This window comes from Bacteroides muris (ex Afrizal et al. 2022) (assembly GCF_004793475.1).
GTDB classification, from domain to species: domain Bacteria; phylum Bacteroidota; class Bacteroidia; order Bacteroidales; family Bacteroidaceae; genus Bacteroides; species Bacteroides muris.
This window is the reverse complement of the sequence record NZ_SRYZ01000033.1, coordinates 1-41,375: the sequence shown is the minus strand read 5'-3', so window position 1 is coordinate 41,375 and position 41,375 is coordinate 1. Positions and strand designations below refer to the sequence as shown.

Sequence of the window (41,375 nt, the reverse complement as noted above, 5' to 3'; positions counted from 1 at the left end):
TCGCCGTTTTAGAGGAAGCCCCCGAGTCAGAAATGACGAGGGGGCTTTTGCTTTTGGCAATCTCATAAACTTTTGCTATATTTGCGTCGAACTAATTTTATATCAACGTTTAAAGCAAATTGAAAGTATGAAGATTAAAGTTTTATTATTGGCTGCCGTTGCGGTAGCGTTTTCTTTCGTGGTGACATCTTGTGGTAATAAGAAGGCAGCAGATTCTAATGCAACTGAGGTAGATTCTTGCTGTGCAGCAAAAACAGAACAAGTATGTGACTCTGCAAAAAAGGCATGTTGCCAGGGAGCTGATTCAGCAGTATGTCCTAAGACTGCATGTGATGGTGCCAAGTGTGACAAACCTTGTGAGAAGAAGTAATTCAGAACTTGTATTGAACTGATGAATAAGTAAAAGGTGTACCTTGAGGTACGCCTTTTTTGTAATATATTTCAGTGATAAATGAATATAAGCTTATAAAATGATATTTTTTATCGAAAATAAGTAATGAATTTGTTTGTATAGTACGAAATAATACCTACCTTTGCAACGTTAAAACAAAAAAGAAGATGATTCAGAACTTTACATATATTCTACTGTGTGGTATTATTATTCTACTGGCGAAGTTTAGTGGAAGTGAGTGCTGTGCGTGAATATATATGTAAGATGCAATGACATATGAAGCCTTTCTCACTTCCAAGTGCGAAAGGCTTTTTTTATGGGACATAAATTAAATACAATAAAGCAATGAGTGACAAATTATTTATTTTTGACACAACGCTCCGCGATGGCGAGCAGGTTCCGGGATGCCAATTGAATACAGTGGAAAAGATTCAGGTAGCCAGACAACTGGAAGCTTTGGGGGTAGATGTGATTGAAGCCGGATTTCCTATTTCAAGTCCGGGAGATTTCAATTCGGTCATTGAGATATCAAAAGCTGTGACATGGCCCACTATCTGCGCCTTGACACGTGCCGTACAGAAAGATATTGATGTAGCGGCAGAGGCTTTGCAGTTTGCCAAGCGTAAACGTATCCATACTGGGATTGGTACATCTGACCCGCACATTAAATATAAATTCAATTCCAATCGTGAAGAAATTATAGAGCGTGCAGTGGCTGCCGTAAAGTATGCACGTAAATATGTGGATGATGTGGAGTTCTATGCAGAAGATGCAGGCCGGACGGACAATGAATATCTGGCCCGTGTGGTAGAAGCTGTTATCAAGGCGGGTGCCACTGTGGTAAATATTCCCGATACAACGGGATATTGCCTGCCTGGTGAGTATGGCGCGAAAATAAAATATCTGATGGAACATGTCAACGGTATTCATAATGCCATTATTTCTACTCATTGCCACAATGACTTGGGCATGGCTACTGCCAATACAATGGCTGGTGTGCTGAATGGTGCCCGCCAGGTGGAGGTGACTATCAACGGTATTGGTGAACGTGCCGGGAATACTTCTCTTGAGGAAGTGGCGATGATTATCAAATGCCACAAGGACATAGAAATCGAGACCAACATTAATACACAGAAGATTTATCCAACCAGCCGTATGGTGTCCAGCTTGATGAACATGCCGGTACAGCCCAACAAAGCTATTGTAGGTCGTAATGCTTTTGCCCATTCGTCGGGCATCCACCAGGATGGTGTGTTGAAGAATGTACAGACTTACGAAATCATTGATCCGCACGATGTGGGTATTGATGATAATTCCATCGTATTGACAGCCCGTAGCGGACGCGCAGCCTTAAAGAACCGTTTGTCGGTATTGGGAGTACAGCTGGATCAGGAAAAGTTGGATAAAGTATATGAAGAGTTCTTGAAACTTGCCGATAAGAAAAAAGATATCAATGATGACGATATTCTGGTATTGGCAGGGGCAAATCGTACGCAGAACCACCGTATCAAACTGGAATATCTTCAGGTGACCAGTGGCGTAGGGGTTCGTTCGGTTGCCAGTCTGGGATTGAACATCTCCGGTGAGAAGTTTGAAGCCGCCGCCAGTGGAAACGGTCCGGTAGATGCCGCTATCAAGGCTTTGAAGAGGATTATCGACCGCCATATGACCTTGAAGGAATTCACCATCCAGGCTATCAGCAAGGGTAGCGACGATATGGGTAAGGTACACATGCAGGTGGAATACGATAACCATATTTATTATGGGTTTGGTGCCAATACCGATATTATCGCGGCATCGGTGGAAGCTTACATCGACTGTATCAATAAGTTTAAGGAGTGACGGGTTACGAGCTGCAAATAGCGAGTAATGAAGTTTAAGAAGTAAAATTAATGGTTTACAAGTTGCGTATGTAAGATGCCGGGAAGGTTCTTGTAGCTTGTGACTAACAACTAAAGAATATGAATACATTATTTGATAAAATCTGGGATGCCCATGTGGTACAGAAAGTGGAAGACGGTCCCACACAGCTTTATATTGACCGGCTTTATTGTCATGAAGTAACCAGTCCGCAAGCCTTTTCGGGATTGCGCGAACGTGGAATCAAGTGTTTCCGTCCGGAAAAGATTCTCTGCATGCCCGACCATAACACGCCGACGCATGACCAAGACAAGCCGATTGAAGACCCGGTTTCAAAGACTCAGGTAGATACACTGGCCAAGAATGCGGAAGAGTTTGGATTGGCACATTTCGGCATGATGGACAAGAAGAACGGAATTATCCATGTAGTAGGTCCGGAACGCGGTCTGACCCTACCCGGCATGACCATTGTTTGCGGTGACTCGCACACCTCAACCCACGGTGCGATGGGAGCGGTGGCTTTCGGTATCGGTACGAGTGAGGTGGAAATGGTAATGGCCTCGCAATGTATTCTTCAGACCCGTCCTAAGACGATGCGTATCACTGTTGACGGTAAGCTGGGCAAAGGAGTGACGGCAAAAGATGTGGCATTGTACATGATGTCGAAGATGACGACCAGCGGTGCTACGGGATATTTCGTGGAATATGCCGGAGAAGCTGTGCGCAGTCTGACTATGGAAGGCCGCCTGACCTTATGCAATCTGAGTATAGAAATGGGTGCCCGCGGCGGTATGGTTGCTCCGGATGAGATTACTTTCGAGTACATCAAAGGACGCGAATATGCCCCGAAGGGTGAGGCATGGGACAAGGCATTGGCATATTGGAAAACATTGAAGAGCGATGAAGGTGCGGTGTTCGACAAGGAAGTCTGTTTTGCTGCCGAAGATATTGAACCGATGATTACATACGGCACCAATCCAGGTATGGGTATGGGCATCACGCGACATATTCCTACTACCGAAGGAATGGGAGAAGCTGCCCGCACCTCTTTCATGAAGTCCATGGGCTATATGGGTTTCCAACCGGGAGAGTCTTTGCTGGGTAGGAAGATCGATTATGTGTTTTTGGGTGCCTGCACCAATGGGCGTATCGAGGATTTTCGCGCATTTGCTTCCATTGTGAAAGGCCGTCGGAAGTCAGAGGATGTAGTGGCATGGCTGGTTCCGGGTTCTTGGATGGTAGATGCCCAGATTCGTGAAGAGGGATTGGACAAGATTTTGGAAGAGGCCGGTTTTGCCATTCGCCAACCGGGTTGCTCCGCTTGCCTGGCAATGAACGATGATAAAGTGCCTGTCGGAAAGTATGCAGTGTCTACCAGTAACCGTAATTTTGAAGGACGCCAGGGACTGGGTGCCCGAACATTGCTTGCCAGTCCGCTTGTAGCTGCCGCAGCCGCAGTGACGGGTGTGATTACAGATCCCAGAACGCTGATTTGATGTTCGATTGGACGATTTGCGATTAAAATTGCTTCGTAAATCAACCATCGTTCAACAAAGGTAAATCAAGAGTATTTTCAATCGTGAATTGTAAATCGTAAAATCGTAAATAAGAAGATGAAAGCAAAATTTGATAGATTAACCAGTACCTGTGTTCCTCTTCCATTAGAGAATGTGGATACGGACCAGATAATCCCTGCACGTTTTCTGAAAGCTACTACCCGTGAGGAAAAGTTCTTCGGAGATAATTTGTTCCGCGATTGGCGTTATCATCCGGACGGCTCTCTGAACAAGGACTTTGTTTTGAACGACCCCACCTACGGCGGGCAGATTCTGGTGGCAGGAAAGAACTTCGGTTCCGGTTCCAGCCGTGAGCATGCTGCATGGGCTATTGCCGGTTACGGGTTTCGCGTGGTGGTATCGAGTTTCTTTGCCGATATACACAAGAACAATGAACTGAACAACTTTGTGCTTCCGGTGGTGGTGAGCGAGCCGTTCTTGAAAGAGTTGTTCGACTCCATCTCTGCCAATCCGAAGCTGGAAGTGGAAGTGAACCTGCCCGAACAGACCATTACCAACAAGGCTACGGGCAAGAGCGAACATTTCGAAATCAATGCCTATAAGAAGCATTGCCTGATGAATGGCTTGGATGACATTGATTTCTTGGTGCAGAGCAAGGAGAAGATTGAGGAGTATGAGGCGAATGGTATGGCACACCGATGACACAGATTAGACAGATGGCCACAGATTATTTATATAAAGAAGAAACGGATGGAATAATCGAGTCATCTTATGATGCTTATAATGCTTTGGGTTATGGATTCTTGGAGAGAGTGTATCAGAATGTATTTTTTCAGGAATTGCAACGGAGAGGTTTTCTGTGTGAAGTTCAGCAGAAGATTGAAGTTTTCTTTAAAGGCTGTTTGGCAGGGAATTATTATGCTGATATAGTAGTGAATAAACACATTGTTCTCGAACAGAAAGCGTGTGCAAGTCTTTGTCGTGAACATGAACTACAACTGATTAATTATCTTAAATCCACGGATATAGAGGCAGGACTTCTTTTTAACTTTGGCGAGCATCCTCAAATACGCAGAAAACTATTCACTAATGATAGAAAAATAAATCTGCGGTCATCCGTCTGATTTGTGTCGTCTGTGTGCCATTATCTTAAACAATAAAAACAACAATATGAAACATCCCCGAATAGAAATCATGGACACTACGCTCCGCGACGGTGAACAGACCAGCGGGGTTTCCTTTGTGCCTCATGAGAAATTGATGATTGCCCGTTTGTTACTGGAGGAGCTGAAGGTAGACCGGGTGGAGGTGGCTTCTGCGCGGGTATCCAAAGGAGAGTTTGATGCCGTAAAAATGATTTGTGACTGGGCAGCACGCTGCAATCTGTTGCCGAGAGTAGAGGTGCTTGGCTTTGTAGATGGCCACACGTCGGTGGACTGGATACATGCGACCGGTTGCCGTGTCATCAATCTGCTGTGCAAAGGCTCGCTGAAGCATTGCAACTACCAGTTGCAGAAGACTCCCGAAGAGCATATCGAGGATATTCTGTCCGTAGTGGATTACGCCAACGAGCAGGATATGGTAGTGAATGTCTATCTGGAAGACTGGAGCAACGGCATGAAAGATTCTCCGGAATATGTGTTTCTGCTGATGGATGCATTAAGCCGGACGAATATACGGCGCTATATGCTACCCGATACCTTGGGAGTGCTGAATCCGCTGCAAGTTATCGAGTTCATGCGCAAGATGGTGAAACGCTATCCGCATGCCCATTTCGACTTCCATGCCCATAATGATTACGACCTTGCTGTGAGCAATGTGTTGGCTGCTGTATTGAGTGGCTGCAAAGGCCTGCATACCACAATCAACGGCCTGGGCGAACGTGCCGGCAATGCTCCGCTTGCCAGTGTGCAGGCTATCCTGAAAGACCACTTCAATGCCATTACCAACATTGACGAAAGCCGCCTGAACGATGTGAGCCGCGTGCTGGAATCCTACTCGGGCATTGTAATTCCTGCCAACAAGCCGATTGTGGGTGAGAATGTATTTACCCAGGTGGCAGGCGTCCATGCCGACGGTGATAACAAGAGCAATCTCTACTGCAACGACCTCCTGCCCGAACGCTTTGGCCGCAAGCGAGAGTATGCCCTGGGCAAGAACAGCGGTAAAGCCAATATCCGGAAGAACCTGGAGGACTTGGGGCTGCAACTGGATGAAGAATCCATGCGCAAGGTAACGGCACGCATCATCGAACTGGGTGACAAGAAAGAGCTGGTGACGCAGGAAGATTTGCCGTATATCGTTTCGGATGTCTTGAAGCATGGGGTGATGGAAGAACGCGTCAGCCTTAAGAGCTACATTGTGAATCTGGCGTATGGACTGAAGCCGATGGCTACGTTGAAGATAGAAATCAACGGAAAGGAATATGAGGAAAGCTCCAGTGGAGATGGGCAGTATGATGCTTTTGTGCGCGCCTTGCGCAAGATATATAAAGTGACACTGGGCCGTAAGTTCCCGATGCTGACGAACTATGCCGTGACCATTCCTCCCGGCGGGCGTACCGATGCCTTTGTGCAGACGGTTATTACCTGGAGTTTTGAAGATACGATATTCCGTACACGCGGATTGGACGCAGACCAGACGGAAGCGGCCATCAAGGCGACGGTGAAGATGCTGAATATCATAGAAGACGAATACGAATCATAAGAAATGAATCTCATGGAGAAAAAGAAATCGTTTTTTGAGAGGCATCCTTATGTATGCTATGCGTTGTATGCAGGCTTGCTTTTTGCTTTCAACCTCTTTCTGCGTTGGTGGAGCGGCGAGTTGGATGCGGACGAGTATCTTATGTCAGCCATCAATACCCTCATATTGACGGCAGGTTTTGTGTGGGGTGACCGGTATCGCCGCAAGAATCTTGCAAACAAAAAGAAGATAGATGAACTTTTAAATAATAAATAAAACAATGGATTTTAAAATTGCAGTATTGGCCGGTGACGGTATCGGCCCCGAAATCTCCGTCGTAGGCGTGGACGTGATGACCGCCGTGTGTGAGAAGTTCGGACACAAAGTAAACTATGAACATGCCATCTGCGGTGCGGACGCGATAGACAAGACGGGCGACCCTTTTCCCGAAGCCACTTATGAGGCTTGTAAGAATGCGGATGCCGTACTGTTCTCTGCCGTAGGTGACCCGAAATTCGACAATGACCCTACTGCCAAAGTGCGTCCCGAGCAGGGCTTGCTGGCTATGCGCAAGAAACTGGGACTGTTTGCCAACATCCGCCCCGTGCAGACCTTCAAATGTCTGCTCCATAAGTCTCCCCTTCGTGCGGAGCTGGTGGATGGTGCCGATTTCCTTTGCATCCGCGAACTGACCGGTGGCATGTACTTCGGTGAGAAATACCAGGACAACGACAAGGCGTATGATACGAACATGTACACCCGTCCGGAGATTGAACGTATCCTGAAAGTCGGATTTGAATATGCCATGAAGCGGAACAAACACCTTACGGTGGTGGATAAAGCCAACGTGCTTGCCTCTTCCCGTCTTTGGAGACAGATTGCCCGGGAGATGGCGCCGCAATACCCTGAAGTGACCACCGACTATATGTTTGTGGACAACGCCGCCATGAAGATGATTCAGGAGCCGAAGTTCTTTGACGTAATGGTTACGGAAAATACGTTTGGTGATATTTTGACGGACGAGGGTTCCTGCATCAGTGGCTCTATGGGATTGCTGCCCTCCGCTTCTACGGGAGAGAGCACGCCGGTATTCGAACCCATCCACGGCTCCTGGCCTCAGGCGAAAGGCTTGAATATAGCCAATCCGCTGGCGCAGATTTTGTCCGTAGCCATGCTTTTCGAATACTTCGACCTGAAAGAGGAAGGGGCATTGATCCGTAAGGCAGTGGATGCTTCACTCGATGCGAATGTACGTACACCGGAGATTCAAGTAGAAGGTGGCGACAAATACGGTACCAAGGAAGTGGGCGCGTGGATTGTAGACTATCTTAAGAAGTCTTGATGCCGCTATCCCATTACTGTTCTGATCGGTAACTTCCCGCTGCAGTAGTTCTGCAAACCTTTTGCAGTGTCACTGCAAAGCAGTTGCAGTCGCGCTGCAAAGCAATTGCAGTATCACTGCAAGCCTATTTGCAGTAACGCTGCAACTTGTTTGCAGTACTACTGCAAAAAGCGTGCATCATCTTTGCAGTGGGAAGTCGCTGATTGTCAGATATGATTCTTCCTTCCCATTCTTCCTTCTCCAATCGTTTCATATCCTTTCATCCTCTTTATTCGTGTTAAGCTTTGATGGATGCCGGCATAATCTTTCCTTTCCCGCGCGGTTTATTTCTTGGAATTTGCATATCTTTGTCAGCATATCCATGTTACAATAAGTGTGTACGGGAAGAATGTATTAGACAATGAGATTATGGCGAAAATTGCAAAGAACCTGACGGAGTTGATTGGGCATACTCCTTTGATGGAATTGGCTGAATACAGCCGTAAATGCGGATTGAAAAGAAACATAGTGGCAAAACTGGAATCTTTTAATCCGGCGGGAAGCGTGAAGGACCGTGTGGCATTTGCCATGATTGAGGATGCCGAGGCACGCGGAGCCCTGAAACCCGGAGCCACGATTATTGAACCTACCAGCGGCAATACCGGCGTGGGACTGGCGATGGTGGCAACCATCAAAGGATATCATTTGATATTGACCATGCCGGAGACCATGAGTGTGGAACGCCGTAATCTGCTGAAAGCCCTGGGTGCGGAGATTGTACTGACCGACGGGCTGGCAGGTATGGCAGGCTCCATTGCCAAAGCGAAAGAGCTGCGCGACGCGATACCCGGTGCGGTTATTCTGCAGCAGTTTGAGAATCCCTCCAATGCCAAGACTCATGAACATACTACGGGAGAAGAAATCTGGACGGACACGGATGGCAGGGTTGCTGTTTTTGTTGCCGGTGTGGGCACGGGCGGCACGGTCTGTGGAGTGGCGCGTGCCTTGAAGAAACATAATCCGAATATCTATGTTGTGGCTGTAGAACCGGCCTCCTCTCCGGTTCTGGAAGGAGGGGAAGACGCACCGCACCGCATCCAGGGAATCGGGGCCAATTTTATTCCTTCCATTTATGATGCTTCTGTAGTAGACGAGGTTATTCCGGTGCCCGATGACGAGGCTATTCGTGGAGGACGAGAGCTGGCTTCTACGGAAGGCTTGCTGGCCGGCATCTCATCCGGTGCGGCGGTATATGCGGCACGGCTGCTGGCCGAACGCCCTGAATTTGCGGATAAAATGATTGTTGCCCTACTGCCCGATACGGGGGAACGCTATTTGTCAACAGAACTGTTTGCTTTCGATACCTATCCTTTGGAATAAATACTGAATATTACATGAAGAAATTTATTTTTTCTTTCCTTTTGTGTGGAGCCACGATGTTTCCTGCCTTTTCACAAACCTATCAGGAACTGAGCGAACGTGCGGTTGCAGCCACGGAGCAGGATAGCTTGTCGTTGGCCGAAAAATACATTGAACAAGCCCTGAAGATGGAGCCCGCCAACCCTCATAACGCTTTGCTGTTCTCCAACCTGGGCACGATACAGTATCGGCAGCACCGGTATGAGCAGGCCCTCGACTCGTATACGCTGGCATTGAACATTGCTCCGCGTGCCATACCTGCCCTGATGAACCGTGCCGCTCTTTATCTTGAGTTGGGGAAGGATGATTTGGCGCGGATAGACTACTCTTTGGTGCTGGACCTGGAGAGCGACAATCAGGAAGCCTTGCTGATGCGTGCCTATATCCATATGCGGCAGCGCAACTATAATTTTGCAAAGTCTGATTATGAACGTCTGCTGAAACTTGCCCCCCGGAGCTACAATGGCCGTCTGGGGTTGGCTACACTGGAGCAGAAGGAAGGCAAATACGAAGCGGCGCTTTCGATATTGAATGCCATGATTGCAGAAAAAGGAGGAGAAGCTACCCGGCTGACTACCCGTCAATATGCCGTACTTTACGTGGCACGTGCGGGTGTGGAGCAGGATATGAAACATGTAGACCTGGCCATGATGGACTTGGAAGAAGCTATTAAGCTGGATTCTTCACAAACGGAAGCCTACTTGATACGGGGACAAATTTATCTTTCCCAAAAGAAAAAGGAGTTGGCAAAACGTGACTTCGAAAAAGCCATTTCGCTTGGCGTGCCACAAGGTGAACTCAGGGAACTGCTGTTGCAGTGTAAATAATATTCAACTATATTCCCGTATCAGCTCCACAAACTCTTTTCCGTATTTCTTCTTCTTATATTCACCGATACCGCTGATATTGCCAAATTCTTCTATGGTGGTGGGGCGGGAGGTGCTGAGTAGGTGGAGCACTTTGTCGGACAGTACGATATAGGCAGGGAGTGCTTCCTGGTCGGCAAGGCGTTTGCGCAGAGCGCGCAAGGCCTCGAACAGTTCCCCGCTTTCTGCATTGGGTAGTCCCAAGGGCAATTCTCGGGCCGGCACTGCAGCCTTGCGCTTGCGCCCTTTGGCTGCTTGTACGGCTTCGTCGCGGCGGATGATGACAAGCCGGGCGCGTGCTCTGCCAAACAAGACATCTGTTCCGCTTTGAGTAATTTTCAGATGGTTGTTTTCATTGTAGGCCATTTCGAAATAGCCGAGTTGCAACATTTGCAGCAGGTAGTCATGCCAATCTCCGGCGGGTACATCACGCCCGGCTCCAAAGGTCTTAAGTCGATGATATCCTCTTTCCGTAACTTCGGCACTCATGTTTCCTCGGAGGATGTCCACTAAGATGCCGGTCCCGATCTGCTGCTCGGAACGCGCTATTGCACTGAGTGCCTTTTGTACGATTATTGTACCGTCGAAACGTTCGGGAGGATTTTTGCATACATCACAGTTTCCACAGTCGCAGGCAGTGTTTTCGCCGAAATAGCTTAGCAGGATGCGGCGGCGGCATATATCTGCCTCCGCATATTGCTGCATGCGTTGCAGCTTCTCCAGGTTGATGCTTTGCTGTCCGCTGTCCGTTGCGAATTTGGTGAGCAGAATGAGGTCGGCCAGTGAATAGAACAAAAGGGTGTCACTGGGCATCCCGTCTCGTCCGGCACGGCCTATCTCCTGATAGAAACTTTCAATGCTTTTGGGCAAATTGTAATGAATCACCCAGCGCACATTGCTTTTGTCAATTCCCATTCCGAAGGCGATGGTGGCGCATACCACTTGCACGCGGTCGTTGATGAAGTCGTCTTGTGCTTCGTCTCTTCGCGCCGGCGAGAGCCCTGCATGATAGACTGCCGACCTTATCCCTTGTCTCTGAAGCATCTGCGCCACTGTTTCGGTCTTGCTGCGGCTCATACAGTAAATGATGCCGCTCTCTCCCGGATGGCGGTCGATGAAGTCGAGGATGGCCTTGCTCTTTTCCTTCTGCCGGTAACCTCTTTTCACGGTGAGGCTCAGGTTGGGACGGTCGAAGGATGAAATGAAAATTCCGGGCTGGTTCAGGTGTAGCTGCTTGATAATATCCTCACGGGTTATTTTGTCGGCCGTGGCAGTAAGTGCGATGATGGGAACCCGGGGAAACAGTTGGTGAAGGATGCCCATCTGCGTATATTCCGGCCGGAAATCGTGCCCCCATTGCGAGATGCAATGCGCCTCGTCGATGGCGAATAGGGAAATGTGCATGTCCCTCAACAGGTAGTTGGCTTCCGCCAGTAACTTTTCGGGAGAAATATACAGCAGTTTCAGCTTGCCTTCCATGCATGCACGCCGTAGTGAAGCATTCTCCGTTTCATTATTATTGCTGTTCAGCGCACCGGCGGCGATGCCGTTTGCACAGAGCGTTTCCACCTGGTCCTTCATCAAGGAGATGAGCGGAGAAACCACCACCGCCGTGCCTTCACTCAACAGGGCGGGAAGTTGGTAGCAGATAGATTTTCCGCCTCCTGTCGGCATCAGTACCAGTGCATCTTTACGCTCCATCAGATGGCGTATGATGTCTTCTTGCAAGGGGCGGAAACTGTCGTAACCGAAATATGTCTTGAGCGTTTGCAGCATAATTTGGAAGTATGGATTTCTTTCGGCAAAGGTACGTTTATTATTGCATATACTACAAATGAAAGGCCATCAAGATTTCGCATCGTATGAGTTTCCGTTAAAGGTTAAAGTATCTTATTGGTACCCGAATTCCCCTACTTTTCAACCTTTTTTGTTGTCTTTTTATCAAAAATATATAGGGAAAAGTTGTATATAAAAAAAAAATGTCTGACTTTTGTAAAATCTAAAGGGGCTCTCCCTTTGGATGCTCCGATTTAAGAACAACCCTAACCAGTTAATTCAATGAGTGATTTAGAAAACAATGTTCAGGAAAAAGAGACGAAGAAACGTCCTTACAACCTGCGCGAAAAGAAAGAAAAGGATGCTGCCTACCGTTCTTTGATAAGGCCGGAACTGGCAGATGAACTGTATGACAAAATCTTGAATATCGTTGTTGTACAAAAGAAGTACAGAGATGCTGATTATTCCGCCAAGGATTTGGCGAAAGAATTGCAGACCAATACCCGCTATTTATCTGCGGTGGTGAATTCACGCTTCGGCATGAATTACTCTTGCCTGCTGAATGAATATAGAGTAAGAGAGGCACAACATTTGTTGACAGACAAAAGATATGCTGACAAGAATGTAGAGGAAATCAGTACGATGGTGGGCTTTGCCAACCGTCAGTCCTTTTATGCCGCTTTTTATAAAAATGTAGGTGAAACTCCTAATGGATATCGTAAAAGACACGCAGAAAAAGAAGCTAAGAAAAAATAATTCTGTATGACTGAATGAATAAAAAGGAAATATCCCGGAGCAGTTGTTTCGGGATACTTCCTTTTCTTCTTTTTTTGAAATACCAATCCATTACTCCCGACACATGAAGAAACAACTTATTTCTATGGTGACCGCCCTTTCTCTATTGACGGCTTGTGGCGGAAATCCGAAAACAACTGCCGAGGCAGAAAAATTTGACTATACAGTGGAACAATTTGCAGATTTACAGATTTTACGTTACCGCGTACCTGGTTTTGAGGATTTGTCCCTCAAACAAAAAGAACTGGTTTATTATTTGACGGAAGCCGCTTTGCAGGGCAGAGACATTCTCTTCGACCAGAACGGCAAGTACAACCTGACTATTCGCCGGATGCTGGAAGCCGTCTATACCGGCTATAAGGGAGATAAGAATACTCCCGATTTCAAGGCCATGGAAGTGTACCTGAAGCGTGTATGGTTCTCCAACGGCATTCATCATCACTATGGAAGCGAGAAGTTCATACCGGGATTCACTCCCGAATTCTTCAGGCAGGCTATACGGAGTGTGGATGCCGCTACGTTGCCGCTTGCCGAAGGACAGAGTGTGGAACAACTGTGCGAGGAAGTGTTCCCCGTTATTTTTGACCCAGAAGTGATGCCCAAACGGGTGAACCAGGCTGCCGGCGAAGATTTGGTGTTGACTTCCGCATGTAATTACTACGAGGGCGTGACGCAGCAGGAAGCCGAAGATTTTTATAATGCCTTGAAGAATCCGCAGGATGAAACTCCCGTCTCCTATGGTTTGAACAGCCGTTTGGTGAAGGAGGATGGCAAGGTTCGGGAGAAAGTCTGGAAAGTGGGCGGCTTGTATGGGCAGGCACTCGAAAAGATTGTTTACTGGCTGAAGAAGGCGGAAGGGGTTGCCGAGAATCCCGGACAGAAAGCGGTAATAGCCAAGCTGGTGGAATTCTATGAAACCGGCGATTTGAAGACATTCGATGAATATGCCATCTTGTGGGTGAAGGATTTGAACTCACGCATTGATTTTGTGAACGGTTTTACCGAAAGTTACGGTGACCCCCTCGGCATGAAGGCGAGCTGGGAATCTTTGGTGAATTTTAAAGACGTGGAAGCTACCCGGCGTACAGAGTTGATAAGCAGTAATGCACAGTGGTTTGAAGACCATTCACCCGTAGACGGACAGTTCAAGAAGGAAGAAGTGAAAGGTGTGTCTGCCAAGGTAATCACAGCGGCTATTCTGGCCGGTGACTTGTATCCCGCAACTGCTATCGGCATCAACCTGCCCAATGCCAACTGGATACGTAGTCATCATGGCTCGAAGTCCGTTACGATTGGTAACATTACAGATGCTTACAACAAGGCGGCTCATGGCAATGGCTTCAATGAGGAGTTTGCCTATAGCGATGCAGAGCTTCAACTGATTGATAGGTACGCGGATGTGACGGACGAACTGCATACCGACCTGCACGAATGTTTGGGGCATGGTTCCGGTAAACTGCTCCCGGGGGTGGATCCGGATGCGTTGAAGGCATACGGCTCTACCATCGAAGAGGCGCGCGCCGACTTGTTCGGACTTTATTACGTGGCCGACCCGAAGCTGGTGGAACTGGGGCTTACTCCAAGTGCGGACGCTTATAAGGCTCAATACTACACCTATCTGATGAATGGTCTGATGACACAGCTTGTACGTATCGAGCCGGGCAACAATGTAGAGGAAGCTCACATGCGCAACCGTCAGCTCATAGCGCGCTGGGTGTATGAGAAAGGTGCGGCGGAGAAGGTTGTGGAGTTAGTGAAGAAGGATGGGAAGACGTACGTCGTGATAAACGATTATGAGAAAGTGCGCGACTTGTTTGGCCGGTTGCTTGCCGAAATACAGCGTATCAAGTCCACCGGCGACTATGCCGGCGCCCATGATTTGGTGGAAGCCTATGCCGTGAAGGTCGATTCCGCCTTGCATGCCGAAGTGTTGGAACGCTACAAGAAGTTGAACCTTGCACCGTATAAGGGTTTCGTTAATCCGAAATATGAAGCGGTGACGGATGCCAACGGTACTATAACAGATGTGACAGTGACTTATGATGAAGGCTATGCGGAACAGATGTTGCGTTATGGCAAGGACTATTCTACATTGCCTTCTGTCAATAAATAATGATGTATGATAGATGCTAAAGAACGGCTGCGTCAGCAGCTGAAAGATATAAAGACACGGCTCCGCCTCTCCATGAACGGAGCTGTGTCCCAAAGTATGCGTGAGAAAGGACTGGTATATAAGCTGAACTTTGGCGTGGAGCTGCCCCGCATCAAGAGTATTGCTGCAGATTATGAGAAAGACCACTCCCTGGCTCAGGCTTTGTGGAAAGAAGATATCAGAGAGTGCAAAATACTGGCGGGACTTTTGCAGCCGGCAGAGAGTTTCCTGCCCGAGATAGCCGATATCTGGGTGGAAGATATCCGTAACATCGAAATCGCGGAACTTACCAGCATGAATTTATTCCAACATCTTCCTTATGCCCCTGCCAAGTCTTTCCATTGGATTGCGAGCGAGGACGAATACACGCAGGTCTGCGGTTTCCTCACCATTGCCCGTCTGTTGATGAAGAAAGGGGATATGAGCGAACGGGTTGAGAATGAGTTCCTCGACCAGGCAATAACGGCTTTTTTGTCGGGTTCCTATCATGTGCGCAATGCTGCCATGACTGCCATCCGCCGCTTTATGCAGCAAAACGAGGACAATTCTTTTCAAGTTTGCCGCAGGGTGGAAGGCATGGACAATTCTTCTTCTGATGTAGAGCAATTGCTATATAATCTTGTAAAAGAGGAAATTTATTAGATTGATTCTAAGCTTATAGAATATTGATGCGGTAAGGGAATATTCCCCTTATCGCAATTTTTATCTCTTTCTCGTTTGCTTTCCACAAAAAAGGATTAACTTTGTTGGCTGTAAAACTGCGCCGTCAAATGGAAAGTCAGAATGTGAAAGATACAGTTAGGCAGATATTCACTGAATATCTGAATGCGAACGGGCATCGGAAGACTCCCGAACGTTATGCTATACTTGATACCATTTACTCCATAGACGGGCATTTTGATATCGACACGCTCTATTCACAGATGGCCGACCAGGAAAATTTCCGCGTCAGCCGTGCAACGCTTTACAATACCATCATTTTGCTAATAAATGCTCGTCTGGTTATCAAGCATCAGTTCGGCAACTCTTCCCAATACGAAAAATCTTATAATCGCGATACGCACCATCACCAGATATGCACTCAGTGCGGAAAGGTGACCGAGTTTCAGAACGGGGAGTTGCAGCATGCCATTGAGAATACCAAACTGAGCCGTTTTAATCTTACGCACTATTCCTTATATATGTATGGGTTGTGCAGCAAGTGTGACCGGGCCAATAAACGGAAGAAAAAGAGTAATAACCATAAAAAAGAAAAATGAAAGTAGACGTATTATTAGGATTGCAATGGGGCGACGAAGGCAAAGGAAAAGTCGTTGATGTGTTAACTCCGAGATACGATGTCGTAGCTCGTTTTCAAGGCGGACCGAATGCCGGACATACACTCGAGTTTGAAGGACAGAAGTATGTGCTCCGTTCCATTCCGTCTGGAATATTCCAGGGGGACAAGGTAAATATCATCGGTAACGGCGTGGTGCTCGACCCGGCTCTCTTCAAGGCGGAAGCCGAATCATTGGAAGCGTCCGGGCATAACTTGAAGGAACGATTGCACATTTCCAAGAAGGCACATCTCATTATGCCGACTCACCGCATACTGGATGCTGCGTACGAAGCAGCCAAAGGAGATGCGAAGGTAGGAACGACCGGAAAAGGTATCGGACCGACTTATACGGATAAAATCAGCCGTAACGGTGTACGTGTAGGCGACATTCTGCATGACTTTGACAAGAAGTATGCAGCGGCCAAGGCCCGTCATGAACAGATATTGAAGAGCCTGAATTATGAGTATGACCTTGCGGAAATGGAGAAGGCATGGTTCGAAGGTATCGAATACCTGAAACAATTCCGGCTGGTGGACAGCGAACACGAGATGAATAATCTGCTGGCTGCCGGCAAGTCTGTATTGTGCGAAGGTGCGCAGGGCACAATGCTGGACATTGATTTCGGTTCTTATCCGTTTGTCACTTCTTCCAATACGGTCTGTGCTGGTGCTTGTACCGGTCTGGGTATTGCTCCCAACAAGATTGGTGAGGTATATGGCATTTTCAAGGCCTATTGTACGCGTGTAGGTGCCGGTCCGTTCCCGACAGAACTGTTCGACAAGACCGGTGACCAGATTTGCACGCTGGGTCATGAGTTCGGTTCTGTGACAGGACGTAAGCGCCGTTGTGGTTGGATTGACCTGGTGGCGTTGAAATATGCTATTATGGTAGACGGTGTTACCAAACTGATTATGATGAAGAGCGATGTACTCGATTCTTTTGAAACCATCAAGGCTTGTGTTGCTTACAAGATGGATGGGGAAGAAATCGATTACTTCCCGTTCGATATCAACGAGGCTGTAGAGCCGGTTTATGTAGAGCTTCCCGGTTGGCAGACGGATATGACCAAGATGCAGAGTGAAGATGAGTTCCCGGAAGAATTCAATGCATACTTGTCATTCCTGGAAGAGCAACTTGGTGTGCCCATCAAGATTGTTTCTGTGGGTCCCGACCGTGAACAAACTATTGAACGCTATACAGAAGAATAAGAAGAAATAATTCTGATAACCTTAGGTATGGATTACAGGGTTTTCGCGGCTTCATCTGAAGATTCGTGTGAAACGATAATCCATACCTTTTTTATTTATTGCCATGAGAACACGTTTTTTATCTTTTCTGCTATTGGTGGCTTTCGCGGCCTCCGTACACTCGCAGGCTTATCAGCCTACTGGGGAAAATCTGAAATCCCGTCAGGAATTCCGGGATAATAAGTTTGGCATTTTCCTGCATTGGGGGCTGTACAGCATGTTGGCAACCGGTGAATGGACTATGACCAACAAGGATTTGAACTATAGAGAATATGCCAAGTTGGCAGGTGGATTCTATCCTTCCAAATTTGATGCCGCCAAGTGGGTGGCTGCCATTAAGGCTTCGGGTGCGAAATATATCTGCTTCACCACTCGCCATCACGAAGGTTTCTCTATGTTTCATACCCGTTATTCCGATTATAATATCATAGATGCCACTCCTTTCAAGAGGGATATTCTGAAAGAATTGGCAGACGAGTGCCACAAGCAGGGCATCCGTCTGCATCTCTACTATTCGCACATCGACTGGTTTCGTGAAGATGCTCCGTGGGGACGTACCGGACGCGGAACGGGGCGCCCGAATCCGAAGGGAGACTGGAACAGTTATTATAAATTTATGAACAACCAGTTGACGGAGTTGCTGACGAACTACGGTGAAATCGGTGCTATCTGGTTCGATGGTTGGTGGGACCAGGACCAGAATCCTGATTTTGATTGGCAACTGCCCGAGCAGTATGCCTTGATACACCGTCTGCAACCGGCCTGTCTGGTGGGGAATAATCACCATCAGGTGCCTTTTGAGGGTGAGGATATACAAATCTTTGAACGCGACCTGCCGGGTGAGAACCGCGCTGGACTCTCCGGTCAGGATATCAGCGCCTTGCCTCTTGAAACTTGCGAAACAATGAACGGTATGTGGGGATACAAGATTACAGACCAGGATTATAAATCTGCTGAAACACTGATACACTATTTGGTGAAGGCCGCCGGTAAAGATGCCAACCTGCTGATGAATATCGGTCCTCAGCCGGACGGTGAGCTGCCTGCTGTTGCATTGCAGCGTCTGGCAGAAGTAGGAGAATGGATGAAGGTATACGGTGAAACCATCTACGGAACCCGTGGCGGCTGCATTGCTCCGCATCCTTGGGGAGTCACTACACAAAGAGAAAATAAATTATACGTGCATATCCTCGAATTGCAGGACAAGGCTCTTTTCCTGCCGTTGGGAGGCAAGAAAGTGAAGAAGGCAGTGGGATATGCCGACCGTCTTCCAGTGAAGTTCCGTAAGTGTGAAGGAGGGGTGATGCTCTACTTGCCGGAGGTTCCGACGGATATTGATAAAGTGATAGAGGTGGAGATTGAAAAATAAATCGGAAATCAGAAATCTTTAATTCTTCCTAAAAGATAAAGGAAACGCTGGCATTGCTCACCGTTTCCTTTTATTTTTGGCAGACTATTTGTTATACAATAAGAAACGACTGATTTATTCACAATTTAAAGAAAGAAAATTATGGGAACAGGAATGATAGGAATGCAATGGATTATTTTTATCGGTATTGCCGTCGTCAGCTGGCTGGTACAGATGAATCTTCAGAACAAATTCAAGAAGTACTCTAAAATCCCTACTGGCAACGGAATGACGGGAGCAGACGTGGCCTTGAAGATGCTGCACGATAATGGCATTTATGATGTGACCGTGACGCATACTCCCGGACATCTGACGGATCATTATAATCCTGTCAATAAGACAGTAAACTTGAGTGAGGGTGTTTATAGCAGTAACAGCATCATGGCTGCTGCCGTTGCAGCCCACGAATGTGGTCACGCCGTGCAGCATGCGCGTGCATACGCTCCGTTGACAATGCGCAGCAAGCTGGTACCGGTAGTCTCTTTTGCCTCACAGTGGATGACGTGGTTGCTGCTGGCTGGTATCTTGATGCTGAACTCCTTCCCGCAATTGCTGCTGGCAGGCATTATATTGTTTGCATTGACTACTTTGTTCAGCTTCATTACCTTGCCGGTGGAAATCAATGCAAGTAAGCGTGCGCTGGTATGGCTTAGCAACTCAGGCATTACGAATTCATACAATCATGCACAAGCTGAAGATGCACTCCGCTCGGCTGCCTATACATATGTAGTGGCTGCTCTCGGTTCGCTTGCTACGCTGATTTATTATATCATGATATTCTTGGGACGCAGAGATTGAACGCACATGATACAGGCATAAAAACTGGCCAAATCCTGAGCGGTAAAGCGCTGGATTTGGCTTTTAAGTATGAAAAAGCTGTGGAATATCAGAAGTCATATGATTGCGTAGGGTATGCGCCCCTGCATAAATGGCTTCTCGCTGAAACCACATGGCCCTATTCCATATAAATGTCAAGTCGTACATCAATGGCAAGCCATTGGTCTTTGTTTGTGCTGATGTAAATCAGTTAGCATCGGATTTTGAGTTTTCTCAATACATACTCTCTGGTATGGCACATTCAGCATGCCCCCCGGCTCTGCATAGAGAGACCATTCTGTTGCTTTGAACTTTACATATGGCGATTTCAAAACGACAGAGGGTCGCAAATAGAGATTCATAAACTTTTCTTTGTTGAAAGCCTTGTAGAATTCATCTTTCAGTTCATGGTCTTCTTTGATTTTGCAACCAACAGAGGGTATTGCAACAAAGCAATAATGAGAACAACAGGTAGATTTGCCGCATCATGAATATATTTTTTAATGTTATTTTGATGCAGAACAGTATAAATGTTGTGCCTAAATAGCAAATGCTTGATATATAGTTATATGCTGAATCAAACTTTGCCCGAAAATGAACACTTAGTTCAGAAGTGAATATTGTCGCATTACAATTCCTTAGCTTTCTCTTTTCATCCTCAATAAAATACTGTAACTTTGTCGTCCGATTTTAAAGTAATTGAACTGATTATGGCAGCAAAACCAAGTATCCCTAAAGGAACCCGTGACTTCTCGCCTGTAGAAATGGCGAAGCGTAACTATATATTCAATACGATTCGTGAAGTGTATCACCTCTATGGCTTCCAGCAGATAGAAACGCCCTCGATGGAAATGCTTTCTACCTTGATGGGGAAGTATGGTGAGGAAGGAGACAAGCTCTTGTTCAAGATACAGAATTCCGGTGATTACTTCTCCGGACTGACAGATGAAGAACTGTTGAGCCGTAATGCGGTGAAGCTTGCCAGTAAGTTCTGCGAGAAAGGTTTGCGCTATGACCTCACAGTGCCTTTTGCCCGCTACGTGGTGATGCATCGCGATGAAATCACTTTCCCCTTCAAGCGTTATCAGATACAACCCGTGTGGCGCGCCGACCGTCCGCAGAAAGGGCGTTATCGTGAGTTCTATCAATGCGACGCTGACGTGGTAGGCAGTGATTCCCTGTTGAACGAAGTGGAACTGATGCAGATTGTAGACACGGTATTCACCCGCTTCGGCATCCGTGTCTGTATCAAGATTAACAATCGCAAGATATTGAGCGGCATTGCCGAAATCATCGGTGAGTCTGACAAGATTGTGGATATTACCGTGGCCATCGATAAGTTGGATAAGATAGGTCTGGACAATGTCAACGCCGAGTTGAAGGAGAAAGGTATCAGCGACGAGGCTATTGCCAAACTGCAACCCATCATTCTGCTGAACGGCAGTAATGAAGAGAAACTCGCTACCTTGAAAGAAGTCCTTGCTGCAAGTGAAACAGGACTGAAGGGTGTGGAAGAGAGTGAATTCATCCTTTCTACCCTGAAAAGCCTCGGCTTGAAGAATGAAATCGAACTGGATTTGACATTGGCCCGTGGCTTGAATTACTATACCGGTGCCATCTTCGAAGTAAAGGCGCTTGATGTGCAAATCGGCAGTATCACCGGCGGAGGACGTTATGACAACTTGACGGGTGTATTCGGCTTGTCCGGTGTCAGTGGTGTCGGCATCTCGTTCGGTGCAGACCGCATCTTTGATGTGCTGAACCAGCTCGACCTTTATCCGAAAGAAGCGGTGAACGGTACTCAGCTGCTGTTTATCAACTTTGGTGAGAAAGAAGCTGCATTCTCTATGAATGTGCTTGCTGAAGTACGTGCGGCAGGTATTCGTGCCGAGATTTTCCCCGATGCAAGCAAGATGAAGAAACAGATGGGATATGCAAACTCCAAAGCCATTCCGTTTGTGGCCTTGGTAGGTGAGAATGAGATGAATGAGGGTAAGGTGACATTGAAAAACATGGAGACTGGTGAGCAGAAAATGGTCACTCCTCAAGAGCTGGTTAGCGAACTGAAATAATAAAAACTGAAATATACAAAAAAAGGAGCACAAGGTTGCTCCTTTTTTTGTATATTTATGGCACGAATATAGGTATTTGTAATAGTGGCGTAGGAGAAATGAAACATCCTGCATTTATCTTTGTACTGACAAAAAAAAGGAGGTTCTTATGGTTTCTGTTGAGCTTAAGCAAGAAAAACACAATGCCCTCGTCAGTTTCCTGATGATTGTTATAGCGGCATTGTTTCTGCTCTATATGGGCAGTTCATTGGTACATTCTACAAGAGCGTTCTGGGAAAATTATTCCATAGAAGAGCTGCTGGAATAAAAGGAATTCAAGTCAAATCATTACCTTTGTCGGCAAAACATATTGCCGATGATACTTTATTTTACCGCAACCGGAAACTCGCGCTGGATTGCAGAATTGCTTGCAGAGGCTACGCATGATACTGCTGTCAGCATTGTTGATTGCCTGAAGCAAGGCCCGATACCCGCAGGACTGATGGAAGTCGACAGATTGGGTGTCGTTTTTCCGGTACACTCCTGGTATGCACCCCGTGTTTTGATTGATTTTTTGTCGCAGCTCCGGTTGCCGGACTGCTGCTATCGTTATGCCGTGTGTACATGCGGGGACGATATGGGAAAGGGAATGAACCGCCTGGCAGCGCATTTTTCGCTGGATGCTGCCTGGTCTGTTGCAATGCCCAATACCTACGTACCGATGTTCAATTTGGACGATGAGGCGCTTTGCCGCAAGAAGATAGAGAACGCACGGCATGCCATTGCTTCGATTGCCGAAGATGTCATTGCACGGAAGAGGGTCTGGAATGTGCATGAAGGCAGTGCTGCCTGGCTGAAAACGTATATTGTGAATCCTTTGTTTGTTCGTTTTGTCATTGGTACAAGGAATTTCCATGTCGATGAGGGTTGCATCTCTTGCGGAATATGCAGCAAGTCGTGTCCGGTAGGCAATATCCGGTTGGTGGATGGGTATCCGGTGTGGGGAAAGCAGTGCATTCATTGTATGGCTTGTTTGCATTTTTGCCCCCGGAAAGTGATACAGTATGGAAAAGCGACACGGAAGAAGGGGCGGTATCGGTTGGAAAGTTACCTTTGTCGGTTCACCACTCCTGCATAAATCAGCAGAATAAGTGCGGGAAAGACTGTCTTGGGCAATGCTATGTTTCCTTTAGCTATCACGGAGAAGATGTTGGATGAGCTGCCTAAAGATAGCAAATATCGTTGTATATCTTGCCATTTTGTCAGCCTTTGTCTGCCAAACAATCAGCTTGTCTGTTTGGCACGGTTTTCGTAAGTTCTTTATTGCTTGTTTAAAGCAAAATTACTATTATAATAAATGTATAACATATAAAACAAAAAGACTATGAACATTAAACCATTAGCAGACAGAGTGCTGATACTCCCTGCACCTGCAGAAGAAAAAACAATTGGCGGTATCATTATTCCTGATACAGCGAAAGAGAAACCTTTGAAAGGTGAAGTTATTGCAGTAGGCAACGGAACAAAAGACGAAGAAATGGTGTTGAAGGTTGGTGACACAGTGCTGTATGGCAAGTATGCCGGTACCGAATTGGAAGTGGAAGGAACCAAGTACCTCATCATGCGCCAAAGCGATGTGCTCGCTGTTTTGGGATAATTTCATTCTTTAATTATTAATTCTTAATTTGTTTATCATATTATGGCAAAAGAAATATTATTCAATATCGATGCCCGTGACCAATTGAAGAAAGGTATCGATACACTGGCAAATGCAGTAAAAGTAACCCTCGGCCCTAAAGGTCGCAATGTTATTATCGAAAAGAAATTCGGTGCTCCCCACATCACAAAAGATGGTGTAACAGTAGCTAAAGAAGTTGAATTGGCAGACGCATATCAGAATACCGGTGCACAGTTGGTGAAGGAAGTCGCTTCCAAGACTGGTGATGATGCAGGTGACGGTACTACTACTGCTACTGTTCTGGCTCAAGCCATCGTAGCCGAAGGGCTGAAGAACGTAACTGCCGGTGCAAGTCCGATGGATATCAAACGCGGTATTGACAAGGCTGTTGCCAAAGTGGTTGATTCTATCAAAGGCCAGGCGGAAACAGTAGGTGACAACTATGACAGGATTGAGCAAGTAGCTTCCGTTTCTGCCAACAACGACCCCGTTATCGGCAAGCTGATTGCAGACGCTATGCGCAAAGTTTCCAAAGACGGTGTTATCACTATCGAAGAGGCAAAGGGTACTGATACTACTATCGGTGTGGTTGAAGGTATGCAGTTCGACCGTGGTTACCTCTCTGCTTACTTCGTTACCAATACGGAGAAGATGGAGTGCGAAATGGAAAAACCGTACATTCTGATTTATGATAAGAAGATTTCCAACCTGAAAGATTTCCTGCCTATCCTCGAACCGGCAGTACAGACCGGTCGTCCTTTGCTGGTTATTGCAGAAGATGTGGATAGCGAAGCGCTGACAACTTTGGTTGTAAACCGTCTGCGTTCTCAGTTGAAGATTTGTGCAGTGAAGGCTCCGGGTTTCGGTGACCGTCGCAAGGAAATGTTGGAAGATATTGCAGTATTGACCGGTGGTGTTGTCATCAGCGAAGAAAAAGGTCTGAAGCTGGAACAAGCTACTATTGAAATGTTGGGTACTGCTGACAAAGTCACTGTTTCCAAGGACAATACAACCATTGTGAACGGTGCCGGTGATAAAGAAAACATCAAGGAGCGTTGCGAACAAATCAAGGCTCAGATTGTAGCTACGAAGTCTGATTATGATAAGGAAAAACTACAGGAACGTCTGGCCAAGTTGTCTGGTGGTGTAGCAGTTCTTTATGTAGGTGCTGCTTCTGAGGTTGAAATGAAGGAAAAGAAAGATCGCGTAGACGATGCGCTTCGTGCTACCCGTGCCGCTATCGAAGAAGGTATCGTTCCTGGCGGTGGTGTAGCCTATATCCGTGCACTGGATGCATTGGAAGGCTTCAAAGGTGATAATGTGGACGAAACAACAGGTATCGACATCATCAAGCGTGCTATCGAAGAACCGTTGCGTCAGATTGTTGCCAACGCTGGTAAAGAAGGTGCTGTTGTCGTACAGAAAGTACGCGAAGGCAAGGCTGACTTCGGTTACAATGCCCGTACCGATGTTTACGAAAACCTGCATGCAGCCGGTGTGGTAGATCCTGCCAAGGTTACTCGTGTGGCTCTTGAGAATGCCGCTTCTATTGCCGGCATGTTCCTGACTACAGAATGCGTAATCGTAGAGAAGAAAGAAGATAAGCCCGAGATGCCGATGGGGGCTCCCGGAATGGGAGGCATGGGCGGAATGATGTAAGATCGTTTTCCCTGATTGCTTAATCAAATAGGAGAACCGCAGTGTCTTTTTGATAGATACTGCGGTTTTTTTGTTCTATTTACCTTCTTGATTATTAATAAAAAGCGTGTAATATTACAAAAGTGTTACAAAGATGATTAGTTTTCATATCTTTTGTTCGTTTTTGTTGTTAGTAAAATAAAAAATCATATCTTTACCTTTCGTAAAGATAACCTAATCAATAAGAACTATTAACCTTTTTAATTAAAGAGAAAAATGGACAAGAACGAAATCGGACTGAATGCTGGAAAAATTTGGCAGTTGCTTAACGATTATACCAGGTGGAGCTACGATTCTTTGAAGAGGAATTCCGGGCTGAAAGACAAGGAACTGGGAGCTGCATTGGGGTGGCTTGCTCGTGAGGACAAGATTGAAATTCATCAGGAAGAGGATGAACTTTATGTTTCGTTGGGGGTAAACGTTTATATCGGATAAAAGAGGAACTGATTAAATAGACTGATTGGGGGAGCACAGGTTTCGTAGTGTGGAAGCATTTTTCACCGGAGGATGAAATCTGTGCTCCTTTGTTTCTTCATATTGAGGAATATTCTTTCCTTTGCATATTCTTTTCAATAAACAAAAACAGAATGAGTATGAGAAGTTTTGCTTCAGACAATAATTCAGGCGTACATCCGCAGGTAATGGAGGCGCTGGACCGGGCCAACCGTGACCATGCTGTTGGTTATGGGGATGACCCTTGGACAGAGGAGGCTGTCCGTAAAATAAGGGAAGCGTTTACGCCGGATTGCGAACCGTTGTTTGTATTCAACGGTACGGGCAGTAATGCAGTGGCTTTGCAACTGTGTACCCGTCCTTATAACTCTATCATTTGTGCAGAGACTGCACATATCTATGTGGACGAATGTGGTGCTCCTGCCCGCATGACAGGCTGTCAGATTCGTCCTGTTGCTACCCCTGATGGCAAGTTGACCCCTGATTTAGTCCGTCCTTATCTGTGTCATTTCGGTGAGCAGCATCATTCGCAGCCCGGAGCCATTTATATTTCGCAATGTTCGGAGTTGGGCACTGTCTATAAGCCGGACGAGCTACGGGCTTTGACGGATTTGGCTCATCGGCATAGCATGTATGTCCACATGGACGGGGCCCGTCTGGCAAATGCTTGTGCAGCCCTGAATCTTGGTTTTAGGGAGTTGACAGTGGATTGCGGAATAGATATCCTTAGCTTCGGCGGTACGAAGAACGGACTGATGCTGGGAGAGAGTGTGATTGTCTTTAATCCAGCCTTGAAGAAGGAAGCTTGTTTTGTGCGTAAGCAGTCAGCACAGCTCGCATCCAAACTTCGCTATCTGTCCTGCCAGTTCACTGCTTACCTGACGGACAGCCTTTGGCTGAGAAATGCCGCGCATGCCAACCGTATGGCTAAGATTCTTTATGCCGGATTGAAGGGGTTACCAGGTGTGCATTTTACGCAGAAGGTGGAAAGTAACCAGCTTTTCCTTACGATGCCCCGTCCGGTGATTGACGAACTGTTGAAGGACTATTTTTTCTACTTCTGGGATGAGACCATCCACGAAATTCGTTTTGTGACCTCTTTTGATACTACGGAAGAAGATATCGGGCAATTGCTGCAGTCGGTAAAAAGGCTTCTCTGAAATATGTAAAAGCTCCTAACCTTCACAGGCTGGGAGCTTACTTTAAAACTTTCCCCTTTTGGGGGTAGGGGAAGGTTTACTGAAAACAAACCGATTGAATATTTACCTTAAATACCTTTGCATGATAACCTTTTTAACTAACCTTTCCAATAAATCTTTGTTAGAGTATGTTTATATACCGACAGCCTCGCAGACCGGTACAAATGTGTAGCCTTTTTGTTTCAGCGTCTTAATCATCTTGTCCAGATAACCATTGTAGAACTTGTCCGTGCGGCGGTCGTCCGTTCCGAAGTGTATCAGCATCAGGTGCCCGTTCAGGCCTTCCTTCTTTTCCACCTCCATAATCTTGTCGTAGATGAACTTGCTGCTTCGGTACTTCTGTCCCATGTCCGGAGTGGTGTAGTCGGCATTGCTCATGGTGCCGGGGGTATAGTTGATAACTTGAATACCCATGTTCTTTGCCCAGGCGGATATTTCCTTGTTATAGTATTCGTAAGGAGGAATATAGACGGGAGCGTCCTTGTATTCAATGCCTGCCTTGCGGAGGGTCTCGTAGCTTTTCATGATGTCGTTCTCAAACTCTTCGCGGGTGACCAGCAGAGAATCACGGTCTTCCCAAGGCATGTACAACAAATGTCCGTAACTGTGGCTGCCTACAAAATGCCCTTCGTCGAGCAGGCGTTTCACTACATCGGGATAGAGCTCGTAGAACTCTCCGGTAAAGAAGAAACCGCCTTTGATGCCATGCTTCTTCAAGGTACTGATGATGGCATCGGCACCGTCTGCTTTGTCGGCGGCAGTGAATACGAGGGTGATTTGCTTTTTCGAAGGGTCGGTGCGGATGATTCCTCCGTCCACATATACATTCTTGTCATTTGGGATACCGGCTTGCTTCATCCCATCCTTCTGCATGGCAGAGAGGTAGTACGTGAGGCAGGCGGTTCCGTCCATGGTAGGCTCATTGGTAGAATAGTCGTGGAGAGCGTCGTGATATACCATCAGGTCCGGTTGGAAGCGTTCGTAGTCTTGTCCGGGAGTTCCGGGAATTCCCGTCATGTTGACGCCGCGCAGGTTTTCAAAGATGGTACGATAGACAGGACCGTCTACCAGTCCGCCAGTAGTATTGCCCACGCCTGCATTCAGCAGTGAGGAGTGGGGTTGCGAGGGATAGTCTCCGTAAAGGGGAAGTTCCACAATCATGCTGGTTCCCCAAGGGTTACAGCCGAACAGCCAGTCGCGCAAGGAGGCTTCCATTTCGGCGTACGTGTCATCGCCGGTGGTTTCACGGTACAGCCGGCATTGGGTCAGCATGGCGGTAGTCAGGTTGTTGGAACACCAGATGTAGGGTATACCGTGCAAGAAGGGGTTTTCTACCGCTTTCTCGTATGTGCGTTCGATACCCGTACGCATGTTGCGGATAAATTCCTTGCTGATGCGGCTGTTGTCTACTTTGGCAAGATGGTAGTGGCCCATGTTCATGAACGGATACCATTGGTAGTGGCGTGCGCTGTCGGCGCCCATCCAGGGAGTCACTGGTTCGCGGCGTCCGTATTCAAGGGCTTGGGCCAGATATTTGTTGTCGCCGGTGGCTTTGTACAGCTCCATGGCACCCAGTTCCATATCGTCCACCCAGTTGTCCTCTTCGTAAATGTAGGGAGACAAGACAGAGGCAGTCTGGCATGCTCCCGGTTTCTTGACTCCTTCTTGATAGGCGGCATCGGCCTTGGCTTCGATTTCTGCTGCAAATTCGGGATAGTAGCCTTTCAGTATTTTGGCACCTAAGGCGAAGCAGGAGGCAAATTTTCCGGCAGTGCTTGCCACTCCGGTCGTTGCGTTCCTGAATTTTCCGCGTACTTGCGGTTCGCCACTGCAAAAGTAAACGGGGCGTCCCTTGCCCGGTCCGTAGCCGTAATCCACCAGGTCTTTGTTGGGGAGGCGCATTCCGGCATGGTCACGGTCGTCGGCTATCTGGTTGTACAGCTCGCCCGGAGCCGGATTCATACGGTTCAGCCAGTCCAATCCCCATTTGATTTCGTCCACAATGTCCGGGATACCGTTGGCACCGGGAAGGCCGGCTGCATCATACGCATCACCGAAAGATTCGGGGTTTTCCTGATAAGCGAACATCATCTGATAGATGGCATTGGCAGAGGTGGTGGTGTATTGCAGATAGTCCGTAGCATCGTGCCAGCCTCCGCGGACATCTATATGTTGTCCGGTTTTGGTAGGATGATATACTATGTAGCCGTCGTGTATGTGGCAACTGTCTTTCAGGAAAGGATTGTAACCGCAGCGTTGCTGGCGCATGTAGTTTAGAAGGAAATCCGCTGTGCCGTTGTAAACGTGTGCATTGATGGGGAAGCGGGGGGAAACGGTTTTGCCTGCTTTCAGGTAATAAGTTCCCGGTTCTGTAAAATTACTGAAGTCCAAGCGGTAGGTACTTTTCATTCCACCCAGTTTGCCGGTGGCCTTGGCTGTGTTGAAGGTACGCACCACCTTTCCGGTGAAAGCGTCAATCAATGAATAATTTCCTACGTTTGTTCCTTCCTCGCTCATGAATACAGCGACTTTGACGGATTGCGGCAAATAGCCGAGTTGGTTGATTCTGATCCATTCGCCTGCTTTGCCCGGCAGGGCTACGAGAGCGAATATTACCGTTAGGATCCAATAATTACTTTTCATAATGGGGGTTTTTAATCTAAGGTTGGGGATTATATATAAAACAAATTTTCCTTATTACAAATAAAGCATTTTCTGTCAATTTTAGGAAGATTTAGGATGAATAATTAGACGATATTAGGTGTCGTTTACACTATTTTGGTATTTTATAGACGTGAAATAAGTGTTTGGCTGAAACTAAATATTTGTTTATCATGTAGTTGTTGTGCTTGGTGTTACTTTTTGATTTTCGTTTACTTATTTTAGTGATGCGTAAAACAAATTGGCGTGTTATTTGTTTTATGGTATTTAGACAATAAAACTAATAAACTATGGCTTATATTGATTACTATCAGGTCCTTGGAGTGGACAAAAAGGCATCTCAGGATGACATCAAGAAAGCGTTCCGCAAGCTGGCGCGCAAGTACCATCCTGACTTGAATCCGAACGATGCTACGGCCAAGGATAAGTTTCAGGCTATCAACGAGGCGAATGAGGTGCTGAGTGATCCTGAAAAGAGAAAGAAATATGATGAATATGGTGAACACTGGAAACATGCCGACGAGTTTGAGGCGCAGAAGCGGGCACAGCAGCAAGCCGGAGGCTTCGGGGGATTTGGAGGTTCCGGTTTTGGAGGTTCTGGTGCGGGATTTGGTACGGACGGAGGCGGTACGTATTGGTATTCTTCCGACGGCCAGGAATTTTCGGGCAGTAATGCCGGTGGTTTCTCAGACTTCTTCGAACAGATGTTCGGTCATCGTACGCGCGGCGGAGGCGGTGCCAATGCCGGTTTCCGCGGGCAGGATTATCATGCGGATTTGAACCTATCGCTTCGTGAGGCTGCGAAGACCCATAAACAGATATTGACGGTGAATGGCAAGCAAGTGCGTATTACCATTCCGGCTGGTGTGGCCAACGGACAGGTCATCAAACTGAAAGGTTATGGTGGCGAGGGCATCAACGGAGGTCCTGCAGGTGACTTGTACATCACGTTTGTGATTCCGGACGACTCGGTATTCAAGCGTTTGGGAGATGATTTGTATGTGGATGTGACCGTCGACCTTTATACAGCCCTGCTGGGTGGCGACCAGTTGGTGGATACTTTGGATGGTCAAGTGAAGCTGAAGGTGAAACCCGAAACTCAGAACGGGACTAAGGTACGTCTGAAGGGTAAGGGCTTCCCCATATATAAGAAGGAGGGACAGTTTGGCGATCTCATCGTGACTTATTCCGTGAAGTTGCCGACAAACCTGACGGAACAGCAGAAAGAGATGTTCCGTAAAATTCAGAGTATGAACTAATGAAAGGAGAACGGATTATGCAGAACGAATGGATTGTCATCAGCGAATATTGTGACAAGTGTCATATAGAGCCCACTTTTATTGATATGCTGTGCGAAAGTGGACTGATAGATGTGGAGCAGGAAGGTGGAGAGCGTTATCTGCCTTTCTCCGAGTTGCCGGATGTGGAACGGTACAGCCGTATGTACTACGACCTTTCCATCAATATGGAAGGGATTGATGCCATCCACCATCTGCTGGCAAGAATGGAAGAGATGCAGCGGGAGATACACTCGCTGCGCGGCAGGCTGAGGCTGCACGGAGAGTATTAATTTTCCTTTCGTCTCTTTGAGAACTTTTGTCCTTTTAAGAAGGGGCAAGCAGGAGGAAGTATTTCAGAAAAAACAAGCGGGCACCGGAGTAGCTAAACTCCGGTGCCCGCTATATTTGCCTTGTCCAAGCAATGCGTTTATTTGCGGTAGTTTTCCAGCTCTTCTGCCTTGAACTTGCGGATAAAGTTGAAGTGCTTTTCTACTTCAGCTTCTGCATAGTTCACATATACAAGGGCAGACTTGGCAAACAATTCAGGAGCTCTTGTAGCATCTTGAATAATCAGGTGTGACATGATACATACCGCAGCCATTTCGTAGAGACGACGTGCCACGAAGTCCAGTAATTCTTGGTTCTGTGCCTCTTTCACCGCATTGGTGCAGGCTTCGAACTTATTGGCCATTTCCTTGATGCGGTCCATCAGCGGCTGCATCTCTTCGCTGCATGGCACTTGTTCGTAATCGCGCAGGGTAGCGGCATACGAACCGTTGGTCACATAGCGGATGGCAGCTACAGTCTGCAACTGGGTGGTACCTTCGTAGATGGAAGTGATACGTGCGTCGCGGTAGATGCGTTGGCAGGCATATTCCAACATGAAGCCCGAACCGCCGTGAATCTGAATGCTGTCGTATGCATTCTGATTGGCATACTCGGAGTTCATTCCCTTTGCCAGCGGAGTGAAGGCATCGGCCAGTTTGGCATACTTCTTTTGTTCCTGGCGTTCTTCCGGAGTCAGCTTGCGTTCGCGGGCAATGTCGTCCAATGCTTTGTAGATGTCTACGTAGCGGGAAGTCTGGTACAGCAAGGAGCGTCCTGCATCCAACTTGGCTTTCATAATAGCCAGCATGTCATATACAGCCGGGAATTCGATGATAGCCTTGCCGAACTGCTTGCGGTCTTTGGCATAAGCCAGACCTTCGTTGTAGGCAGCTTGTGAAAGGCCTACCGACTGTGCGGCAATACCCAGACGGGCACCGTTCATCAAAGCCATAACGTATTTAATCAAACCAAGCTTGCGGTCGCCGCAAAGTTCTGCCTTTGCATTCTTGTAAACCAGCTCGCAAGTGGGAGAGCCGTGGATACCCAGTTTGTTCTCGATGCGGCGCACGTCTACACCACCTTCATTCTTGTCGTAGATGAACATGGACAAGCCGCGTCCGTCCTTCGTTCCTTCTTCCGAACGGGCCAGTACGAGGTGGAGATTGGCGTCACCGTTAGTGATGAAACGCTTCACACCGTTCAGACGCCAGCAGTTGTTGGCCTCGTCGTATGTAGCTTTCAGCATTACGCTCTGCAAGTCGGAACCGGCATCCGGCTCTGTCAAGTCCATAGACATGGTCTCTCCGGCGCAGATGCGCGGGATGAAACGGCTGTGCTGGTCTTCGTTGCCGAATTCGTAGAGCGTTTCGATGCAATCCTGCAGTGACCAGATGTTGCCGAAACCGGCATCGGCTGCAGCAACGATTTCCGCACACATGGTGTACGGAGTAATCGGGAAGTTCAACCCACCGAAACGTCGCGGCATGGTCATACCGTTCAATCCGGCTTTTACCATAGCGTCGAGGTTCTGCTTGGTGCCGCTGGCATACTCCACACGGCCATTGGCGCAGTGGGGACCTTCTTCGTCCACACCTTCGGCATTGGGAGCGATGATCTCTCCGGTAATCTCTCCGGTGATTTCAAGTACCTTGTCAAAAGAGTCCATAGCGTCCGCATAGTCCTGCGGGGCATAGTCATATTTGTCTTTGTCTTGATATCCGCGCTCTTTCAGTTCGCAGATACGTTCCATCATCGAGTTGTTCAAGTGATACTTGAGTTCGGGAACTTCGGTATAAAAATTTGCCATAATGTTCTTTAATTTAGGAGTTAGAGGAGTTAAACCCATAGTCCGGCTTATTATTTCTTTAATCCTCAAAGCGGTGTGTTGCTATACTTTTGCAATAGGCATTCAGTAACTTACTGGCTTCCTCTATACTCTCTGTTATTCTAACGTAGTTGTTCTCAGTAATATAATTCAAGTCTTAGGAAAGAAGTATATATTATCTGCACTCTTCCCGGTTTTTATTTACTGTGCGATTTATAGTACTTAATCATCTTCGGGATAACCTCTTCCACCGTACCGTTGATGACGTAGTCGGCAATCGTATTGATGGGAGCGTTCTCGTCATTGTTGATGGAGATGATGATGCCACTTTCCTGCATGCCGGCAATGTGTTGGATTTGTCCGCTGATGCCGCAGGCGATATACAGTTTGGGACGTACCGTTACACCCGTCTGGCCAATCTGACGGTCGTGGTCGGCATAACCGGCATCGACGGCGGCACGGCTGGCGCCTACCTCGGCATGGAGTTCTTTGGCAAGCTCGAACAACATGTCGAAACCTTCCTTGCTTCCCATGCCGTAGCCACCGGCAATCACGATGGGAGCGCCTTTCAGGTTGTGTTTAGCCTTTTCTACGTGGCGGTCGATGACCTTCACTACATAGTCCGTTTCGGGCACGTACTTAGCAACGTCGTGGTTGATGACTTCGCCCTTATAGTCAGCGTCGAGAATCTCTTTCTTCATCACACCCTCGCGAACGGTAGCCATCTGCGGGCGGTGTTCGGGATTCACAATCGTGGCAACGATGTTGCCGCCGAATGCGGGACGGATTTGGTATAGCAGGTTCTCGTAGGTCTTGCCTTCCTTCTTGTCTTCGTGGCTGCCGATTTCCAGTGAGGTACAGTCGGCGGTCAGTCCGCTGGTCAAAGCAGAAGAAACGCGCGGGCCGAGGTCGCGACCGATAACGGTGGCACCCATCAGGCAGATTTGCGGCTTTTCTTCCTTGAACAGGTTGATAAGGACAGAGGAGTGGGGAAGAGAGGTATAGGGGAACAAGCCCGGAGCGTCGAATACGTGGAGTTTGTCTACTCCGTAGGGCAATACTTGCTTTTCAATGCCTGCCAGATTGCTTCCGGCAGCAACTGCTTCCAGTTGGCAGTCCAACTGGTTGGCTAATTTACGACCTTTGGTCAAGAGTTCGAGACTGACGTCGGCAACCGTTGTGCCTTCTATCTCTAAATATACAAATACGTTATTCATATCTTTTAAGTTTTTAGCTACGGGCTACGAGTTACAAGTTCTGTTCAGAGTCGGGGCAACTTGTAGCTTGTCACTTGTAGCTTGTCATTTACCCGATCGTATGATTGGCTAACAGTTCAACAATCAAATCTTCCACATCCTTGTCGCTGCCCGTCAGCGTCTTGCTTTCTTTGGCCTGGAATGAGATGTTCTGAATGGTCTTTACCTTTGTGGGCGAACCGCTCAGACCACATTGTGCAAGGTCACCGTTCACGTCGGCAACGCTCCATTCCGTGATGTTCAGATAGGGATATTTCTCGTAGAGGTCGGCGTAGGCAAGCTCGGCGCCTTCCTTGGTGATGGCGGCTTTTTCCTGAGCACCGAGTGCGCGTTTGTACTTCTGTACCAGTTTGGCATTGCGCGGGCGGCAGGGAGCGGCACTTCCGTTTACGGTGATGACGATGGGCAGAGGAGCCTCGACGGTTTCTACGCCACCGTCGATATGACGTTTCACGGTAATCTTCTTGGCGGCTTTGTCCACGTTCAGAATCTCTTCTGCGTAGGTCACTTGCGTCAGCCCCAGCTTTTCGGCAACCTGCGGGCCTACTTGGGCGGTATCACCGTCGATGGCCTGGCGTCCGCCGATGATGACGTCATAGTCGCCTATCTTCTTGATGGCTGTGGCAAGGGCATACGAAGTGGCAAGCGTATCTGCACCTGCAAAGGCGCGGTCGGTCAGCAGATAGCCGTTGTCGGCACCACGGTAAAGTCCTTCACGAATAACTTCGGCTGCACGTCCCGGTCCCATGGTCAGGATGGTAACGGTGGAGCCCGGATGTTCATCTTTCAGTCGGAGAGCCTGTTCAAGAGCGTTCAGGTCTTCGGGGTTGAAGATGGCAGGGAGTGCCGCGCGGTTGATGGTTCCGTCGGCTTTCATGGCATCTTTCCCGACGTTGCGTGTGTCGGGAACTTGTTTTGCCAATACAACAATTTTCAAACTCATGCTATTAATTATTAGTATTAGTATTTTTCTGTATGTCAGTGCCGGGAGAAATAGGAGTAGTGAAGGGAAAGCCCTGCTACTGAAATTGTCCGGTTAACTCATTATCAGCCTGCAAATTTACGGAAAGAGTTGGGTTTGACAAGAAAAAGGGGTGAAAAATGCACAAATTGAGGGGTTTTGCGCAAATATCAGTATGCTGGTTAAAGAAATCATGCCAATATTACATTCAGACAAAAACTCCAAACGAAAAAACGTATGTTTCATGCGGCTGTTTGAAATACTATTCCTATATTTAAGGTGAAAATGTAAACCTCTCAAATTTAATTATTATGAATGGCAAGTCTTTGAATCGTTGCCTGCTCTTCGTATTCTTGTTTTGCGGTTGTTTTCATTCTTGTCTGCAAGATGAAATGTTTTCCGAATATGCCAAGGAAAAACGCTTTTTCAGGACTGACGGGGCAGATGAATGTTTGAGCTTGATTGCCGGGCGATTGAGGCAAAAGAATGACTCCACTTATTTTATAGGAGAATTTGTGGAAAAATACGGTTATCCTCTTTGGCGGGATGCGTATTTCGTAATTCCCACATGACAGAATATAATTGGAAGATTTTGGAAAATATGATTGATAAAATCATGGCAGACTGTATGGGCGAAGAATTATACAACGGATTGAAAAGTTATCTTAATGGAAAGACCTTGACCATTCAATTCAAGGAAGGCTCGAACGGGTCGTTCGGGATGCAAGGCGAATCCGTTGGAATCGCTTTGGGCATGCAGATGGAGAGCAACCAGCTTCTGCACGAAATGTTTCATGCGTATCAGGCTTATCAAAATACACTTGCTCAGTATAATAATTCTGTATTGAATAATGAGATTGAGGCACATTACGCGCAATATCTCTATATAAGCAGATTGCCGGAGTATGCGGGGAGTAAGTGGGAGGAAAGGGATATAAAGGATGTGCGTCGTAGGGAAGTGAAAAATCTAACTAAATATATTGATAAGAAGGGCAATCTACTTCCAGAGATTACTGATGATGTATTGGATGGGGTGATTACAAGTAGTGTGATTCCTGCTTTTCGTGATGTAGGTTATACGGAAAGCAAATACCCATTGAACGAGAATCAAAACGGAATAGCTAATTTTAAGACACTAAATAAATTAACCATAAACTGTAAATGATATGAAAACAATACTCACTTTTATCGGCTTGTTATTTTGTGCAACTATTATGGCACAGACTAATTATTATACTGCTACTAAAACTTTCAATGAGGATGGCTATACTTACCAATGTGATGTTCCATCTTATAAGTTGGTGACACTTTATAATAAGGATAGCCATTATACGTATATGCGGCAAATCTATAAAGACACAGGTGAGCCTTTCTGTATGCCCGATGCCGGTATCGATTTAACGGAAGGTGATAATTGGACCCGTACCAAACGATACACTATAGTAAGAGATGCTTTTAGCGCAGCGGAAAAGCAAAGGGTAAAAGGACGTGAACTGACAATAACGATGGTAATCAATTCAAGTACCGGAAAGGTTGATGAGGTTTATTTCCAATTTGTAACTTTTGATCCCTATGCCACTATTCCCGTCTCCGTCTTTCGTCAGATTGAAGTGGAAATCAAGAAGAATATCTGGTATACTCCTACTTCTGAAGGAAAGAAGTTGAATTACATTTTACTTTGGTGGGGACAAGACCCTTCGGCATTGATACGGTTGTGATTTCATTTGGTTCGTTGGTGTTTTAACTGCTTTCGCTACAGAAGTATGCAATATTGGGCTATATCTGTAAAAAAGGTAGTTAAACCGGTAATTTATCTACCTTCCCGTTTCCATTTCTTCTGTACTTTTGCAACGTCCGGATGAGGCTTGCACGACGGGCGGCATCGGATAAACAAGCATCGCTACTTAAAATGTTATTATAGAATATGTATATCGAAAAAGTAAATTCCCCTGCTGACGTGAAAAAATTATCAGTTGGTGAACTGAATGAATTGAGCGGAGAAATCCGCCGGGTGTTGTTAAACAAGTTAAGCACTCACGGAGGACACGTAGGACCCAACCTGGGAATGGTAGAAGCCACCATAGCCCTGCATTACGTGTTCGATTCACCAACGGACAAGATTGTCTATGACGTATCCCACCAAAGCTATGCCCATAAGATACTGACAGGCCGCCGGGCAGCGTTTATGAATGCGGACGAATATGACGAAGTCTCCGGATACTCCGAACCGTCGGAAAGCGAGCATGATTTCTTCGTCATCGGGCATACCTCTACCTCTGTCAGTCTGGCAAGCGGGCTTGCCAAGGCGCGTGACCTGAAGGGAGAGACGGGCAATGTGATTGCCGTCATTGGCGATGGCTCGCTGAGTGGCGGTGAAGCTTTCGAAGGATTGAATGTAGGTGCCGAACTGGGCACGAACTTCATCGTCATTGTCAACGATAACCAGATGTCCATTGCCGAGAATCATGGCGGACTATACCGCAATCTGCAACAGCTGCGCGAAACGGACGGTCAGGCTCCCTGCAACTATTTTAAGGCAATGGGATATGATTATCTCTATGTGAAAGACGGTAATGACGTGGAACAGCTGATAGAGGCTTTCCGCACAGTGAAGGACGTGAATCATCCGGTTGTGGTACATATCAATACCTTGAAAGGCAAGGGATATAAATTGGCGGAAGAGCAGAAAGAACGTTTTCATTACAGTGCTCCGTTCGACCTTGAGACCGGCAATCTGACCGGTGAGCCTGGGGAGGGTGAAGACTATGCCGACCTTACTGCCGATTATCTGTTGCAGGAGATGAAGAAGGATCCCACTGTGGTGGGCATCACCGCAGGTACACCTACTGTATTCGGCTTTACACCGGAGCGACGCAAGGAGGCAGGGCGCCAGTTTATCGATATGGGTATTGCCGAAGAGCAGGCTGTTGCCATGGCTTCTGCCATTGCTGCCGGAGGCGGAAAACCGGTGTTCGGGGTCTACAGCACCTTTATCCAGCGCGCCTACGACCAGTTGTCGCAAGACCTCTGCATCAACAATAATCCTGCATTGATTCTTGTCTTCTGGGGAAGCTTGTCGAGCATGAACGACGTTACCCATCTTTGTCTTTTCGATATTCCGGTCATCGGCAATATTCCGAATATGGTCTATCTGGCACCTACTTGCCGTGAGGAGTACATGGCCATGCTGGAGTGGGGCATCCGTCAGACGGAACATCCGGTTGCCATCCGCGTGCCGGCCAATGGGGTTATCCGCAGGGATATAGAACCGGAGAAGGATTACGGCAAGACGCTGAACCGTTACGAGGTGTCCCATCGTGGAGAGAAGGTTGCCATATTGGGACTGGGCTCTTTCTATCAGTTGGGAGAAGCCGTGGCTGCACGGCTGAAAGAAGAAAAAGGAGTGGATGCCACGCTTGTCAATCCCCGCTACATCACGGGTGTGGACGAGGCTTTGCTCGATGACCTGAAGCAGGACCATACACTGGTCATCACTCTTGAAGACGGCGTGCTGGACGGGGGCTTTGGCGAGAAGATTGCCCGTTACTACGGTCCGTCGGATATGAAGGTGCTGAACTACGGTGTGAAGAAAGAGTTTATCGACCGTTATGATGTGGAAGAACAGATGAAGAAGAACCGGTTGACGGTTCCGCAGATTGTGGAAGACATTTGCAAGCTGGTGTAGCTTCTTGTTTTTGGGCTTCCACCTCTTTCACCTTTCTTCTCTATCCCTTTGTTCATCGGCTTTTCCGGTGAAACCGTTTTTCTGGAGGTAGTACTTCATGGAGTTCTGCCAAATGGGATTTTCGTTGGGGGGAATCATGTAATATTGCTTTCTGATAAGGATTTGCCGGATTGCAGTTCATGATGATTGAGAGTGCTTGGCGTTTGGTGGTTCGCCTTGGAAAGACTTCTTTATAAGTGAACGACCCAGGTCGTTCGATTGAACAGCCTTTGTTGTTCGTTCGGCCGACCCGGGTTGTTCAGTCGAACAACCTGAGTCGTTCACCTATTATATCCATATAATCTTCCTACATACGAGGAACCTGTTTGTCTGTTGGTCAGTGCTTTATATTTCAATAGAAACTCTATTTGTATTTGTAATGAGGAATTCTCCTTGCAGGTTCATCTCCTTTTCGTCGTTGCGTTGCGGTGCAGAATCAGGGGTGAATGTGAATCCGAACTTGCCCATGTAGGTCTCATTGGGATTGTTTATTTGTTTGAATGTCACAACACCGTTTCCGAAACAAAATGGAAAGTCTGAAGGAGCGGTTTCAATGACGCAGTAAGACTGCCTTTTCTCTTTATAGTAGTCGATGGCTTCGTGAATGTCTTCCTGGTGGAAATCGGGCAATACGGCTACCGTATATTCATCTTCTATACTTAAAGGAGAGTCGAGAAACAGGCATAATTCTATACTGAATCCCCGATATGTACTATTGTCCTTCTTCGGATAACATGAGAAATTGAATCTGAAATATCCTTCCCCTTTCCGGAAGTTGTAATAGAAATCGGGGGTAGGTTCCAGAATGTCGAATACCCCTCGATAGTGCGCTGCATATTTCTCTCCATTCAGTTTGCATGTGACATACGAAGGAGATGAAAAGAGTTCTTCTAATTTCTTTTTGCAACTTGTCAGGCAAAAAAGAGTCAATAGAAAAATGCTGGTAATTTGAAAAAATGCTTTTACTTTCATCGTATTGCTCAATTAGGGATTGTGTTCAACGATGTTCTTGAAATTACTCCAACCGGGAGTTGATTCATATGCTTGTCTGCTTCCGGAAGGGACGGATAAGGTCTCCCCCTTAGGAACGACCTTCAAAATTGGAGGAGTCTCCCAATCAAGATATAATGAATCTACATGGCAGCTTTTGAATGCAAGTTCAGAAATATGTGTCAGGCCAATTGGAAGATACAAGGACTTTAGTCTCGTTCCGGTTGCAAAAGCATAGTCACCGAGCGATGCCAACTTTGAAAATGGGGTTATATTAATCTCTTTCAATTCAGAGCAACCCTTAAAGGCATATTCTCCAATGACAGTCACATCATCAGGTATGTTGATTCGTTCCAATCCTGTACATCCCCGAAAACAATACGGACCAATCTTTTCCAAATATCCCGGTAGCTCCAATGAAGCGATGTTGTCTACGTAGGCAAATGTTTCTGAAGATAGGGAGGCTTCTTCAATGGAAGGCAGATTATCGGGCAGTTCTATCTTCAAGTCAGAATAATAAGATTTGTATCCTTCGAGAATGTAAGTTTCATATAAATCCAGTTGGAGCGGATAAGACCGGGCGATTAAGCCGGACAAGAAAAGCCTTTGTTTGAGCACATATAAATCCAAGGCGTTCAGGCTACCGGAAATTGTAAGATTGCGTATGTGGCGTATGTTGGCTTCTTCGTCTCCCAGCAATACATATAGGCTACCGGCTTCGACAGCCGGTATTACCACGTTCGGTGAAAAAGTAGCGGGTTGTTGGCGCACGCTTATTGATGAATGCTTAATGCCATCCACGTAAACATCTATGAATGCTATTCTGCCCAAACCCTCATTGGGCTCTATGGAAAGCAGCAATTTCACTTTCTCTTCCTGCTCTATGGTGTCGTATTTTATCCATATAGGCCGGTCGAATCTCAAAGAGAAAGTCAGCTTTCCGTTGGACGTAAATTCTATTTCTTTCGTCTGCTCCTTTTCTCCGACTACATAAGCGTCATACGTGGTGTTTGCCGTTCCTGCCGGGCGTTGGATAACTTTGATGGTAAAATTTGCATCGTCCACCGCCACATGGATGGAAGCTTCCCGTTTATTAAGCGTATTGTTCTTGTCACAATGAATCGTAATCTCCCCATTCCCACTGTCAACGAAACCTTTTGCACTCAACCATTCCGATTCATTCCGTGTCAGGTAGTCGATGGATATAATGGGTTGAGCTTCCTTGTTGGTAGTGAAGAACAGGTTCGCATTTCCGCCATTGGAATAAAACTCCAGTTTACTATTGATTAGCTTCTTGCTTCCGGTATCGAAAGTCAGGATTGTATCGTTTTCGTGGCAGCAAGAGAGGAGTAGCAGTAACGCAAGCGTCGTTAAAGTCAGATAAATTGTTCTCATATTGTTCTCATATTGTTTTATAAGGTTTGGGGCGTTGTAACGCCCCGAACTATTACATTAAAGGCCTATAATGGTATAGTAATTAGCCAAGGATGATATGGCTATCTTCTTTTCGGGTAGATTTTCCACCCAATCGCGGATACCATAATCGTCTAAAACAGCATCTTCATCCCATTCTGAGATATAATAAGAAAGTGCCACCTTAGCTTCTGGCATATAGATATTAGTTACATGTATAAATATCTTTAAGATCACTACTGTCCCATTAAAATCTGAAAAAGTTCTTTGAAATTATTGAAATATAG

The 41,375-nt window shown here is 46.9% G+C and carries 38 protein-coding genes; 30 read left to right on the top strand and 8 right to left on the bottom strand.

The window, feature by feature from the left end; genetic code table 11:
* Positions 1-127 precede the first annotated feature (127 nt).
* From E5355_RS13460 to E5355_RS13415, 10 genes are all read left to right on the top strand, one after another.
* A complete protein-coding gene (locus E5355_RS13460) occupies positions 128-370 on the top strand; it encodes a hypothetical protein (RefSeq protein WP_136010769.1) in 243 nt (80 codons plus the stop codon).
* Between the two features lie 366 nt (positions 371-736).
* The gene (locus tag E5355_RS13455; RefSeq protein WP_136010768.1) at positions 737-2,233 is read left to right on the top strand and encodes a 2-isopropylmalate synthase; all 1,497 of its coding nucleotides are present in this window, start codon (positions 737-739) and stop codon (positions 2,231-2,233) included.
* Positions 2,234-2,352: 119 nt separating this feature from the next.
* On the top strand, positions 2,353-3,747 hold the full coding sequence (gene leuC / locus E5355_RS13450; RefSeq protein WP_136010767.1) for a 3-isopropylmalate dehydratase large subunit: 1,395 nt from the start codon (positions 2,353-2,355) through the stop codon (positions 3,745-3,747).
* 117 nt (positions 3,748-3,864) lie between these two features.
* Positions 3,865-4,470 carry a 3-isopropylmalate dehydratase small subunit gene (gene leuD / locus E5355_RS13445; RefSeq protein WP_136010766.1) on the top strand — a complete coding sequence of 202 codons (606 nt, stop codon included), beginning with the start codon at positions 3,865-3,867 and terminating at the stop codon, positions 4,468-4,470.
* Between the two features lie 14 nt (positions 4,471-4,484).
* A complete protein-coding gene (locus tag E5355_RS13440; RefSeq protein WP_246866955.1) occupies positions 4,485-4,892 on the top strand; it encodes a GxxExxY protein in 408 nt (135 codons plus the stop codon).
* Between the two features lie 46 nt (positions 4,893-4,938).
* The gene (locus E5355_RS13435) at positions 4,939-6,474 is read left to right on the top strand and encodes an alpha-isopropylmalate synthase regulatory domain-containing protein (protein WP_136010764.1); all 1,536 of its coding nucleotides are present in this window, start codon (positions 4,939-4,941) and stop codon (positions 6,472-6,474) included.
* A gap of 12 nt (positions 6,475-6,486) precedes the next feature.
* A complete protein-coding gene (locus E5355_RS13430; protein WP_136010763.1) occupies positions 6,487-6,729 on the top strand; it encodes a hypothetical protein in 243 nt (80 codons plus the stop codon).
* A 4-nt stretch (positions 6,730-6,733) separates the two neighbouring features.
* Positions 6,734-7,795 carry a 3-isopropylmalate dehydrogenase gene (leuB, locus tag E5355_RS13425; RefSeq protein WP_136010762.1) on the top strand — a complete coding sequence of 354 codons (1,062 nt, stop codon included), beginning with the start codon at positions 6,734-6,736 and terminating at the stop codon, positions 7,793-7,795.
* 408 nt (positions 7,796-8,203) lie between these two features.
* Entirely contained in the window at positions 8,204-9,154 is a 951-nt protein-coding gene (gene cysK / locus E5355_RS13420; protein ID WP_136010761.1) for a cysteine synthase A, read from the top strand.
* 14 nt (positions 9,155-9,168) lie between these two features.
* Positions 9,169-10,020 carry a tetratricopeptide repeat protein gene (locus E5355_RS13415; protein WP_136010760.1) on the top strand — a complete coding sequence of 284 codons (852 nt, stop codon included), beginning with the start codon at positions 9,169-9,171 and terminating at the stop codon, positions 10,018-10,020.
* Positions 10,021-10,023: 3 nt separating this feature from the next.
* On the opposite strand, the gene recQ is transcribed toward E5355_RS13415, so the two are convergent.
* Positions 10,024-11,835, bottom strand: a complete 1,812-nt coding sequence (gene recQ / locus E5355_RS13410) for a DNA helicase RecQ (RefSeq protein WP_136010759.1) — start codon at positions 11,833-11,835, stop codon at positions 10,024-10,026.
* 282 nt (positions 11,836-12,117) lie between these two features.
* On the opposite strand from recQ, the gene E5355_RS13405 reads away from it, so the two are divergent.
* From E5355_RS13405 to E5355_RS13345, 14 genes are all read left to right on the top strand, one after another.
* Positions 12,118-12,591, top strand: a complete 474-nt coding sequence (locus E5355_RS13405) for a helix-turn-helix domain-containing protein (protein WP_136010758.1) — start codon at positions 12,118-12,120, stop codon at positions 12,589-12,591.
* A gap of 103 nt (positions 12,592-12,694) precedes the next feature.
* Entirely contained in the window at positions 12,695-14,743 is a 2,049-nt protein-coding gene (locus E5355_RS13400; protein ID WP_136010757.1) for a dipeptidyl-peptidase 3 family protein, read from the top strand.
* A 6-nt stretch (positions 14,744-14,749) separates the two neighbouring features.
* Positions 14,750-15,424 carry a DNA alkylation repair protein gene (locus tag E5355_RS13395; RefSeq protein WP_136010756.1) on the top strand — a complete coding sequence of 225 codons (675 nt, stop codon included), beginning with the start codon at positions 14,750-14,752 and terminating at the stop codon, positions 15,422-15,424.
* Positions 15,425-15,552: 128 nt separating this feature from the next.
* A complete protein-coding gene (locus E5355_RS13390; protein ID WP_136010755.1) occupies positions 15,553-16,041 on the top strand; it encodes a Fur family transcriptional regulator in 489 nt (162 codons plus the stop codon).
* A complete protein-coding gene (locus tag E5355_RS13385) occupies positions 16,038-17,309 on the top strand; it encodes an adenylosuccinate synthase (RefSeq protein ID WP_136010754.1) in 1,272 nt (423 codons plus the stop codon). The genes E5355_RS13390 and E5355_RS13385 overlap by 4 nt, the downstream gene beginning before the upstream one ends.
* Before the next feature lie 103 nt (positions 17,310-17,412).
* A complete protein-coding gene (locus E5355_RS13380) occupies positions 17,413-18,717 on the top strand; it encodes an alpha-L-fucosidase (protein WP_136010753.1) in 1,305 nt (434 codons plus the stop codon).
* 141 nt (positions 18,718-18,858) lie between these two features.
* Complete coding sequence (locus E5355_RS13375) at positions 18,859-19,554, top strand: zinc metallopeptidase (RefSeq protein ID WP_136010752.1); 696 nt, start codon at positions 18,859-18,861, stop codon at positions 19,552-19,554.
* Between the two features lie 728 nt (positions 19,555-20,282).
* On the top strand, positions 20,283-21,644 hold the full coding sequence (gene hisS / locus E5355_RS13370; protein ID WP_136010751.1) for a histidine--tRNA ligase: 1,362 nt from the start codon (positions 20,283-20,285) through the stop codon (positions 21,642-21,644).
* A 148-nt stretch (positions 21,645-21,792) separates the two neighbouring features.
* Complete coding sequence (locus tag E5355_RS19495) at positions 21,793-21,951, top strand: hypothetical protein (protein ID WP_168354335.1); 159 nt, start codon at positions 21,793-21,795, stop codon at positions 21,949-21,951.
* 48 nt (positions 21,952-21,999) lie between these two features.
* A complete protein-coding gene (locus E5355_RS13365; RefSeq protein WP_136010750.1) occupies positions 22,000-22,761 on the top strand; it encodes an EFR1 family ferrodoxin in 762 nt (253 codons plus the stop codon).
* 246 nt (positions 22,762-23,007) lie between these two features.
* Entirely contained in the window at positions 23,008-23,280 is a 273-nt protein-coding gene (locus tag E5355_RS13360; RefSeq protein WP_004290132.1) for a co-chaperone GroES, read from the top strand.
* A gap of 42 nt (positions 23,281-23,322) precedes the next feature.
* Entirely contained in the window at positions 23,323-24,960 is a 1,638-nt protein-coding gene (gene groL, locus E5355_RS13355; RefSeq protein WP_136010749.1) for a chaperonin GroEL, read from the top strand.
* A gap of 255 nt (positions 24,961-25,215) precedes the next feature.
* On the top strand, positions 25,216-25,434 hold the full coding sequence (locus E5355_RS13350) for a winged helix-turn-helix domain-containing protein (protein WP_136010748.1): 219 nt from the start codon (positions 25,216-25,218) through the stop codon (positions 25,432-25,434).
* A gap of 158 nt (positions 25,435-25,592) precedes the next feature.
* On the top strand, positions 25,593-26,612 hold the full coding sequence (locus E5355_RS13345; RefSeq protein WP_136010747.1) for a threonine aldolase family protein: 1,020 nt from the start codon (positions 25,593-25,595) through the stop codon (positions 26,610-26,612).
* Positions 26,613-26,783: 171 nt separating this feature from the next.
* Here E5355_RS13345 and E5355_RS13340 read toward each other — a convergent pair whose 3' ends face one another.
* On the bottom strand, positions 26,784-29,294 hold the full coding sequence (locus E5355_RS13340; protein WP_136010746.1) for a glycoside hydrolase family 9 protein: 2,511 nt from the start codon (positions 29,292-29,294) through the stop codon (positions 26,784-26,786).
* 308 nt (positions 29,295-29,602) lie between these two features.
* On the opposite strand from E5355_RS13340, the gene E5355_RS13335 reads away from it, so the two are divergent.
* Both E5355_RS13335 and E5355_RS13330 read left to right on the top strand, forming a co-directional pair.
* Positions 29,603-30,571, top strand: coding sequence for a DnaJ C-terminal domain-containing protein (locus E5355_RS13335; protein WP_136010745.1), 969 nt, complete (start codon positions 29,603-29,605; stop codon positions 30,569-30,571).
* Between the two features lie 17 nt (positions 30,572-30,588).
* Positions 30,589-30,882 (top strand): chaperone modulator CbpM, encoded by a 294-nt coding sequence (locus tag E5355_RS13330; RefSeq protein ID WP_009036538.1) that lies wholly within the window; start codon positions 30,589-30,591, stop codon positions 30,880-30,882.
* 137 nt (positions 30,883-31,019) lie between these two features.
* On the opposite strand, the gene E5355_RS13325 is transcribed toward E5355_RS13330, so the two are convergent.
* The 3 genes from E5355_RS13325 to E5355_RS13310 form a co-directional block, all read right to left on the bottom strand.
* A complete protein-coding gene (locus E5355_RS13325) occupies positions 31,020-32,726 on the bottom strand; it encodes an acyl-CoA dehydrogenase family protein (RefSeq protein WP_136010744.1) in 1,707 nt (568 codons plus the stop codon).
* Positions 32,727-32,941: 215 nt separating this feature from the next.
* Positions 32,942-33,961, bottom strand: coding sequence for an electron transfer flavoprotein subunit alpha/FixB family protein (locus tag E5355_RS13315; RefSeq protein WP_136010743.1), 1,020 nt, complete (start codon positions 33,959-33,961; stop codon positions 32,942-32,944).
* 88 nt (positions 33,962-34,049) lie between these two features.
* Positions 34,050-34,943, bottom strand: coding sequence for an electron transfer flavoprotein subunit beta/FixA family protein (locus E5355_RS13310; protein WP_117601570.1), 894 nt, complete (start codon positions 34,941-34,943; stop codon positions 34,050-34,052).
* 329 nt (positions 34,944-35,272) lie between these two features.
* Between E5355_RS13310 and E5355_RS13305 the strand changes: the two genes are divergently transcribed.
* The 4 genes from E5355_RS13305 (at position 35,273) to E5355_RS13290 (ending at position 38,646) form a co-directional block, all read left to right on the top strand.
* On the top strand, positions 35,273-35,533 hold the full coding sequence (locus E5355_RS13305) for a hypothetical protein (RefSeq protein WP_136010742.1): 261 nt from the start codon (positions 35,273-35,275) through the stop codon (positions 35,531-35,533).
* Positions 35,530-36,126, top strand: coding sequence for a hypothetical protein (locus E5355_RS13300; protein ID WP_136010741.1), 597 nt, complete (start codon positions 35,530-35,532; stop codon positions 36,124-36,126). Before E5355_RS13305 ends, E5355_RS13300 begins: the two co-directional genes overlap by 4 nt.
* Before the next feature lies 1 nt (position 36,127).
* Entirely contained in the window at positions 36,128-36,679 is a 552-nt protein-coding gene (locus E5355_RS13295) for a DUF5043 domain-containing protein (RefSeq protein ID WP_136010740.1), read from the top strand.
* Between the two features lie 206 nt (positions 36,680-36,885).
* A complete protein-coding gene (locus E5355_RS13290; protein ID WP_136010739.1) occupies positions 36,886-38,646 on the top strand; it encodes a 1-deoxy-D-xylulose-5-phosphate synthase in 1,761 nt (586 codons plus the stop codon).
* A 384-nt stretch (positions 38,647-39,030) separates the two neighbouring features.
* Here the strand turns inward: E5355_RS13290 and E5355_RS13285 are convergent, their stop codons facing one another.
* The 3 genes from E5355_RS13285 to E5355_RS19490 are packed head-to-tail and all read right to left on the bottom strand — an operon-like array spanning position 39,031 to position 41,286.
* Complete coding sequence (locus tag E5355_RS13285) at positions 39,031-39,657, bottom strand: hypothetical protein (RefSeq protein WP_136010738.1); 627 nt, start codon at positions 39,655-39,657, stop codon at positions 39,031-39,033.
* A gap of 12 nt (positions 39,658-39,669) precedes the next feature.
* A complete protein-coding gene (locus tag E5355_RS13280) occupies positions 39,670-41,070 on the bottom strand; it encodes a leucine-rich repeat protein (RefSeq protein WP_136010737.1) in 1,401 nt (466 codons plus the stop codon).
* Between the two features lie 57 nt (positions 41,071-41,127).
* A complete protein-coding gene (locus E5355_RS19490; RefSeq protein WP_168354334.1) occupies positions 41,128-41,286 on the bottom strand; it encodes a hypothetical protein in 159 nt (52 codons plus the stop codon).
* Positions 41,287-41,375: the final 89 nt, after the last annotated feature.

Excerpts from the sequence above, each read along its gene's own strand:
- leuB (WP_136010762.1), top strand. The coding sequence starts at position 6,734 with ATGGATTTTAAAATTGCAGTATTGGCCGGTGACGGTATCGGCCCCGAA.
- cysK (WP_136010761.1), top strand. The coding sequence starts at position 8,204 with ATGGCGAAAATTGCAAAGAACCTGACGGAGTTGATTGGGCATACTCCT.
- E5355_RS13325 (WP_136010744.1), bottom strand. The coding sequence starts at position 32,726 with ATGGCAAATTTTTATACCGAAGTTCCCGAACTCAAGTATCACTTGAAC.
- E5355_RS13305 (WP_136010742.1), top strand. The coding sequence starts at position 35,273 with ATGAATGGCAAGTCTTTGAATCGTTGCCTGCTCTTCGTATTCTTGTTT.
- E5355_RS13280 (WP_136010737.1), bottom strand. The coding sequence starts at position 41,070 with ATGAGAACAATTTATCTGACTTTAACGACGCTTGCGTTACTGCTACTC.
- recQ (WP_136010759.1), bottom strand. The coding sequence starts at position 11,835 with ATGCTGCAAACGCTCAAGACATATTTCGGTTACGACAGTTTCCGCCCC.
- E5355_RS13435 (WP_136010764.1), top strand. The coding sequence starts at position 4,939 with ATGAAACATCCCCGAATAGAAATCATGGACACTACGCTCCGCGACGGT.
- E5355_RS13390 (WP_136010755.1), top strand. The coding sequence starts at position 15,553 with ATGGAAAGTCAGAATGTGAAAGATACAGTTAGGCAGATATTCACTGAA.
- E5355_RS19490 (WP_168354334.1), bottom strand. The coding sequence starts at position 41,286 with ATGCCAGAAGCTAAGGTGGCACTTTCTTATTATATCTCAGAATGGGAT.
- leuC (WP_136010767.1), top strand. The coding sequence starts at position 2,353 with ATGAATACATTATTTGATAAAATCTGGGATGCCCATGTGGTACAGAAA.
- E5355_RS13430 (WP_136010763.1), top strand. The coding sequence starts at position 6,487 with ATGGAGAAAAAGAAATCGTTTTTTGAGAGGCATCCTTATGTATGCTAT.
- E5355_RS13400 (WP_136010757.1), top strand. The coding sequence starts at position 12,695 with ATGAAGAAACAACTTATTTCTATGGTGACCGCCCTTTCTCTATTGACG.
- E5355_RS13295 (WP_136010740.1), top strand. The coding sequence starts at position 36,128 with ATGAAAACAATACTCACTTTTATCGGCTTGTTATTTTGTGCAACTATT.
- E5355_RS13340 (WP_136010746.1), bottom strand. The coding sequence starts at position 29,294 with ATGAAAAGTAATTATTGGATCCTAACGGTAATATTCGCTCTCGTAGCC.
- E5355_RS13350 (WP_136010748.1), top strand. The coding sequence starts at position 25,216 with ATGGACAAGAACGAAATCGGACTGAATGCTGGAAAAATTTGGCAGTTG.
- E5355_RS13365 (WP_136010750.1), top strand. The coding sequence starts at position 22,000 with ATGATACTTTATTTTACCGCAACCGGAAACTCGCGCTGGATTGCAGAA.
- E5355_RS13310 (WP_117601570.1), bottom strand. The coding sequence starts at position 34,943 with ATGAGTTTGAAAATTGTTGTATTGGCAAAACAAGTTCCCGACACACGC.
- E5355_RS13380 (WP_136010753.1), top strand. The coding sequence starts at position 17,413 with ATGAGAACACGTTTTTTATCTTTTCTGCTATTGGTGGCTTTCGCGGCC.
- E5355_RS13315 (WP_136010743.1), bottom strand. The coding sequence starts at position 33,961 with ATGAATAACGTATTTGTATATTTAGAGATAGAAGGCACAACGGTTGCC.
- E5355_RS13285 (WP_136010738.1), bottom strand. The coding sequence starts at position 39,657 with ATGAAAGTAAAAGCATTTTTTCAAATTACCAGCATTTTTCTATTGACT.
- E5355_RS13375 (WP_136010752.1), top strand. The coding sequence starts at position 18,859 with ATGGGAACAGGAATGATAGGAATGCAATGGATTATTTTTATCGGTATT.
- E5355_RS13330 (WP_009036538.1), top strand. The coding sequence starts at position 30,589 with ATGCAGAACGAATGGATTGTCATCAGCGAATATTGTGACAAGTGTCAT.
- E5355_RS13385 (WP_136010754.1), top strand. The coding sequence starts at position 16,038 with ATGAAAGTAGACGTATTATTAGGATTGCAATGGGGCGACGAAGGCAAA.
- E5355_RS13300 (WP_136010741.1), top strand. The coding sequence starts at position 35,530 with ATGACAGAATATAATTGGAAGATTTTGGAAAATATGATTGATAAAATC.
- E5355_RS13395 (WP_136010756.1), top strand. The coding sequence starts at position 14,750 with ATGATAGATGCTAAAGAACGGCTGCGTCAGCAGCTGAAAGATATAAAG.
- hisS (WP_136010751.1), top strand. The coding sequence starts at position 20,283 with ATGGCAGCAAAACCAAGTATCCCTAAAGGAACCCGTGACTTCTCGCCT.
- E5355_RS13440 (WP_246866955.1), top strand. The coding sequence starts at position 4,485 with ATGGCCACAGATTATTTATATAAAGAAGAAACGGATGGAATAATCGAG.
- groL (WP_136010749.1), top strand. The coding sequence starts at position 23,323 with ATGGCAAAAGAAATATTATTCAATATCGATGCCCGTGACCAATTGAAG.
- E5355_RS13360 (WP_004290132.1), top strand. The coding sequence starts at position 23,008 with ATGAACATTAAACCATTAGCAGACAGAGTGCTGATACTCCCTGCACCT.
- E5355_RS13455 (WP_136010768.1), top strand. The coding sequence starts at position 737 with ATGAGTGACAAATTATTTATTTTTGACACAACGCTCCGCGATGGCGAG.
- E5355_RS13405 (WP_136010758.1), top strand. The coding sequence starts at position 12,118 with ATGAGTGATTTAGAAAACAATGTTCAGGAAAAAGAGACGAAGAAACGT.
- leuD (WP_136010766.1), top strand. The coding sequence starts at position 3,865 with ATGAAAGCAAAATTTGATAGATTAACCAGTACCTGTGTTCCTCTTCCA.
- E5355_RS13460 (WP_136010769.1), top strand. The coding sequence starts at position 128 with ATGAAGATTAAAGTTTTATTATTGGCTGCCGTTGCGGTAGCGTTTTCT.
- E5355_RS13290 (WP_136010739.1), top strand. The coding sequence starts at position 36,886 with ATGTATATCGAAAAAGTAAATTCCCCTGCTGACGTGAAAAAATTATCA.
- E5355_RS13415 (WP_136010760.1), top strand. The coding sequence starts at position 9,169 with ATGAAGAAATTTATTTTTTCTTTCCTTTTGTGTGGAGCCACGATGTTT.
- E5355_RS19495 (WP_168354335.1), top strand. The coding sequence starts at position 21,793 with ATGGTTTCTGTTGAGCTTAAGCAAGAAAAACACAATGCCCTCGTCAGT.
- E5355_RS13345 (WP_136010747.1), top strand. The coding sequence starts at position 25,593 with ATGAGAAGTTTTGCTTCAGACAATAATTCAGGCGTACATCCGCAGGTA.
- E5355_RS13335 (WP_136010745.1), top strand. The coding sequence starts at position 29,603 with ATGGCTTATATTGATTACTATCAGGTCCTTGGAGTGGACAAAAAGGCA.